Origin of the sequence: Hamadaea sp. (genome assembly GCF_013362815.1) — a bacterium.
Lineage (GTDB): Bacteria > Actinomycetota > Actinomycetes > Mycobacteriales > Micromonosporaceae > Hamadaea.
In genome coordinates this window covers 1-48,761 of the sequence record NZ_JABFVK010000106.1, presented here as the reverse complement: position 1 = coordinate 48,761, position 48,761 = coordinate 1, and the positions used below count along the sequence as shown (strand labels likewise).

The 48,761-nt window shown below is 69.2% G+C and carries 49 protein-coding genes and 1 pseudogene; 28 read left to right on the top strand and 22 right to left on the bottom strand.

The features are described 5' to 3' along the window. The 3 genes from HOV77_RS33205 to HOV77_RS33195 form a co-directional block, all read right to left on the bottom strand. On the bottom strand, nt 1-428 hold a 428-nt coding region (locus HOV77_RS33205; RefSeq protein WP_290869861.1), incomplete at its 3' end, for a sigma-70 family RNA polymerase sigma factor. Between the two features lie 74 nt (nt 429-502). Further along, on the bottom strand, nt 503-1,609 hold the full coding sequence (locus HOV77_RS33200; RefSeq protein ID WP_290869859.1) for a HAMP domain-containing sensor histidine kinase: 1,107 nt from the start codon (nt 1,607-1,609) through the stop codon (nt 503-505). Continuing rightward, nucleotides 1,606-2,262, bottom strand: a complete 657-nt coding sequence (locus HOV77_RS33195; RefSeq protein WP_290869856.1) for a response regulator transcription factor — start codon at nt 2,260-2,262, stop codon at nt 1,606-1,608. Before HOV77_RS33195 ends, HOV77_RS33200 begins: the two co-directional genes overlap by 4 nt. A gap of 118 nt (nt 2,263-2,380) precedes the next feature. Here HOV77_RS33195 and HOV77_RS33190 point away from each other — a divergent pair, with 118 nt between their 5' ends. From HOV77_RS33190 to HOV77_RS33175, 4 genes are all read left to right on the top strand, one after another. Next, the gene (locus HOV77_RS33190) at nt 2,381-2,941 is read left to right on the top strand and encodes a hypothetical protein (protein ID WP_290869853.1); all 561 of its coding nucleotides are present in this window, start codon (nt 2,381-2,383) and stop codon (nt 2,939-2,941) included. Continuing rightward, a complete protein-coding gene (locus tag HOV77_RS33185) occupies nt 2,938-3,993 on the top strand; it encodes a peptidoglycan-binding protein (RefSeq protein ID WP_290869850.1) in 1,056 nt (351 codons plus the stop codon). Before HOV77_RS33190 ends, HOV77_RS33185 begins: the two co-directional genes overlap by 4 nt. Nucleotides 3,994-4,013: 20 nt before the next feature. Then, nucleotides 4,014-4,664: an ABC transporter ATP-binding protein gene (locus tag HOV77_RS33180; protein WP_290869867.1), complete on the top strand. Its 651-nt coding sequence runs from the start codon at nt 4,014-4,016 to the stop codon at nt 4,662-4,664. Between the two features lie 70 nt (nt 4,665-4,734). After that, the gene (locus HOV77_RS33175) at nt 4,735-5,931 is read left to right on the top strand and encodes an ABC transporter permease (protein ID WP_290869847.1); all 1,197 of its coding nucleotides are present in this window, start codon (nt 4,735-4,737) and stop codon (nt 5,929-5,931) included. A gap of 93 nt (nt 5,932-6,024) precedes the next feature. Here the strand turns inward: HOV77_RS33175 and HOV77_RS33170 are convergent, their stop codons facing one another. Both HOV77_RS33170 and dinB read right to left on the bottom strand, forming a co-directional pair. Continuing rightward, nucleotides 6,025-7,584, bottom strand: a complete 1,560-nt coding sequence (locus HOV77_RS33170; protein WP_290869845.1) for a SpaA isopeptide-forming pilin-related protein — start codon at nt 7,582-7,584, stop codon at nt 6,025-6,027. A 132-nt stretch (nt 7,585-7,716) separates the two neighbouring features. Continuing rightward, entirely contained in the window at nt 7,717-8,904 is a 1,188-nt protein-coding gene (dinB, locus tag HOV77_RS33165; RefSeq protein WP_290869842.1) for a DNA polymerase IV, read from the bottom strand. A 52-nt stretch (nt 8,905-8,956) separates the two neighbouring features. On the opposite strand from dinB, the gene HOV77_RS33160 reads away from it, so the two are divergent. Beyond that, complete coding sequence (locus tag HOV77_RS33160) at nt 8,957-9,205, top strand: acyl-CoA-binding protein (RefSeq protein ID WP_290869840.1); 249 nt, start codon at nt 8,957-8,959, stop codon at nt 9,203-9,205. Here the strand turns inward: HOV77_RS33160 and HOV77_RS33155 are convergent. Beyond that, the gene (locus HOV77_RS33155) at nt 9,196-9,963 is read right to left on the bottom strand and encodes a putative protein N(5)-glutamine methyltransferase (RefSeq protein WP_290869837.1); all 768 of its coding nucleotides are present in this window, start codon (nt 9,961-9,963) and stop codon (nt 9,196-9,198) included. The two genes, HOV77_RS33160 and HOV77_RS33155, sit on opposite strands and share 10 nt — an antisense overlap. A 39-nt stretch (nt 9,964-10,002) precedes the next feature. On the opposite strand from HOV77_RS33155, the gene HOV77_RS33150 reads away from it, so the two are divergent. Then, nucleotides 10,003-10,782, top strand: coding sequence for a methyltransferase domain-containing protein (locus HOV77_RS33150; RefSeq protein WP_290869834.1), 780 nt, complete (start codon nt 10,003-10,005; stop codon nt 10,780-10,782). Here the strand turns inward: HOV77_RS33150 and HOV77_RS33145 are convergent. Then, on the bottom strand, nt 10,709-11,068 hold the full coding sequence (locus HOV77_RS33145; protein ID WP_290869831.1) for a YkvA family protein: 360 nt from the start codon (nt 11,066-11,068) through the stop codon (nt 10,709-10,711). The two genes, HOV77_RS33150 and HOV77_RS33145, sit on opposite strands and share 74 nt — an antisense overlap. 41 nt (nt 11,069-11,109) lie before the next feature. Next, entirely contained in the window at nt 11,110-11,601 is a 492-nt protein-coding gene (locus tag HOV77_RS33140) for a hypothetical protein (RefSeq protein ID WP_290869829.1), read from the bottom strand. Between the two features lie 74 nt (nt 11,602-11,675). Here HOV77_RS33140 and HOV77_RS33135 point away from each other — a divergent pair, with 74 nt between their 5' ends. The 3 genes from HOV77_RS33135 to HOV77_RS33125 are packed head-to-tail and all read left to right on the top strand — an operon-like array spanning nt 11,676 to nt 13,745. Then, complete coding sequence (locus HOV77_RS33135; RefSeq protein ID WP_290869827.1) at nt 11,676-12,221, top strand: hypothetical protein; 546 nt, start codon at nt 11,676-11,678, stop codon at nt 12,219-12,221. Beyond that, nucleotides 12,218-12,769, top strand: a complete 552-nt coding sequence (locus HOV77_RS33130; RefSeq protein ID WP_290869825.1) for a class I SAM-dependent methyltransferase — start codon at nt 12,218-12,220, stop codon at nt 12,767-12,769. The genes HOV77_RS33135 and HOV77_RS33130 overlap by 4 nt, the downstream gene beginning before the upstream one ends. 40 nt (nt 12,770-12,809) lie before the next feature. After that, nucleotides 12,810-13,745, top strand: a complete 936-nt coding sequence (locus HOV77_RS33125; protein WP_290869823.1) for a hypothetical protein — start codon at nt 12,810-12,812, stop codon at nt 13,743-13,745. Nucleotides 13,746-13,808: 63 nt separating this feature from the next. On the opposite strand, the gene HOV77_RS33120 is transcribed toward HOV77_RS33125, so the two are convergent. Beyond that, nucleotides 13,809-15,761, bottom strand: coding sequence for a S8 family serine peptidase (locus tag HOV77_RS33120; RefSeq protein WP_290869821.1), 1,953 nt, complete (start codon nt 15,759-15,761; stop codon nt 13,809-13,811). A gap of 277 nt (nt 15,762-16,038) precedes the next feature. Here HOV77_RS33120 and HOV77_RS33115 point away from each other — a divergent pair, with 277 nt between their 5' ends. Then, on the top strand, nt 16,039-18,345 hold the full coding sequence (locus HOV77_RS33115; protein WP_290869819.1) for a glycosyl hydrolase family 8: 2,307 nt from the start codon (nt 16,039-16,041) through the stop codon (nt 18,343-18,345). Here HOV77_RS33115 and HOV77_RS33110 read toward each other — a convergent pair. Both HOV77_RS33110 and HOV77_RS33105 read right to left on the bottom strand, forming a co-directional pair. Continuing rightward, entirely contained in the window at nt 18,342-19,934 is a 1,593-nt protein-coding gene (locus tag HOV77_RS33110; RefSeq protein ID WP_290869817.1) for a GTPase, read from the bottom strand. The genes HOV77_RS33115 and HOV77_RS33110 overlap by 4 nt on opposite strands. Next, nucleotides 19,931-21,631, bottom strand: a complete 1,701-nt coding sequence (locus tag HOV77_RS33105; RefSeq protein ID WP_290869815.1) for a GTPase domain-containing protein — start codon at nt 21,629-21,631, stop codon at nt 19,931-19,933. Before HOV77_RS33105 ends, HOV77_RS33110 begins: the two co-directional genes overlap by 4 nt. Before the next feature lie 101 nt (nt 21,632-21,732). On the opposite strand from HOV77_RS33105, the gene HOV77_RS33100 reads away from it, so the two are divergent. The 4 genes from HOV77_RS33100 to HOV77_RS33085 all read left to right on the top strand — a co-directional run bounded on the left by HOV77_RS33100 (nt 21,733) and on the right by HOV77_RS33085 (nt 25,851). Next, nucleotides 21,733-22,149: a hypothetical protein gene (locus HOV77_RS33100; protein ID WP_290869813.1), complete on the top strand. Its 417-nt coding sequence runs from the start codon at nt 21,733-21,735 to the stop codon at nt 22,147-22,149. Between the two features lie 75 nt (nt 22,150-22,224). Then, complete coding sequence (locus HOV77_RS33095) at nt 22,225-22,683, top strand: DUF6153 family protein (RefSeq protein ID WP_290869810.1); 459 nt, start codon at nt 22,225-22,227, stop codon at nt 22,681-22,683. Nucleotides 22,684-22,736: 53 nt separating this feature from the next. Then, on the top strand, nt 22,737-23,342 hold the full coding sequence (locus HOV77_RS33090) for a DUF305 domain-containing protein (RefSeq protein ID WP_290869808.1): 606 nt from the start codon (nt 22,737-22,739) through the stop codon (nt 23,340-23,342). A 61-nt stretch (nt 23,343-23,403) separates the two neighbouring features. Next, the gene (locus HOV77_RS33085; protein WP_290869805.1) at nt 23,404-25,851 is read left to right on the top strand and encodes a copper-translocating P-type ATPase; all 2,448 of its coding nucleotides are present in this window, start codon (nt 23,404-23,406) and stop codon (nt 25,849-25,851) included. On the opposite strand, the gene HOV77_RS33080 is transcribed toward HOV77_RS33085, so the two are convergent. After that, the gene (locus HOV77_RS33080; RefSeq protein WP_290869802.1) at nt 25,848-27,137 is read right to left on the bottom strand and encodes a hemolysin family protein; all 1,290 of its coding nucleotides are present in this window, start codon (nt 27,135-27,137) and stop codon (nt 25,848-25,850) included. The two genes, HOV77_RS33085 and HOV77_RS33080, sit on opposite strands and share 4 nt — an antisense overlap. Before the next feature lie 198 nt (nt 27,138-27,335). Between HOV77_RS33080 and HOV77_RS33075 the strand changes: the two genes are divergently transcribed. The 3 genes from HOV77_RS33075 (at nt 27,336) to HOV77_RS33065 (ending at nt 29,288) form a co-directional block, all read left to right on the top strand. Continuing rightward, nucleotides 27,336-27,848, top strand: coding sequence for a SigE family RNA polymerase sigma factor (locus tag HOV77_RS33075; protein WP_290869799.1), 513 nt, complete (start codon nt 27,336-27,338; stop codon nt 27,846-27,848). A gap of 3 nt (nt 27,849-27,851) precedes the next feature. Then, nucleotides 27,852-28,727: a hypothetical protein gene (locus HOV77_RS33070; RefSeq protein WP_290869796.1), complete on the top strand. Its 876-nt coding sequence runs from the start codon at nt 27,852-27,854 to the stop codon at nt 28,725-28,727. A 138-nt stretch (nt 28,728-28,865) separates the two neighbouring features. After that, nucleotides 28,866-29,288, top strand: coding sequence for a DUF1801 domain-containing protein (locus HOV77_RS33065; RefSeq protein ID WP_290869794.1), 423 nt, complete (start codon nt 28,866-28,868; stop codon nt 29,286-29,288). A gap of 25 nt (nt 29,289-29,313) precedes the next feature. Here the strand turns inward: HOV77_RS33065 and HOV77_RS33060 are convergent, their stop codons facing one another. From HOV77_RS33060 to HOV77_RS33040, 5 genes are all read right to left on the bottom strand, one after another. After that, nucleotides 29,314-29,736, bottom strand: coding sequence for a hypothetical protein (locus HOV77_RS33060; RefSeq protein WP_290869791.1), 423 nt, complete (start codon nt 29,734-29,736; stop codon nt 29,314-29,316). Between the two features lie 97 nt (nt 29,737-29,833). After that, entirely contained in the window at nt 29,834-31,108 is a 1,275-nt protein-coding gene (locus tag HOV77_RS33055) for a hypothetical protein (protein WP_290869788.1), read from the bottom strand. Between the two features lie 111 nt (nt 31,109-31,219). Then, the gene (locus HOV77_RS33050) at nt 31,220-31,573 is read right to left on the bottom strand and encodes a GlsB/YeaQ/YmgE family stress response membrane protein (RefSeq protein WP_290869786.1); all 354 of its coding nucleotides are present in this window, start codon (nt 31,571-31,573) and stop codon (nt 31,220-31,222) included. Nucleotides 31,574-31,710: 137 nt separating this feature from the next. After that, nucleotides 31,711-32,310 (bottom strand): hypothetical protein, encoded by a 600-nt coding sequence (locus HOV77_RS33045; protein ID WP_290869783.1) that lies wholly within the window; start codon nt 32,308-32,310, stop codon nt 31,711-31,713. Further along, on the bottom strand, nt 32,310-32,873 hold the full coding sequence (locus tag HOV77_RS33040) for a TetR/AcrR family transcriptional regulator (RefSeq protein ID WP_290869781.1): 564 nt from the start codon (nt 32,871-32,873) through the stop codon (nt 32,310-32,312). Before HOV77_RS33040 ends, HOV77_RS33045 begins: the two co-directional genes overlap by 1 nt. Before the next feature lie 154 nt (nt 32,874-33,027). On the opposite strand from HOV77_RS33040, the gene HOV77_RS33035 reads away from it, so the two are divergent. Then, on the top strand, nt 33,028-34,005 hold the full coding sequence (locus tag HOV77_RS33035) for an exo-alpha-sialidase (RefSeq protein WP_290869778.1): 978 nt from the start codon (nt 33,028-33,030) through the stop codon (nt 34,003-34,005). On the opposite strand, the gene HOV77_RS33030 is transcribed toward HOV77_RS33035, so the two are convergent. Next, nucleotides 33,996-34,853, bottom strand: coding sequence for a PHP domain-containing protein (locus HOV77_RS33030; protein WP_290869776.1), 858 nt, complete (start codon nt 34,851-34,853; stop codon nt 33,996-33,998). The genes HOV77_RS33035 and HOV77_RS33030 overlap by 10 nt on opposite strands. A 146-nt stretch (nt 34,854-34,999) precedes the next feature. Between HOV77_RS33030 and HOV77_RS33025 the strand changes: the two genes are divergently transcribed. From HOV77_RS33025 to HOV77_RS33010, 4 genes are all read left to right on the top strand, one after another. Further along, complete coding sequence (locus HOV77_RS33025) at nt 35,000-36,400, top strand: glycoside hydrolase family 6 protein (protein WP_290869773.1); 1,401 nt, start codon at nt 35,000-35,002, stop codon at nt 36,398-36,400. A gap of 114 nt (nt 36,401-36,514) precedes the next feature. Next, a complete protein-coding gene (locus HOV77_RS33020; RefSeq protein ID WP_290869770.1) occupies nt 36,515-37,057 on the top strand; it encodes a potassium channel family protein in 543 nt (180 codons plus the stop codon). A 79-nt stretch (nt 37,058-37,136) separates the two neighbouring features. Beyond that, the gene (locus HOV77_RS33015; protein ID WP_290869767.1) at nt 37,137-37,676 is read left to right on the top strand and encodes a general stress protein; all 540 of its coding nucleotides are present in this window, start codon (nt 37,137-37,139) and stop codon (nt 37,674-37,676) included. A gap of 60 nt (nt 37,677-37,736) precedes the next feature. Further along, on the top strand, nt 37,737-38,786 hold the full coding sequence (locus HOV77_RS33010; protein WP_290869764.1) for a LacI family DNA-binding transcriptional regulator: 1,050 nt from the start codon (nt 37,737-37,739) through the stop codon (nt 38,784-38,786). Nucleotides 38,787-38,804: 18 nt separating this feature from the next. Here the strand turns inward: HOV77_RS33010 and HOV77_RS33005 are convergent. Further along, nucleotides 38,805-40,712, bottom strand: a pseudogene (locus tag HOV77_RS33005) (discoidin domain-containing protein); the annotation flags it as partial. Between the two features lie 25 nt (nt 40,713-40,737). Here HOV77_RS33005 and HOV77_RS33000 point away from each other — a divergent pair. Both HOV77_RS33000 and HOV77_RS32995 read left to right on the top strand, forming a co-directional pair. Further along, nucleotides 40,738-41,421: a glycosyltransferase gene (locus HOV77_RS33000; protein ID WP_290869864.1), complete on the top strand. Its 684-nt coding sequence runs from the start codon at nt 40,738-40,740 to the stop codon at nt 41,419-41,421. Between the two features lie 140 nt (nt 41,422-41,561). Then, on the top strand, nt 41,562-41,783 hold the full coding sequence (locus HOV77_RS32995; protein ID WP_290869761.1) for a DUF397 domain-containing protein: 222 nt from the start codon (nt 41,562-41,564) through the stop codon (nt 41,781-41,783). A gap of 51 nt (nt 41,784-41,834) precedes the next feature. On the opposite strand, the gene HOV77_RS32990 is transcribed toward HOV77_RS32995, so the two are convergent. Beyond that, nucleotides 41,835-43,034: an FAD-dependent oxidoreductase gene (locus tag HOV77_RS32990; protein WP_290869758.1), complete on the bottom strand. Its 1,200-nt coding sequence runs from the start codon at nt 43,032-43,034 to the stop codon at nt 41,835-41,837. An 89-nt stretch (nt 43,035-43,123) separates the two neighbouring features. Between HOV77_RS32990 and HOV77_RS32985 the strand changes: the two genes are divergently transcribed. Further along, the gene (locus HOV77_RS32985; protein ID WP_290869755.1) at nt 43,124-43,774 is read left to right on the top strand and encodes a TetR/AcrR family transcriptional regulator; all 651 of its coding nucleotides are present in this window, start codon (nt 43,124-43,126) and stop codon (nt 43,772-43,774) included. On the opposite strand, the gene HOV77_RS32980 is transcribed toward HOV77_RS32985, so the two are convergent. After that, nucleotides 43,704-44,042 (bottom strand): hypothetical protein, encoded by a 339-nt coding sequence (locus HOV77_RS32980; RefSeq protein ID WP_290869752.1) that lies wholly within the window; start codon nt 44,040-44,042, stop codon nt 43,704-43,706. The genes HOV77_RS32985 and HOV77_RS32980 overlap by 71 nt on opposite strands. 106 nt (nt 44,043-44,148) lie before the next feature. Continuing rightward, nucleotides 44,149-44,637, bottom strand: a complete 489-nt coding sequence (locus tag HOV77_RS32975; RefSeq protein ID WP_290869749.1) for a hypothetical protein — start codon at nt 44,635-44,637, stop codon at nt 44,149-44,151. A gap of 104 nt (nt 44,638-44,741) precedes the next feature. Here HOV77_RS32975 and HOV77_RS32970 point away from each other — a divergent pair, with 104 nt between their 5' ends. The 3 genes from HOV77_RS32970 to HOV77_RS32960 all read left to right on the top strand — a co-directional run. Further along, nucleotides 44,742-45,896 carry an amidohydrolase family protein gene (locus HOV77_RS32970; protein WP_290869746.1) on the top strand — a complete coding sequence of 385 codons (1,155 nt, stop codon included), beginning with the start codon at nt 44,742-44,744 and terminating at the stop codon, nt 45,894-45,896. Nucleotides 45,897-46,010: 114 nt separating this feature from the next. Beyond that, complete coding sequence (locus HOV77_RS32965) at nt 46,011-47,249, top strand: Ig-like domain-containing protein (protein ID WP_290869744.1); 1,239 nt, start codon at nt 46,011-46,013, stop codon at nt 47,247-47,249. Between the two features lie 84 nt (nt 47,250-47,333). Next, nucleotides 47,334-48,761, top strand: a 1,428-nt coding sequence (locus HOV77_RS32960) for a M28 family metallopeptidase (RefSeq protein WP_290869741.1), incomplete at its 3' end; no start/stop codon positions are given.

Sequence of the window (48,761 nt, the reverse complement as noted above, 5' to 3'; positions counted from 1 at the left end):
GTGCCCACGGAGACGCCGAGGATCTCCGCCGTCTCCTCGACCGAGTAATCCAGGTAGAAGCGCAGTACGAGGACCGCGCGTTGACGTGGGCCCAGAGCGGCGAGCAGCCGGTCCAGGCGTTCGCGATCGGCGACCCGGTCGCTCGTCTCGACGATGCCGTCCGGGAGTAGGTCGGTCGCCTGTTCTCGCCGCCGCCACGGCCGGCGTCGTTCGTCGAGCCACGTACGCGTCATGACCTTCTGCGCGTACGCGTCGGGGTTCTCGGCCTGGGCGACCTGGCCCCAGTGCCGGTAGAGCTTGCTGATCAGGATCGAGACCAGGTCGTCGGCCTGGTGCCAGTCCCGGCACAGCAGGTACGCCGTCCGCCGCCAGCGGTCCATACGTGCCGTGACGTACTCGTGGAAGTCGTCCTCATCGGTATGTCGCACATTTCCTCCCCGTTCTCTGCGCATCATCCGCTCGCTGGAACGACGGAGCAGAGACGACGGGAGGTTGCATGGCATCAGGCGGGCGGGAGGGTCACCGTCACCACCAGCCCGCCCCCGGTACGCGACTCGGCGCGTACGTCACCGCCGTGCGCTCGGGCGATGGCCTGGACGATGGACAACCCGAGTCCTGCCCCGGGCACCTGGGGCGAGGTACGGCTGCCCCGGTGGAACGGCTCGAAGAGGGCCGGCACGTCGTACTTCGGGATGACCGGCCCGCTGTTTTCCACCACGAGCACGGCGTCGTCCCGGGAGAAGCAGGAGACGGCGACGAACCCGGACGGCACGTTGTAGCGGACGGCGTTGTCGACGAGGTTCTGCACCAGCCGCTCCAGCAGCGGCGGGTTGCCGGAGACGGCCGCCTCGTCAGTCGCGACCCGAACATCGAGGCCGTCGAAGTCGGTCACCGACACGACATGATCCACGATGTCGGCTACATCCACATAGGACCGCTCGGTGACCGCGCGTTCCGAGCGGGCCAGGACGAGAAGGCCGTCCAGCAGTTGCTCGTGCCGGGTGTTGACCTCCAGCAAGGTCTGGCCCAGCTGGCGGAACTCGGGCGTCGGCTCGCCCCGGTAGAGGGCGACCTCAAGCAATGACCGGTTGACCGTCAGCGGCGTACGCAGTTCGTGGGAGGCGTTCGCGACGAAGCGCCGCTGCCCGTCGAAGGCGTGATCGAGGCGCTCCAGCATGGTGTCGAAGGCATCGGCCAGCCGTTTGACCTCGTCCCGGGGGCCGGTGAGCGCGATGCGCTCGTGCAGGCCCCGATCGGCGGCGGGCGCGTCGGCGATGCGTACCGCGGTGTCGGTGATCTTGTCGAGCGGCCGCAGTAGGCGACCGGCCAGCAGCCAGCCGAACGCGGTCGCCGCGACGACTACGACCGCCAGCGCGATGCCGCCCCGGGCGAGCAGCGCGCTCAGCGCCTCGTCCCAGGCGGACTCCGAAATCTGGTTCACCAGCGCGCCGGCATCGCCGGGGCCGGCCGCCGTATACCCGACGTTGAAGCTGGGCGTCTGCCGGTCGGCGACGAGGAGGTAGGTGATGCCGAGCATCACGAGGCCGGCGACGAGGAACAGGCAGCCGTAGACGAGGGTCAGCCGGGCCCGGAAGGTCAGCCGCTTCATGGGACCCGGTACCCCACACCCGGGTCGGTGAGCACGATCGGCGGCTCACCGAGCTTGCGGCGCAACTTCAGGATGATCATGCGGATCGAGTGGGTGAACGGGTCGGCGTTCTCGTCCCAGGCCTTTTCGAGGAGCTGCTCGGCGGAGACCGGTGCGCCGTCGGCCCGCAGCAGCTCGGCCAGCACCGCGAACTCCTTGCGGGACAACGGAACGTAGCGGCCGTCGCGGTAGACCTCCCGGCGATGGGGGTCCAGCCGGATGCCGCCGCGCTGCAGGATCGGCGGCGCGGCCGGGCGGGCGCGGCGGCCCAGCGCGGTGACGCGCGCCGACAGCTCGGCGAACGCGAACGGCTTCGGCAGGTAGTCGTCCGCGCCCAAGGAGAGTCCCGAGACCCGGTCGGCGACGTCGGCCGAGGCGGTCAGCATCAGGACCCGGGTCTCGCCGCCGCTTCCGGCAAGCTCTCGGCATACGTCGTCACCGTGGACGACCGGCAGGTCCCGGTCGAGGACGACCACGTCGTAGTCGTTGACGCCGATGCGTTCCAGCGCCGCCCCGCCGTCGTGCACCACGTCGACCGCGTGTGCGTCCCCGCGTAGCCATTGGGCGACGGCGTCGGCGACCAGGGGCTCGTCCTCGACGACCAAGATCCTCATGAATCCCATGGTGACACACGGTGATGTCACTTCGCTGTCAACGAATTCGGTGACGGCCGCGAAAACCCCGGGCCGATCTACTGACCGCCGACACGATCCCTCCTGAAGGAGACAAATCATGAGGATAAGGGCAGCGATCGCCCTCGGCCTGCTCGCTTCGGCGGCATTGGCCGGATGCTCGAAAAGCGCGGGCGACGGCGTAGCGAGCGCCAACGGCACGGCCAATCCCGGGGTCAGCACAACCGCCACCGGTGCGGTCGACGAGAAGGCCCGGGCATTGCAGTTCGCCAAATGCATGCGGGAGAACGGCGTACCGAACTGGCCGGACCCGAAGTTCAACGACGGCGGCGGGGTGTCGATCGACGCGCCCGAGGGCGCGGATCCGACCAAGGTCGACGCGGCGATGCAGGCGTGCAAGCCCTACCTGCCCAACGGCGGCGAACCGAAGAAGCTCGATCCGGCTCGGCTGGACCAGCTGCGCAAATACGCCCAATGCATGCGCGAGCACGGCATCAAGAACTTCCCCGACCCGACCGACTACGGCTTCCAGCTCGACGGCAACACCTCCGGCATCGACCCAGCCGGCGCGGCCTTCCAGGCGGCCGACAAGGAATGCCAGAAGTACGCGCCCCCGCCCGTCGGTGAGTCCGCGGGCACGAACACCGGCAGCGGCAAGTGAGGCGCCGGCTTCTCACCACCGCCGGGACGATCGCAGTGCTGCTCGCGGTGGGCGTCGCCGTGATCGCGGCCAAGGGCATCGGTTCCGGCCCGTCGACGGCCGCGGCCGACAAGACGCCCCCGGCCACGGCGACGGTCACCCGCCAGACGCTCGTGGACAGCCAGACCGAGAGTGGTGAGCTGGGCTACGGCGACTCGGTCCAGGTCAACGGCAAGCTGCCGGGCACGATCACCGCGCTGCCCGCACAAGGCGCAATGGTACGCCGAGGGCAGCCGATCTATCGCGTGGACAATCTGCCGGTCGTCCTCCTTTACGGTGCGTTGCCCGCCTATCGGGCGCTGGCGGCCGGAGCCAAGGGACCGGACGTCAAACAGTTCGAGCAGAACCTGTACGCCTTGGGCTATCGGGGGTTCACCGTCGACGAGACGTTCTCGGCGTCCACGACGACGGCGGTGAAGAAGTGGCAGAAAGCGCTCGGGCTGTCGCAGACCGGTGTGGTGGACCTGGGCCGGATCTACTACGCCCCCGGACCCGTACGCGTAGACGCCCAGCAGGCGGTGGTCGGTGACTCGACCGGCCCCGGCCAGGCGGTGCTGAACACGACGGGTTCGCAGAAACTGGTCGGAGTCGAGTTGGCCGTGGCCGAACAGCGGCTGGCCAAGGTCGGCAGCGCGATCACGCTGAAGTTGCCCGACGGCAAGACCGTGCCCGGCAAAATCGTGCGAGCGCGTACTTTGATCAAGCCGGCCGAGGGCAACAATTCCGCCAAGACCGTGATCAAGGTGTCGGTCGCGCCCGACGATCAACAGGCGCTGGCCGCCTTCGATCAGGCCACCATCGACGTCGGCTTCACCGCCGGGAAACGGGAGAACGTCCTCACCGTTCCCGTTGCGGCGTTGCTGGCGCTGGCCGAGGGCGGGTACGGCGTACAGGTCGTCGAGGGTTCGGCCACCCGGATCGTCGCGGTGAAGACCGGACTGTTCGCCGACGGCCGGGTCGAGGTCACCGGGGACGGCCTGACCGAGGGAACCACTGTGGGGATGCCGTCATGACTTCGAATCGGGCGGATTCCGTGGTGGAACTCGACCGCGTCAGCAAGGCGTACCCAGGCGTCATGGCAGTGAGCGACGTGAGCCTGACGGTCGGGCGCGGCGAGCTGGTCGCGATCGCCGGCCCGTCGGGTTCGGGGAAGTCCACGATGCTGCACCTGATCGGCACGCTGGACCGGCCGTCGCGCGGCACGGTACGCATCGACGGCCTGGACGTCGCGCGGTTGTCGGACCGGCAGCTGTCGGCGGTGCGGGCGAGCCGGATCGGGTTCGTGTTCCAGCAGTTCCACCTCGCGGCGGGACAGTCCGCTGTGGACAATGTCGCCGACGGGCTGCTCTATTGCGGGATTCCGGCCCGCCAGCGTCGCCAACGAGCCGAGAACGCGCTGGTCAGCGTCGGTCTGGGACAGCGGCTGGACCATCGGCCGCATCAGTTGTCGGGCGGCGAACGGCAGCGTGTCGCCATCGCGCGGGCCATCGTCGGCGATCCGGCGCTGCTACTCGCCGACGAACCGACCGGCAATCTGGATTCGGCGTCCGGCGCGGGGGTGATGGGGCTGTTGCGCGCGCTGCACGAGGGCGGGACGACGGTCGTGATCATCACGCACGACCGGGAGATCGCCGACAGCCTGCCCCGGCAGATCCACATGCGAGACGGGCAGGTGGTCACATGAGCAGCCGCAGGCTGATCATCGGCTGGCACAGTTCGCCTCAGGTGAGCGCCGGCCGCAGGAAGGTGATCGCATGAGTTTGAGTCCTTCTCGCCTTCGCGCGGCTGACGTCTTGCGCGTCGGTTCGGCCGGACTGCGTACGCGGCCCTTGCGGGTCTTCCTGTCGGCGCTCGGGATCGCCATCGGCATCGCGGCGATGATCGCGGTCGTCGGGATCTCCTCGTCCAGCCGGGCGCAGCTGGACAAGCAGCTGGCGGCGCTCGGCACCAACCTGCTGACGGTCGCGCCCGGCGAGACGATGCTCGGTGGCCGGGCGACTCTGCCAGCCGTCTCGGTGCCGATGATCAGGCGGATCGGTCCGGTCACGGGGGTCGCCGCCGTCGGTCGCGTACCGGATCTCTCGGTGTTTCGCAGTGATCGGATTCCGGTGATTCAGACCGGTGGGATGTCGGTGCTGGCGGCGCAGCTGGATCTGCCTTCCACGGTCGCGGCCCAGCTCGCCGACGGAGTCTGGCTCAACGACGCGACCAGCCGTTATCCGGCGGTCGTGCTCGGGGCGTCGGCGGCCCGGCGACTCGGGGTGTTCTCCGTACGCGACGGCGTCCAAGTCCTGGTGGGTGGCCGCTACTTCACGGTGGTGGGCATTCTGCAGCCGGTCGCGTTAGCTCCCGAACTGGACAGCGCGGCGCTGATCGGGTTCCCCGCCGCGGAGTCCTATCTGGGCTTCGACGGGCTGCCGACCACCGTCTACACGCGTACGCGGGACGACGCGGTCACGGCGGTGCGGGCGGTGTTGGCCGCGACGGCGAATCCGGCCGCCCCCAACGAGGTACGCGTCTCCCGCCCGTCCGACGCGTTGGCCGCCCGGCAGGCCACCGACCAGGCGTTCACCGGGCTGCTGCTCGGACTCGGCGCAGTGGCGTTGCTCGTGGGCGGAGTCGGGGTGGCCAACACAATGGTGATCTCCGTCCTCGAACGCCGGGCCGAGATCGGCCTCCGCCGGTCGCTCGGCGCCACCCGAGGGCAGATCCTGGTGCAGTTCCTCGCCGAATCACTGCTGCTCGCCGCCCTCGGCGGGATCGGGGGAGTCCTCGTCGGCATCCTCGTCACCAGCCTGTACGCGCATACGCAGACGTGGCCGGCGGTGGTTCCGGCATGGGCCACGCTGGGTGGCCTGGCCGCCACCGTGGTGATCGGGGCGATCGCCGGGCTCTACCCGGCGATCCGGGCCGCCCGGCTCTCGCCGACGGAGGCGCTCGCCGCCCCGTGACTCGGTGTTTCCTGGAGCGGCAAAATGATCTAGGCGAGAAATGGTCGCCTGAGCCGCCATTTCTCGCCTAGATCGACTTGTTGAAGACGCGTGCTACGGGTCGATCACGACCGTGCAGCTGTACGTCCCGGGTGCGAGATCCTTGTACGCCTCCGAGGTGTCGTCGAACGCGTTCGGCGTACCGTCGGCCGGGTCGGGTGTGAGCCCGCTGCAGCTGATCTTCGCGGCGGTGCCGCCGGGCACCTGTGACGTCGAGCTGACCGTGATGGTGGTCAGCGGCTTGTTCACGAACGAGACGCCTTCACCGGCGTAGACGGTGTCCGCACAGGACGCCGCATTGTCGACGGTGACCATCTTGTCGGGCTCGCCGACGTAGTTCGCCGGGACGGTCTCGTGCACCGTGTACGAGCCGAAGAGCAGGCCGTCGAAGCAGGCCTGGCCGGTGGCGTCGGTCGCCTTCGTGACTCCGTTGACGGTGAACGAGACGCCGGACTGCGGCTGCGAGCCGGTCGGCGCGGCGGCGTGCTTCTCCGTCTTGGTGACCAGGATCGCGCCCCGCTTCCGCGGGTTCGTGACCGGGTCGAGGGTGACCGAGCCACCGGGCGTGATGGTGATGTGCTGGTCGATCGCGGGATCGTGGCCCGACGGGACGATCGTCTCGACCACCCAGTACTCACCGGATGGCACGTTGCTGATCGTGCAGTCACCGGCGGCGTCGGTGGTGCACTTGAACGCGGTCGCGGTGTCCCCGTTGTCGCGCGTACCCCCGGTCGGCGCGACGTCGGAGTAGAGCGTGAACTCCGCACCGCTCAGCGGCGTACCGGCGTCGTCCACCTTGTGGATCTTCACCGTGCCGCAGTTGGTGATGTTAACCGTCTGCGGTGGCACGAAGTCCTTGACCTCCGCCGGGAACGCCGACGACGAGCGGCTCTTCAAGTACGCCGAGCCGAACGACTCGCAGACGGTCGGCGAGAAGATCCCGGCGAGGGCGATCTGCGCCTCGCCGAACGTACGCGGGTCCAGCCCGCCGAGTCCGTCGGCTTGGGCGGCCGGGATCGCCGACGAGTTGATCGAGCCGGTGGCGAGGTTGGACGCGGTCAGGTTCATCGGCGCGCTCCACGCCGTGCCGCTCCACGAGCGCAGTGACAGCGTCGGCTGCGTACCACCCTTGTCGAGGTCATAGGTGATGAGCAGGTCGCCGGGTTGGCGTACCGGGGTCACTCCGTTGGCCGACTTCGTCTTGCTCTGGTTGAACTCGAAGTCCATGTTGGTCGTGCCGGACGGGTCCTGCACCCGGGCCCAGTAGAGGTTGAGGAACCCGGTGGTGGTGGTCCCCTCCTGGTAGATGCCGAAGTACTTCAGGTCGCTCTTGTTCGGCGGGATGCTCCCACTGACGACCGTCGGGACGGCGGTGTCCTCTTTGGTGCCCTGGCCGAACGACTCGTCGCCCGATCCGCTCGCCGTGTCCTGCTTGCGGATCTCGGTCACATTCGCCCAGTCGAGTGACGGAGCGGAGTGATCCACCTTGAGGTTGGCGTCGGTGTCGATCTCGAAATTGCTGCCCGCCAGGCTGACGTCCGGATGCGCGTACGCCTGGCTGGTGAAGGTGAATGCCGCGAAGATTGCGGCAGCGGACGCGATGGCGATGCGCACCCGCCGGCGACCACCCTGGGGCGGCCTGATTCCGATCATGGATTTGGCTCCTCTTCGGATGGGTCGTGCCTCACGACGACCCTGAACCGATAACGGTCCGTATACACAGTGGATACGCACCGTAGCGAGGAGTCAGTCGGGCAGCATCGGCATCTCGATGCCGGGGCTCTTGCCGACGAGCACCCCCCGCGTCACCGAACTACTGCCGAACCGGTCCCGGACTGCGTCGAGCGCCCCGTCGAGGGCGACCCGGTCGGGCGTGCCGAACGGCAGTTCCAGCTGCACGAAGTCCTGGTTCTCCAGGTTGCCGACGCTGATACCGATCAGCGTCAGACCGCGGACGGCGATCATCGGGCGAACCGAGCTCAGCAGGGATCGGGCTGCGGTGAGGATCTCCTCGGTCTGCACGGTGGGACGGCTGAGCGTACGCGATCGGGTGGCCCGGGTGAAGTCGCGGAACCGCATCCGCAGCACGACGGTGCGGCCCGGGCGGTCCGCTTTCCGCATGCGGCGGGTGACCCGGTCGACCAGCCCGGCCACCGTCGCGTCCAGCTCCTCATAGGACTGGTTGCCCCGGCCCAGGGCTCGTTGCGCGCCCATCGAACCGCGCCGGCGGCCGGTCTCGACCCGGCGCGCGTCCTTGTTGTGGGCCAACGCCCACAGATGCCGCCCGGCGTGCCCGCCGAGGATCGAGACGAGCGCCGCCTCGCCGATCCGGGCGACGTGCGCCACCGTCCGGATGCCGCGTTCGGCCAGCTTGGCCGCGGTCACCGGGCCGACGCCCCACAGCATCTGGACCGGCAGCGGGTGGAGGAATTCCAACTCGCGATCGGGTGCGACAGCCAGCAGCCCGTCCGGCTTGGCGACCCGGCTGGCCACCTTGGCCAGGAACTTCGTCCGGGCGACTCCGACCGTGATGGGCAAGCCGACCCGCTGGAGCACGTCGGCCCGCAGCCGGACGGCGATCTCGGTCGGCGTCCCGCTGATCTTCCGCAGTCCGCCGACGTCGAGGAACGCCTCGTCGATCGAGATCGGCTCGACGAGCGGGGTGATGTCCCGGAACACCGCGAAGACATCCTTGCTGGCCTGCGAGTACGCCGACATCCGGGGTTCGAGCACGATGGCGTCCGGGCACAACGCCCGCGCCTGACGACCGCCCATCGCTGTGCGTACCCCTCGGGCTTTGGCCTCGTAGCTGCACGCGAGCACGACACCGTGCCCGACGATCACCGGCTTGCCGCGCAGCGCAGGCCGATCGCGCTGCTCGACCGACGCGTAGAAGGCGTCGAGGTCGGCGTGCAGGATCGAGGCGCCCTCCATGCCGAGATGATAGAACAAATGTTCGACGAGCGGGAGCGGTAGGCTGAGCCGCATGTCCGACGAGTTCGCGCAGGCCCAGGCCGACGTCAAGCAACTGCCGACACGCCCTGGCAACGACGTTCTGCTCCAGCTGTATGCGCTCTACAAGCAGGGCAGCCAAGGCGATGCCACCGGCAAGCGGCCGGGCGTGTTCGACCTGGTCGGCCGGGCCAAGTTCGACGCCTGGAGCGAGCTTGCCGGCACTGACCCGGCCGAGGCGCAGGCCCGGTACGTCGAATTGGTGAAGAAGCTTCAGGGCTGACCTATTGCGACCGTCGCGCCGAGGTCGTCGTCCACGGCGATCTCGACGCGCAGACCGCCCTCGGCCAGCGCCGCCGCGGTGATCGGCGCCTGTTCGTCGCTCGTCTCGATGAGGACCCGGCCGCCGCGCGCCAGCCACGGGCGGGCCTCGGCCGCCACCCGCCGATGCACAGCCACACCGTCCGGGCCGCCGTCGAGCGCGACGCGCGGCTCGTAGTCGCGCGCCTCCGGCGGCATCAGCGCGATCCGCTCGCTCGGGACATAAGGCGCGTTCACTGCCAGCACGTCGACTCGCCCCCGGATCGCGCCGGGCAAGGCTTCGAACAGATCTCCCTGGTACGCGTGAAGCAGTGCACCGGTCAAGTTGGTGCGAGCGCAGTGCACTGCGACGGGATCGACGTCGGCGGCGTACACCTCGATGGCGGGCACCGCTTCGGCGATGGCCCGTCCGACCGCGCCGGTGCCGCAGCAGAGGTCCACGACGATCGCGCCCGGGTGGGCATACGCGGCGGCGCGGCGGGCGAGGAACTCCGTCCGCCGCCGTGGCACGAAGACGCCCGGTTCGACGGCGATCCGCAGTCCGCAGAACTCCGCCCAGCCGAGGATCTGTTCGAGGGGCTCGCCGGCCTCCCGGCGGCGCAGCCGCCGGTCGACGTCTTCGGGAGCGGATTCGGCGAGGATCAGCCCCGCCTCGTCTTCGGCGAACACGCAACCGGCCGCACGCAGGCGGAGCACGGCTCCGGCGAAGGTCACAGACATGGCATACGCACGATACCCGTGAGTACTAAAGTGCCCCGCATGGTCTCCGAGCGGGTGCAGAGCCAGGTTTTCGGTGAGGTGGCGGCGGATTACGACGACGTCCGGCCGGGATATCCGGTCGAGATCGCCGACCGGATCGTCGCGTACGCCGGCCGCCGCCCGCAGTCGATCGTCGAGGTGGGCGCCGGCACCGGCAAGGGCACCGAAGTCCTGCGTACGCTCGATGCCCCGATCACCTGTGTGGAGCCGGACGCGGCCATGGCGGGCGTCCTGCGACGGCGGTTCGCCGACGACGAGCTCGTGGCGATCGAGGTCAGCCGGTTCGAGGACTGGACAAGCCCGGTCACCGGCGTCGACCTGCTGGCCAGCGCACAGGCCTGGCATTGGGTCGGCCGCGAGGTGCGTACGCGGTTGGCCGCCGCCGCGCTGGCTCCCGGTGGCGTCATCGCCTTGTTCGCCCACGACTTCGGATTCGCCGACGACGACACCGCCACGGCGATGCAGAACGTCTACCTCAAGTACGCCCCCGAGATCGCCCACGGCGTGCCGGCGAACGTGCATCCGGACGTCTTCCACCCCGATGAGCTGCGGATCTCCCCGCTGTTCACCGATTTCGAGAAGCAGGACGTCATCCGGGTCGTGCCCTTCCCCACCCCGCGTTACCTCCGGCTGCTGTCCACCTTCTCCCCGCACCGCATGCTGCCCGAAGACCGCCGAGTACGCCTGCACCAGGCGATCGCGGACCTCATCGACGGCCGCGGCGGGGTGCTGCATCAGCAGCTGACGACGGGCCTGGTGCTCGCCCGCCGGGCTGCCTGATCAGGGCGTTCGCCGCCCGTCGTTTGCGGAGCAGGTGGGTCAGGTAGAGCAGGGCGGCGGTCAGCACGCCCATGTCGTCGAGGTACATCGGATCGGGGAGCAGGTCGATCGGCAGGATCGTGTAGATCAGCGCGCCCCAGAACGCGACCTTCCCGCCGGTGCCCAGGTCGCCCAGCATGCGCTTGGTCACGAAGAGCTTACGGGCCAGCCGAATCGCACCATACAAAGTGGCCAGTGCGACCACACCGGCGACGACGCCGACGACGATCCAGGCTTCGCGGGACATGGCGCTGAGCGTACCCAGATCAAGCCATGGTCATGCCAGGGTCATGCCAGCGCGGCCGTCACGACCTCCCGAGCCGCGCGGAGCTGGTCTTCGGTCGCCGCGGGCAGGGTGTCCTCCCACACGGGAAGCGCGTAGCGAGTCGCCTCGAGCATGCCCAGCGGCCGGGGCATGAACCAGACGTGGAAGTGCGCCGCGCCGTCGCCCCAGCGGTAGAGGTGCACCCGGGCGATGTCCGGCAGCGCGAGAATCGCGCGTTCCACCCGAGCGGTGATCCGGCCGAAGTCGGCCGCCAGCGCCGGTGGCAGATCGGCGAACGAGTCGGCGTGCGTACGCGAGGCGAGCCAGAACGTGCCGGGCAGGCTGCCGCCGACCGGCTCGTGCAGCACCCAGTTCTCGTCGGACCAGACGCCGTCGTCCTGCTCGCAGATTCGGCACGGTTCGCCGCCCGGCTCGCCCCGGCGAGGCGGCTCGGGCAGGGTGCGTGGGCCGGGCGCGACCGGAGTGAGCGGCTCGGCGAAGGGAAGTCTCATCATTGCGTCATGATGCGCCGCGTACGCGGATCGATGCAATACTTGCGTTCAGAAAATGCAACGGCTATGTTTCATTCGTGAAGGATGATCTCCACGAGGCGACCGTGGCGGTGCTGGCCGAAGTCGGGTGGGACGGGCTGACCCTGGAACGGGTCGCCGACAAAGCCGGCCGGTCCCGGGTGACCCTGTGGCGCAACGGCGTGACGCGGGAGAGCCTGCTGGACGGGCTCCTCAAACGGCTGGCCGAGGACTACCGCGACGCGATGCTGCCGGTGCTGACCGCTGGTGGCGATCCCGCCGAGCGGCTGCGCAAGACGATGAACGCGCTCTGCGACGTCGTCGACGCGCACACCGACGTGCTGACGCTCTCCGACGAGATGTTCCACCGGGCGGCCGCGACGGCGGACCTCCCGATGAAGTTCCTCGACCCGTTCATCGCCGTGCTGCGCGACGCACGGGCGGCCGGACGGCTGCTCGGCAAGGGCACCGACCTCGACCGGGCCGACATCCTCTTCAACGCCGTCGCCTGGACCTACCTGCACCTGCGGGCCCGGCACGCCTGGGCTCCGGCGAAGGCGCGTACTCATCTGCTGCCGATGCTGATCGAAGGGACGATCCGATGAACTCGCTGCACGACGCGTACTGCTCCAGCCCGGAGTGGGCCGAGCTGTTGGTGGGTGAGGTGCTGCCTTGGGGACTGGCCGGCCTGCCGAAGCCCGGGTACGCCGTCGAACTCGGCGGCGGCTTCGGCGCGAGTACGGCGTACCTGCTGGACTGGGCGTCGAAGCTGACCGTGATCGAGGCCGACGCCGTTCTCGCCGACGGGCTGACCGCCCGGTTCCCAGCCGCCGACGTACGCCATGTCGACGCCCGCCATGTCCCGCTGCCCGACGGCGTCGCCGACGCGGTGGTCTGCTTCACGATGCTCCACCACGTCACCCCGTCGACTGCGCAGGACGAGCTGTTCGCCGAGGCGGCCCGGTTGTTGCGTCCGGGCGGCTGGTTCGCCGGGACCGACAGTCTCGGGTCGGACCGCTTGCGAGAGTTCCACGAGGGCGACGTCTACGAACCGCTGGACCCCGAAACCCTCCCCGGACGCCTGACAGCGGCCGGGTTCGGCGACGTGGAAGTCGAGGTGGGGGACCGGTTGCGGTTCCGCGCTCGCCGCTGACACCTTGCCGCGTGCGGCCGGACGTGCATACTCAGCGGATATGGAGTCCGAACGTCCGGAACTCGGCCGGGATCTCGCGCACGCGCTGCGGACCGGCCCGTTCTCGGCCGCCCTCCATCTGGCGATCGAGGATCGCGGGCTACGCCTGGAGGAGATTCAGGAGAAACTCGCGGCGGCCGGGATCGCCGTCAGCCTGACCACGCTGAGCTATTGGCGGCGCGGGCGTAGCCGGCCCGAGCGGCCGGATTCGATGAAAGCCGTGCGGCTGCTGGAAGAGATTCTGGCGCTGCCACCGGAATCGCTCATCGCACAGCTCGGGCCGCGCCGTCCCCGCGGGCGCTGGCTCACCCAGCCGCCGGGCACATTGGACATCGACCGCCTCTTCGAGGACGCCACCAGCGTGTCCCGGATGATCGGCGAGCTCGACCGCTGGCTCAACCACGAACTGACCCGGTTGAGCCTGCACGATCTCTACCTCGTCGGCGGCGAACGGCAGGAGATCAGTCTGACCTGCCGTCAAGTGCTCCGATCCAACGTGGACAGACTCAGCCGCACCGTCGGCATCTTCCGCACCGACGACCTCCAGGCGTTCACCGACATCCGCGCGCTGCGCAACTGCCGGCTCGGCCGGGTGCGTACGGACGCGGCATCGGGGCTGTTGGCGGCCGAGATCATCTTCGACCGCATGCTCGCCCGGGGTGACACCGTCGTCATCGAGTACGCCTTCCTCAGCGACTCGGCGACGCCGACCGAGACCTACTACCGCGGATTCAACGTGCCCGTCAGCGAGTACGTCCTCGAGGTGCAGTTCGATCAGCGAGCCGTCCCCGCCCGGTGCTATCGGTACGAGCGCCGGGCCATCCACGCTCCCGACCAGGGCGTACGCGAAGTCTGGATCGGCTCTACGCATGGTGCTCACCTTGTCGCCTCCGATGTTCCGCCGGGCATCGTGGGGATGCGCTGGGAATGGGAATGAGCCGCTGCCAAGTGAGCGATGGGCAGGCGGCCTCCCTCGTGAGGAGGCCGCCCACCACACCGGTCAGGCGACGGTCAGCGTGACGTCGTCGACGACGAAGCTGGTCTGCAACGACCAGTCTTCGATCCCGGTGAACTTGAGGGTGACCGTCTGCCCGGCGAACTGCGACAGGTTCACGGTCTTCTCGGCGTATGCCGAATTGACGCTGAGGTTCGAGTAACCGGCCACCGTCGTGCTCCCGATGGCGACGGTGAAGGTGTCGTAGACGACGTTCTCGGTCTCCGCTGTCGTGACGTACAGCCAGAACTTCAGCGTGGCGGTGCAGCCGGCCGGGATGGTCACCGACTGCGAGAGCGTATCGGTGTGCGCCGACCCGCGTCCGCCGAACCACGCGTTACGGGTGCCGGTCCGAGCCGGGTACTCCGCCCAGGTGCCGACGACGTACTGCGACGCCGTCCACGGGCTGGTCCCGCTCTCGAACCCGCCGTTGCCGACGAGCTGCGCCGGAGTGCAGCCACCGCCGGTGCCGACCGTCCAGGTGAACTGGGCCGATCCGGTCTTGCTCGCCGAGTCCGTCACGGTGACGGTCACGTTCGACGTCCCCGCGGTGGTCGGCGTACCGGTGATGCGGCCGGTCGAAGAGCCGATGGACAGCCCGGCCGGCAGCCCGCTCGCGCTCCACGTGTACGGACTCGTCCCGCCACTGGCCGACAGTTGCAGGTCGACGGCCTGCCCGACCGCGGTGCTCTGGTTGCCCGGGTTGGTCACAGACGGGCTGCCGGGGTCGCCGCCGCCGATGAATCCGGTGTACAGCAACACATTCGGCGAGCCACTCCCGGGACTGGTGATCTTCCCGGTGGTGCCGTTGTTCACCAGGGCGTTGCGTACCTGGGCGGGCGTCGCCGACGGGTTAGCGCCAAGGTACAGCGCGGCTGAGCCGGTGACGTGGGGTGAGGCCATGGAGGTGCCGGTCATCGTCGCGCTGCCCGTGTTGCTGGAGTAGGAGGCGGAGACGATGTTGGTGCCCGGTGCGAACAGGTCCAGGCAGGAGCCGTAGTTGCTGGTGCTGTTGCGCGCGTCGGCGTTGGTGCTGTTGCCGACCGTGATCGCGGCGGAGACCCCCTGCGGGCTGTAGTAGCAGGCGTCGTCGCCGGAGTTGCCGGCCGCCTCGACGAACTGCACTCCCGACGAGATCAGGTTGTTCACCGCGCTGTCCATCGCGGCGCTGCTGCACCGGCTCTGGCAGCCGATGCTGTAATTGGCGACTGCGGGCTTCTGGGCGTTGGTGCGTACCCAGTCGATGCCCGCGATGAGGTCGTCGTTGGTGCCGCTGCCCTGGCAGTTCAGGACGCGGACGGAGACGAGCGACGCCTTCTTCGCGATGCCGTAGGTGGTGCCCACCGCCGTTCCGGCCACGTGCGTACCGTGGCCGTGGCAGTCCTGCGGCGTGCTGTCGTTGTCGACCATGTCCACGCCCTGCTTCACCCGGCCGGTGAAGTCGACGTGGCTCGCGTTGAGCCCGGTGTCCAAGATGTACACCGTGACGCCCTGGCCCGGGTTGGCCGGATAGGTGAACGTCTGGTTCAGCGGCAGACTGCGCTGGTCGATCCGGTCGTCGCCCCAGTTCGGCGGGTTGTTCTGGGTGTCCTGTACGCCGATCCGCTGCGCCTGCTCGACGTACGCGACGGCGGGGTCGGCCGCCAGCTTGCGAGCCTCCACCTCGGGCAGGTTCGCCGAGAAGCCGTGCAGCCCGGCGGAGTAGACGTGCCGGGTCTGCCCGCCGAAGCGGGCGCTCAGATCACGGGCGGCCGCCGCGATCGCGGACGGGGTCGCCGTACGCAATGCGGTGTCCTTGAGTACCACGATGTAGCGGCCCGGAACGGCGTCCGGACTGTCGGCCGCACGGATGACGCCGGTCGGCTGCGAGGCCGGCGACGCCAGCGCGGCGGCCGGCGTGAGCGTGGTCGCGAGCGCGAGTAACAGCGCCGCGGCCACCGTGGGGGTGCGATGTGCCAAGGGTTCCTCCTCCCATTTCGCCCCCTGCGTTTCCGGGGCTGGTCCACCGTCCTGACTGACCGTTGCGAGGGGGGGACCAGCCTCGCGGCCGGGTCTTCCACGGCGCCGACCGCGAGGGGCTGCCGGGAAACGTAGAACTTCGTGAATTCGCGGCGACAGATCGTTTAACAGTCATCGGTCGATTGGCCCGTCAAAACTGTTTATGAGATCGACACCCATTGACACTTCCTTAATGGTTAGGCAAACTGTCTAACCATTCGAGCATTGGGGAGGTTAGATGAAGCGATACGCAAGAGGTCTCGCCCTCGCCACCGGCCTGGCCCTCGTGGCGGCGCTGTCGCCGGCGACGCCCGGCGCGGCGGCGGCGACCCGATACGAGGCGGAGAACGCGACCATCTCGCAGGGCGTGGTGGAGGCCAACCACCTCAACTACTCCGGTAGCGGCTTCGTCAACGGCGACAACGTCGTGGGCAGCTATACGGAGTGGACGGTCACCGCGGCCAACGCGGGCACCGCCACCTTGACGATCCGCTACTCCAACGGCACCACCACCGGCCGCCCGGCCGACATCTCGGTGAACGGCACGGTCGTCTCGGCGGCTTCGGCCTTCGGGAGCACCACCAACTGGGACACCTGGGCGAACAAGACGCTGACGGCCACGCTCGCCGCCGGGAGCAACACGGTGCGAGTGACGGCGACGACCGTCAACGGGCCCGCCAACCTGGACTACCTGGACGTCGACATCGCGGCCCCGTCGAGCGACTACCAGGCGGAGAACGCGGTCCTTTCGCAGGCTGCGGTCGCGACCAACCACACCGGCTACACCGGCACCGGGTTCGTCGACTACACCAACATCGCGGGCTCCTACGTGGAATGGACGGTCAGCGCGGCCGCCGCGGGCAGCCAGACCCTCACCTTCCGGTACGCCAACGGCACGACCGTGGACCGGCCGATGGACATCGCCGTGAACGGCACCGTCGTCGCGGCCGGAGTCTCCTTCCCGGGCACCGCGAACTGGGACACCTGGGCGAGCAAAGCGGTGACGGCTTCGTTGGCCGCGGGCTCGAACACCATCCGGGCCACCGCGACGACCGCGAACGGTGGACCCAACGTCGACACGCTCGGCGTGACGGGGGGCGGCGGAGGCGGCGACACCGAAGCGCCGACCGTTCCGGGCAACCTGCGGTCGACCGGGGTGACCTCGTCCAGCGTGAGCCTGGCCTGGGACGCGTCCACCGACAACGTCGGCGTCACCGGCTACGACGTCTACCGGGGCGGCACTTTCGCCACCACCGTCGCGGGAACTTCTGCCACCGTGGGTGGGCTCACCGCTGCGACGGCGTACACGTTCACCGTGAAGGCTCATGATGCGGCTGGCAACAGCTCGGCTGCCTCGAATTCCGTCACCGCCACTACCAGTGGCAGCTCCGGCGGTCCGGCCGTGCCGTTCGGGAGCCATTCGTTCCCGTACGCCGCCGGCATGCTCAAGCCGTCCGGATCGCAGTCCACTCTGGACCAAGCAGTGATCACGGTCTACAACAAGTGGAAGGCGAACTTCGTCAAGCAGAACTGCGGCAACGGCTGGTACGAGACCATCTCGCCGGACGCCGACCACCCGTACGTGGCCGAGGGTCAGGGCTACGGCATGGTGATCACGGCGACGATGGCCGGTGCGGACGCCAGCGCCAAGACGATCTTCGACGGCATGGTGAAGTACGTCCTGGCCCATCCCTCGGTGAACAACGCCGACCTCCTCGCCGCCGAACAGGACACGAGTTGCAAGAGCGTCAACGGTTCCGACTCGGCGACCGACGGCGACCTGGATGTGGCGTACGCGTTGCTGCTGGCGGACAAGCAGTGGGGCAGCGCCGGGACCTACAACTACAAGCAGCTGGCGATCAAGCGGATCAACGCCATCAAGGCCAGCGAGATCAACCCGGCGACGAACCTGCTGAGGCTCGGCGACTGGAGCACCTGCTGCGACGCGCTGTACTACACCACCCGGCCGTCCGACTTCATGATCGACCACATGCGGGCGTTCCGGGTCGCGACCGGTGACTCGGCGTGGGACACCATCCGCACCGCCCACCAGACCCTCATCACGAACCTTCAGAGCCAGTACGCCCCCAGCACCGGGCTGCTGCCGGACTTCGTCGTCACCACCAACACGACGCCGAAGCCGCCGACCGGGCAGGTTCTGGAGAGCGCCAACGACGGCAAGTACTACTGGAACTCCTGCCGTACGCCGTGGCGGATCGGCGCGGATGCGGTCACCAGCGGAAACTCCGCCTCGCTGACCTCGGCTCGCAAGATGAACACCTGGATCAAGTCGAAGACCGGCGGCAATCCCGCCAGCATTGTCGACGGCTACTCCCTGAGCGGCAGCAACCTCGACTCGGGCAACGACGCGTGCTTCTACGCGCCGTTCGCGGTCGCGGCGATGACCGACTCCGGCAGCCAGGCCTGGCTGGACGCGCTGTGGAACCACATGGTGTCGCACACGTTCGGCAGCACGGAGTACTACAACATGTCCGTCCAGTTGCAGGTGATGATCGTCGTCTCCGGCAACTACTGGGTGCCCTAGCCCACCCCGCCGACCCGCTCCCTCTTCGTCCCGAGGAGGGAGCGGGCGCGGGCGTACGCGTCGAGCACGCCGCGTACGGGGGTGAGCACGTGCGAATCGGCGACGAGTACGACGGCGGACCGCAGGCGTGCGTACGCCCGCCGACCCTTGCGCCGGGCGGCGAGGCGGACGATCGGCCGGACGAGCAAGGCGAGCCCGAGGCCGACCAGGAGACCCGCGAAGAGGAGGAAGGTCGGCAGCGGAACCCGGCCGACCTCGGGCATCGGGATCTCCGGCAGCGCGAGCGCGAACATGACGTAGCGCACGAGCAGCCAGAGCACTCCGGCGACGACGGCCAGCGCGGCGATCCATTGCAGGAGCCCGAAAGTCCGCCACCAGCGCGGGTTGCGATCCAACTTCAGGTCGGTACGCGCGACCGCGACGTCCAAGGCGTCGGGCAGGTCGTCCCGGCGCGACCGAGCCGCCGTACGCAGCGCGTCCTGCCACGGCGGGGCCAGCCCGCGTCCGGCGTCCTCGGCGATCTGGCGTACGGCGAGCGAGGCTTCGGCCTGAGCCGCCGGGGCGGCCGGTCCGATGGAGGTGGCTCCGACGGTGGAACCGGCCGACGCGGAGCCCACTCGCAGACGGCGCAACGGATCGGCGCGGAATCGGCGTACCCACCGGGCGAACGGCCAGCCCGTCGCCTTCCGGGCGCGATGCACGTACGCCTGCTCGGTGGCGGACGCGACCAGGGGTACGCCCGCGGCGTGGGCGAGCGCGTCGACGAGCGCCTTCTGCGACGCCTTCGGGACCTCCGGAGCCGGGGCGGCCACCAATGGGGCGAGCTGCGCCGACACCGTTGTGACGTCGGCGTCCAGCCGACGGAGCGCCGCCTCCCTGCGGCGTACGGCGCCGGTCAGCTGGGTGACCAACGGGTCCAGCCCCGGCGGCCCGACGGCGGACGTGGCGACCACCGGTACGCCGGCCAGCCCGTCGGCCCGCAACAGATCGTCCAGATCGGACAGACATTCCCGGAGGTCCTCGGGCGACAGCAGATCCGCCTGGTGCAACGCGACGACGGTCACGTCCTTGTGCGCGGCGAACTGTTCGAGATACTGCCGATGGACCACCTTGTCGGCGTACTTCTGGGGGTGGAGCACCCAGACGATCAGGTCCACCACTCGCAGAAGCCGGTCGACTTCCACGCGGTGGGACGCCGCGACGGAGTCGTAGTCGGGCAGGTCGAGCAGGACCAGGCCGTCGAGCTCGCCGGCCGGGACGCCGTAGCGCTTGACGACGTCAAGCCAGTCCAGCAGCTCGTCCGCGCCGGAACCCCAGACACACGCGTACGCCTCACCAGTGGTGGGACGCCGTCGCCCGGCGGGCGAGAGTTCCACTCCGGCGAGCCGGTTGAACAGGGTGGACTTGCCGCTACCCGTCGCACCCGCCAACGCCACCACGGTATGCGCCCGGGACAGCGCGAGCCGTTCTCCGGCCCGGTCCACTACAGCCTGAGCCGGGGCGAGTTCGTCGGCGGGCAGGTACGGCGAGGTCGTCTCGACGAATTCGCGGAGCGCGCCGACCCGATCGACCACGGAGTCCAGCTTCATCGGGCCTCCCCGAGCGAGGAGTCGCCGAGCCTGGCCTGCGCGACGGCCGCCGCCGCGGATCGCAATGACGAACCCGCCGCACCGTCGATTCCGGCGTCGGCCAGCACCGCCCGGAACCGGTCGGCCTCCTCGTCGAGGAGGGCGTCGACCCGATCGAGCAGATCCTTGCGGGCCTTGGCGGCGAGCTGCCGCACCGCCTGATCGCCGAAGATGGCCTCCAGCACCTTCTGCGCCGCGATCGTCGTCCCCGCGCCGACGGCGATCTCCGCGCCGGTCGGGATGAACGCCGTCGCCGCGAAAACGCTGATCATCACCACGAGGCCCAACCCGTTCACGGCGTACGCCCCGGCCCGGGCGAAGGCTATGCGGTTGCCAGATTCGGTCCGGACGAGTTCCAGAACCGAGCGCTGCCAATCGCGTACCAGTCGATCGAGCCGAAGGCTCAAATCCTCCGATGGAGCGGCGAGCTCGGGATGAGCCTTGACCAGCGCGGAGCCGGCCGGATGGGCCCGCCACGCGGCGGTGGCCCGCTCCGCCGCGTCGGCCGCCGCCCCCCGCACGAAGGTGACCACGCCGGACTCCAGCGCGCTCTGCAGCTGTTCGGCGGGGCGCGGACGGCCGGTGACGGTGTCGACGAGCCGGTCCCGCCAGCGGGCGACGCGGGCCTGCAAGCCGCGCATGAACTCACCCGCACCGACCAGCTCCTGCCAGCGGGCCAGCACCTCGCCCCGCAGCAACGCGCCATCGCGGATGCCGCGCTCGACCGCCTTCCCGGCCTCCTCGTACGCCGACCGCGCCGAGCCCTCGAGCGCCTCCGCCGCCTCTACCTGGGCGTCCGCGGCCGTCGCGAGCTGGGTGACGGCCGGATCGAGCGCCGCGACCGCGCCGTCCACGGTCTGCCGCACCACCGCCGCGCGATCCGCCGCAGACCGGGCGAGCGAGTCGAGCCAGCCGCGGACCTCCGCGACCAGCGGTTCGGGAAGCAGCCGGCGATCGTCCAAAGTGGTCTCCGGCACGACGAAGAGCTTCGCTTCGCCGAAGCCGTTCGCACCGAGCATCTCGATCAGGTGCGGCGTGACCTCGGCATCCGCGTCGCCCGGCAGCCGGTCCAGGACCAGGGCGACTGCGGTGCCGCGGGCCCGCGCGTCCCGCAACAGCTCCCACGGGACGGCGTCCGCGTAGCGGGTCGCGGTCGTCACGAACAGCCAGAGGTCCGCGGCGGCCAGCAGCCGCTCGGCGAGCGCGCGATTGCTCTCCACGACCGAGTCGATGTCCGGGGCGTCCAGCAATGCCAGGCCCGCGGTCAGCCTCTCGCTTGTCACGATGCGCAAGCCGCCGTCATCTCCACTGGTACGCCCAAGGCCGGGCAACAGGTGAGCCTCGGTGAACCAGGCGGCGTCGTCGGGGTGGCAGACGAGGACGGGATCGCGGGTCGTCGGACGGCGTGCCCCGGCAGCGCTGACCGGTTCGCGCACGATGCTGTTGACCAGGGTGGACTTGCCGGCCCCGGTGGAGCCGCCGACCACCACGAGCAGCGGCGCGTCGAGCCGGGCCAGCCGGGGCAGCAGGTAATCCTCCAGCTGTGCCCGAGTCGTGGCAGCGGTCTTCGCCGCCTCCGCCGCCTCCGGCAGGCTCAACGGAAACCGCACCGCCGCGAGCGCGTCGCGCAACGCCCCCAACGCCTCCGCGAGCCTCATGGTGTCCTCTATACCCCACGCTCGCTCGCTTGCCATCTGGAACGCGGAGATCTACAGTCACAGGCGTACCAAATCTAGACAGTGACAAGATGGAGGGCGCAATGAACCACCTCGTGCTCAGCGACGCCAGCCGGATCGTCTCCGGCATCCTGCTGCTCTCGATCGTGACCATCGAGTTCGGCGGCTGGTTCATGACGAAGATCGTCCGGGGCCAGGTGCCGATGACCGACTTCCAGAAGGCCTTCGCGCGAGCCGGGCACGCGCACGCGGGCGTACTGGTGACGCTGGGGCTTGTCGCCCAGGTGCTCGCTGACGCGACCACCTTCGACGGTGCGACCGGCTGGCTCGTCCGGCTGCTCATCCCCGCCGCCGCCATTCTCATGTCCGGCGGGTTCTTCGCCGCTTCAGCCGGCCGGAACGTGACCCAGCCGACCAAGGCTGTCGTGATCCTCTGGCTGGGCGCGGCCTGCCTCGCCGCCGGGTCGCTGACCCTCGGGATCGGACTCCTCGCCGCCTAGCCTTTTGGGCTGCAGATCACGAATCACGGGCACCTGTCCGTGCATTAATACCCACCTGGGGTATGCTGTGTCGTCATGAGCAGCAGTGTTCACCGGATGCGTACCCGCCGGTCGGGTCCGCTTCTGCTGTTGCTGCTGCTCCTCGCGGCCGGAGTCGCGGGAATGCACACCCTCGGGCATGCCTCGCACACCCCAGCCCACAACCCGGTGCACAGCTCCGCCATGAGCGCTGCCGTAAGCGCCGGATCAGGGATGTCGGCCGAATCTCGGGGCGCGGACCGACCCGGAACCGTGATCCGGTGGGAAAGCGGGTCCGGGCACGGCGGGCCGATGACCGACCCGACCGTCATGTGCCTGGCCATCCTCGGTGGGGTCGCTCTCATCGCCTTCGTTCTGGTCCTCCTCGTGCGCCGGTTGGCCGGTTCCGGCGTACGCCCGGCGCAGCCGATCGCCGTCCGGAATCTCTTCGGCCGGGGCCCACCGCGTACGCCTGTCGGACTTCTCCTCGCCGACCTCTCGGTGCTGCGGAACTAGGACGCCTGGCTCGACCAGCGTCCGAAACATCCGTCCATAGAGGAGAAAACTTCATGAACCGCACCGTCAACCGGGCATTGATGCTCGGGATCGTCCCCGTGCTCGCCGTCGCGCTGAGCGCCTGCAACGACTCGGAGGACAACGGCATGTCAGGGATGAACCACGGAAGCACGTCCTCGGCGTCCGCTCCGGCGACCGGCTCGGCGAACGCCGCCGACGTCGAGTTCGCGCAGATGATGATCGTCCACCACCAGCAGGCCGTCGAGATGGCCACGCTCGCCGAGACTCGGGCGAGCGACGCCGAGGTCAAGTCGCTGGCGGCGCAGATCAAGGGCGCGCAGCAGCCGGAGATCGACAAGATGACCGGCTGGCTGACCGCCTGGGGCAAGTCGACCGCCGCGCCGATGGGCCACGACATGATGAGCATGCCGGGTCTGATGAGCGAAGACGACATGAAGCTGCTCGCTGCTGCGCAGGGCACCGCCTTCGACAAGAAGTTCGCCCAGTTGATGATCGCCCACCACAACGGGGCCATCGAGATGGCGAACAGCGTTCTGGCCAACGGGGCCGATCAGCAGGTGAAGGCGCTCGCCCAGGCGATCGTCTCGGCGCAGACCGCCGAAGTCGCCCAGCTGCAGAAGATCGTCGCCCGGCTCTAGGAGTCCCGTCGGGCGGGCGTACTCCTATGCCCGCCCGACGGCATCGCCCGAGGGAACTGACATGACCACCCAGCATCACCACGAGCATCACGCGCCCGCCGTCGCAGAGATCGCGGAGGTCGCGCTCGCCGCCTGCTTCTGTGGCACCGAACTGGCCCACCTCGAACACGATCTGCGCAACCGGCCCGGCGTCACGTCTGTCCACATCGACCGGACCCGGTCGGTGGCGCACATCGGCTTCGACCCGGCGCGGACCGACCGCGCGCAGCTGGAGGCGTTCCTGCATCAGGCCGGCTACGACTGCACCTGCCGGGACTGCGACGACTCGACCTGCCAGCACGGCCACCCGGCGGCGGGCAAGGACGACGCGCATGCGGCCCACACCGACCACCCGGCCCACGCCACGCCGGCCCACGCCACGCTGGCCGACGACCACGCCGGGCACGACATGTCCGAGATGTCCGCAGGCCACGGGACCGGCGAGCATGAAGGCGGGCATGAGGACCACGAGAGCGGCGGGCACGAGGGCCACGGCGCGTCGATGGTCGCGGACATGTTCCGCCGCTTCCTCGTCAGCGCCGTCCTGACCATCCCGATCGTGCTCTTCTCGCCGATCGGCGAAACGATCGGTTTCACCGCCCACCCGCCGTTCGGGCTGTCGATGGCCTGGTTCGGGCTGATCCTCGCGACGCCGGTGGTGTGGTGGGGTGGCTGGCCGTTCATCTCGGCGGCGGCCCGGTCGCTGCGCCGCGGCGAGGTCACGATGATGACCCTCATCGCGACCGGCATCCTGGTGGCGTACTTGTATTCGGTCGGCGCGACGCTGCTCGGCGAGGAGGACGTCTTCTTCGAGGCCGCGGCGATGCTGACCACGCTCAGTCTCATCGGGCACTGGCTGGAGATGCGTTCGCGGTACGCGACCGGGCGCGCCGTCGAGGCCCTCCTCAATCTCGCTCCGCCCACGGCCCGCGTACGACGTGATGGTCGCGAGTCTGAGGTCCCGCTGGAGCAAGTGGTGACCGGAGACGAGATCGTCGTCCGCCCCGGGGAGAAGGTGCCGGTCGACGGTGAGGTCGTGGACGGCGCGAGCTATGTGGACGAGTCGATGATCACCGGCGAGCCGGTGCCCGTCGCCAAGCAGACTGGCGCGAAGGTGGTGGGTGGCACGATCAACACGACGGGCGCGTTCACCTTCCGCGCGACCGCGGTCGGGGCGGACACCGCGCTCGCCCGGATCGTCCAGATGGTCCGCAACGCGCAGGCGTCCAAAGCGCCGGCCCAGCGGCTCGCCGACACCGCGGGCAAGTACCTCGTCTACGTCGCGCTCGGCGCGGGCGCGATCACCTTCTTGGCCTGGGCGATCCTCGGCACGCACGGCATCGGCTTCGCGATCACCGCCGCCGTGTCGGCCGTCGTCATCGCCTGCCCAGACGCGCTCGCCCTGGCCACCCCCACCGCGATCACCGTCGGGGTCGGTCAGGGAGCGCGCGGCGGCGTCCTCTTCAAGAACGCCACGGCGCTCGAGGCCACGGCAGGTGTCACGACCGCAGTCTTCGACAAGACGGGTACGCTCACCGCCGGAGCGCCGTCGGTGACGGACGTCGTGGCGTTGGACGGCGTCGACGAAGGCGACCTGCTGCGGCTGGCGGCGTCGGCGGATCAGCCGTCACAGCATCCGCTCGCCGAGGCGATCGTGAGCGCCGCCCGCGACCGGGGCTCGGAAGTGAACCCGCCGCAGGACTTCGACTCCGTACCCGGTCATGGCGTAGTGGCCACTGTGGAGGGTCGTCGGGTGCTGATCGGCAACGCCCGTCTGCTCGACCGGGAGCAGGTCGCCGTCGACGGACTGCCCGATCCAGCCGCAGCGTTGGCCGCCGACGGCAAGACCGCCATGTACGTCGCGGTCGACGGCCGGCCGTGGGGTCTGATCGCCGTCGCCGACAGAGTCCGGGACTCCGGGAAGCAGGCCATCGCCGCCCTGCACGGCGCCGGGGTCAAGACCGTCATGCTGACCGGCGACCAGGCGCGTACGGCGGAAGCGGTTGCTCGCCAGGTCGGGGTGGACCAGGTGCTCGCCGACGTCCTGCCGGAAGACAAGGCCGCCAACATCACCCGGTTGCAAGGCGACGGTGCGAAGGTGGCCATGGTGGGCGACGGGGTCAACGACGCCCCGGCCCTCGCGCAGGCCGACGTCGGCATCGCGATCGGCGCGGGTACCGACGTCGCCGTGGAGACAGCCGACGTCGTTCTGGTGCGCGACGATCCCGCCGACGTCGCGTACGCCCTCCAGGTGGCTCGGGCGGTGCGTACGAAGATCAAGCAGAACCTCTTCTGGGCGGCGATCTACAACCTGCTCGCCATCCCGATCGCCGCCGGGGTGCTCTATCCCAGCCTCGGCATCCTGCTCCGGCCCGAATGGGCGGCGTTGTTGATGAGCGCGTCGACCATCATCGTGACGGTCAACGCACTCCTCCTGCGCCGACTGCGCCCGCGGCGTACCAGTGCTTAGTCGTTGGCGGACCGGCGAGGCGCGAGCCGCAACCGAACCTTGGTGATGGCGCGGCCGGTGACCTCGACGACCTCGGCGGTGAACCCCGGGGCCTTGACCACGTCGCCGGGCTTGTCGGGAATCCGGCCCAGCCGGTCGAGGACGAGCCCGGCGACGGTCGTGTAGTCGATGTCGCCGAGCCGCTCGACGTCGATGCCGAGATCCGGCAGATCGTGGATGGGGAACGCGCCCGGGACGAGCAGTACGCCGTCCGCCTCGGTCACGACCTCCTGGATGTCGCGGTCGGTCTCGTCGTAGATCTCGCCGACGACCTCCTCCACGAGGTCCTCCATCGTGATGATGCCGTCGATGGCGCCGCGCTCGTCGACGATGAGGGCGAACTGCTCCCGCTGCTGGCGGAGCTGCCGCATGGCGTCGGAGACCGACAGGGTCTCCGGCATCAACACCGCCGGGCGTACGCGTTCCACCGCGGTCTGCGTCCGATCGCCGCCCAGCAGATCGCGCAGGTGGACGACGCCGAAGACGTCGTCGAGGCCCTCCGGGCCGACCACCGGAGCCCGCGTATGCCCAGACTCGGCGAGCCGGGCCAGCGCCTCGTCGACGGACATCCCGACCGGAAGCGTCGTGACGTCCCGGCGCGGCACCAGGATCTCCCGGACCATGCGTTCGGTGATCTCGAACGCGCCCGAGATGATCTCGCGTTGCTGCGGCGTGAACCCGCGTTGGGCCACCACGAGCTCGCGGATCTCCTCGGCGCTGATCTCCTCGCGGGCCGCCCGCGGATCACCGCCGGTCAGCGCCACGATGAGGTCGGTCGACTTGCCGAGCAGCCAGACCACCGGCCGCGACGCGACGGCCATCCAGTCGAGTGGACGCGCGGCGATCAGCGCCCAGCTCTCGGCGCGCTGCATCGCGATCCGCTTCGGGGCCAGCTCGCCGAGGACGAGCGTGACGAACGTCAACACGATCGTGACGATCACGATGGATGCCGGCTCGGCCGCCGTTCCGAGGAACGACAGCGGCTCCACCAGCGGCTTCGCCAACGAGACGGCGGCCGCCGCCGAGGCGAGGAAGCCGGCCAGCGTGATGCCGATCTGGATGGTCGCGAGGAAGCGGTTCGGATCGCGAGACAGGCGCGCGAGCACCCGTCCGCCCCGCGAGGAGCGCTCCAGCCGTTGAATCTGGCTCTCCCGCAGCGAGATGAGTGCCATCTCACTGCCCGAGAGGGCTCCGTTGACCAGTACGAGAATCAGGACAAGCACCACTTGGGTGCCGTATCCGCCCACGGTCTGAGCTCACTCCTTCACGCGTAGTGGCCACCACCGTACCTTGATCCGCGTCGAGCAGGTGCCGACCGTGGGTGGTACACCACGTACCTGATCGTCGTCCGGTGAGGTATCTGACGTACCACCGACCGTGGGTACGAGCCGGAAATCCCGCGGCGTCACGGGCAACCAGGTGGGTGGTCGAACCGTGGAAGAAGCGTGACGGATCGAAACGCAACCAGCCGAGCCGACCAGGCGTACGCCGACTTCGTCGAGGCCGCCTGGCAACGGCACCTGCGGCTGGCTCTGCTGCTCACCGGCGATCGATGGCAGGCGGAGGAGCTGCTCCAGGACAGTCTGGTGCGGATCTACGAGCGGTGGCGGCGGCTGTCGCGAACCGACGACCTCCACGCGTACCTCCGCAAGGTGCTGGTGAACAACCACACCTCGATCTGGCGTCGTCGCCGCCGGGAAAGCCTCGTGCACGAAGTCCCCGACCGGCCCGGGCCGTCGGACGACTTCTCCGCGGAAGCTCTGGCGGTACGCGAAGCGCTGCGGTCGCTGCCACCGAAGCAACGTGCGGTGGTTGTGCTGCGCCATTACGAGGATCTGCCCGAACGGGAGATCGCCCGGGTGCTCGGCTGTTCGCCGGGCACCGTCAAGAGCCAGCATTCGAAGGCGCTGGCCAAGCTCCGTCACGTGATGTCCGAACCGGATCTAGCGAACAGGTGACTTATGAGTGACATGGAGCAGCTCACGCATCGGCTGCAGGAACTGGCCGACGTCGCGCCGTCGGACGCGCCGACGGGACGGCTGCTGGAGCGGGGCCGGCGCGCCCGGCATCGGCGAGCCGCGGTGACCAGCGCGTCGTTGGCGGCAGTCGTCGCACTGGGCACCGTCGGCGGAGTCGCCGTGGCGACGAGCGGTACGCCCGACCGCCCCGCCGCGACGGCGAGCGCCACCGATCCGCGGCTGGAGCTGGTGGCGGCCGTGACGAAGAGCGAGAACATCAGTTATCGGATGCGGCTGACCACCGCCACCGAATCGGGGCAGTCCCTCATGACTTATGAAGGCGCGTTCGACCCGCGGACGGCCACCGGATACGTCCGGGCGCCGCAGGACGACTCGGTCATGGTCGAGCTGCTGATCAACGGCACCCGATACATCGGCGGGGAGCGCCCGGAGAGCCCGCTGCCGTCCGACAAGGGACTCGGCGAGACGTACGGGCGGTACGGCGTCTATCCCGGCAAGTACGACCACCTCTCCATCTACGGCGATCAGGACACCGTCGAAGGGGCGGCCGCTCCCGACCCCGCCGCGCTGTTCAAGGCGCTGAAGGCGGTCGGCGCGACGGTGACCCGGAAGCCGGACGGCACGGTGCACTTCGCGTACGCCCAGCCGTCGGACAACGGGCTGACCACCGCGAACGCCTCCGGCGACGTCACCTTCGACGCCGACGGCCGGGTGGCGATGGTGGCCATGAGGGTCCAGTGGCAGAGCACCGTCAAGGGCAAGCTCCAGAGCGGCACGGTTCTCTCGACCATGCAGCTGTCCGATTACGGCCTCCCGGTGCAGGTCAAGCGCCCGACCGACGTGGTACGCGCCAACTGACCGGAAAACACGGACTCCGCCCACACCGATACGTGGGCGGGGTCCGTGGTGGGTTCCGTGGTCGTCACGGATGTGACCCGGGTGCTCCGGACGGCAAGCTCAAGGCACAACGAGATGCGAGCCGAAGGAGCCACCACGATGACGACCAAGACTTACGACGGGTTCACCGAGGCCGAGCGTAGTGCCATGAAGGCGCGGGCCACCGAACTGAAGAAGCGGGGCACGAAGGCCGATCCCGAGGTCGAGGTGCTGGCGAAGATCGCCGAGATGAGCGAGTCCGACCGGGCGATCGCCGAGAAGATCCACGCTGTCGTCAAGGCGTACGCGCCGATGCTGACCGCGAAGACCTGGTACGGCATGCCGGCGTACGCCCGGGACGGCAAGATCGTGTGCCACTTCCAGCCCGCTGCGAAGTTCAACACCCGGTACGCGATGCTCGGGTTCAGCGACCAGGCCAACCTCGACGACGGCGCCATGTGGCCGGCGTACTACGCGATCACCGAAGTCACCGCTGCCGACGAGAAGAAGCTCGCCGCCCTCATCGAGCGCGCGGTCTCCTGACCCCCCACGGGTGACGGCCGGGACCTTACGAGGCTCCCGGCCAGGTCAGCGACATCAGCAGTTCCATGAACGCCGCGAGCGAGCAGGGGCGGGCGGTCAGCCGATGCCGTACGCCGTGCGCCTCCCAGACGGCGGTGAACCCGGAATCGTCGGGATGGACTCCGATCCGGTGGCCGCTGAGGCTGATCGAGGCCAGCCGCCGGCCGAGGTCGCCTTCGTCGAGCCCGACCGTGGAGTGCAGGCTGACGAGCATGCCGTCCTCGGTCGCGTGGACGGCGTACCGCTGAGAAGGCGTGCGGATCCGGCTGCCGGCGACCGGCCGCCAACCGGGCGGGAGCGCGGGCAGATGCCAGGACGGCGCGAAAGTGACGCGCGAACCGCGCAACAGCGCGAGATCGAGCGGTACGTCGAGCAGAAGCGGCCGGCGGGCGCGGGTGGTCGCGAGCAAGGGTGGGCTCCATCTTCGTGGGACGGTCGGCCATCGGAGCCCGGCGCTGCGCTCGAAGATACCTTGCCTGATCAGACCGCTTCTTGGGAAGAACAGTTCAGGGAGTGGGATGCTTCCGGTCGATGCGATAGTGCAGGACCAGGAAGGGCAGCCCGAACACCCAGAACGCGTGCTCGGCGCGTAGCTGACCGTTGTCGGTGTAGACGTCGAGCTGTTCGGCGAAGCCGGCGACCTCGGCCGCGGTCAGTTCGCCCGAGTCCGGATCGATGAAGGTCAGATAGTGCCCGGGCTGGTCGAGTTCGCTGCGGCTGCTGAGGATCAGGCCGCCGCCGGGTCGCGCGCGAGGAGCCAGCGTGGCGGTGAAGCTGGCTTGCGGCAACGGGAATCCGACGCTGACGTAGCCGCGGTCGTCCCGCCGATATGTCGTGTAGATGCCGACGTAGATGGGTTCGTCGGTGTCGGCGTAGGAGCGGATCCAGCCGCGTACCACCGGTTCGCCGGGCCGAGTGACCGTGTCGATCCGGCTGACTACGCCGCGTTGCGTCTCCCGCTGGTTCATCGGCACGTTCGCCTGACCCAGCGGCCGCGCCACCAGGTAGCGGTACAACAGATAGCCGGGCCGCACCCATAGCCGCCACTCCGGCACGATGTCCAATGTGAACCGCGTGGTGTGCTCGTAGAACTCGCGCACCAGCGGGTCGACGGCTGCGGGGTCGAACTCCGGCCCGGCCAGGTGGTCCAGCGACGCGACGATGCCCATGTCCGCGGCAGCCGGGGTGTAGTCACCGCCGATCACTTCCGCCAAGTCGCGCACATAGCCCGTGCCGACATATTTGGTACGCGCAGCGAGCGGAACGACGAACGGAAGCTCCTCCGGGCGTACGCGTTCAGCGAGCAGGCTGACCTGGGGATCGCGGAAGACGAGGGCGGACACGCAGCGGAAACCCACCACGACGACGGCGGCGACAATGGCTGAGTTCACCTCCGGCCACAGCGCGCCCAGCGTCCACCCGAAGGCGACGCCGACGACCGGGCCGAGCACCACCTTCTGCGGCCGGAGACCCATCGCACCGGACACGAGACCGGCGAGCAGACCGATGACGATCGGCCCCCAGCCGGTGAGCACGCCGAGCAGCCAGCCCACCGGGGCGGCGACTACGCCGCTCATGACGATGCGCGACCACAACGGCGGGATCTGCCCGGGTTGCTGACGCCGACGGGCGACGGCTTCGGCGACGCCGACGGCGACTGCGCCGACGACGGAGCCGATCGCGATGGCCAGGCCACCCGCGCCCGCCGTCAGCGCCGCACCCGCGACCGCCCCCATGATCGCCGCCAGCACCGGCGACCCCTGCTGTTTCGCTTCCGCCACGCGGCGAATCTACCGCCTGCTCTTTTCGTGCAGATCAGGGTTACGCATGCTTCCCGCGGTCGGGGAGGCCTGCGTAACCCTGATCTGCACCGGTCAGTTGCCTGGGGGAGGTCAGGCGTGGCTGGACCGGCGGCTGCGCCGGGGATGCGTCTCCCGGTACGCGTAGAACGGCCGGGAAACCGCCGCGACGAGGGCGACGCCGATGACGGCGACGGCGACCTGGATCGCCAGTTCCGCCCAGCTCCACGAGAAGTGCCAGTTCACCGAGTTCCAGTCCAGGGCGGCCCGGGCGTCGTCGGAGACGCCCAGCCGCTTGGCGGCCCACGAGCCGCCGAGCGCCCCGCCGAATCCGACCAGCCAGGTGGCCACGATGCCGATACTCTGCTTGCCCGGCAGCACGAGCCGGGCGAGGGTGCCGACGACGAGGCCGATCAGGATGGCGCTGAGAACGTCGTCAATCCGCATGTCGGTCGCTCCATTCTCCTCAATCTGCGTACTGCCATAGCCGGATCGCTTGATCGTCAAACCTCCACCCATCCTGAGCAGCGGGTTCGCGAGAGGCCACGCGGCTGCGCCGCGTGGCCTCTCGCTTGTGGATGCCGTCAGGCGGGGTCCGGCGTACGCCACAGGGCGGCGGCGAGCCAGACGCATCCGGCGAGCATCAGGACACCGTGGCCGATGCGGACCGCTTCACCGGTGAAGAACTGCGGGATGAACAGAGCGAATCCCGCTCCGAACAGCAGCGCGGACAGCTTCGGCAGTACGCTTCCGCGCCACACCGAGACGGCCGCCCAGACCGCGCCGATGCCCAGCAGCAGCAGGCCGACGAAGAAGGTGGCGACAGCTGCCGGGTGGAATCGGATGCTGTCCGACAGGTCCAGCAGATCCAGTGACTGCCCGTCCTTGACCTTGCGCGCCAGGGTGTTGAGGGCGAAGTCCTCGGCGCCGTAGTAGGGCAGCGTGAGGCCCGCGCCGATCCACATGATCACGGCGGCCGTCTTGTCGACCCGGAACAGGGCCAGCGGCACCAGGATGAAGCCGATCATTGCGAAGAGATGCGTGGCCACCCACCAGGGCGACCCCATCGAGTGCAGGGCTCCGGCCGCGGTGGTCTCATCGGCCCACGGACGCAGGGCGGGGTAGAGAAGGAACAGCACACCGGACACGGCCAGCGCGATCGCGGCGAGACGGTTGCGAGACATCAGGACTCCTGAGGGGTGAGCGAGGTCAAGAACATGTGGATGAGGCGTTCGTAGGTTTCGTCGAGGTCCTGGGGCAGGCCGAAGCCGCCGGCCGACTCCAGGGAGGCGAAGCCGTGGGTGATCACCCGTGCGGCTCGCATGGCGTGCACGAGGTCGTTGCCGGTCAACTGCCACGGACGCAATACGGCCCCCATCACTTCGAGGAGCCGCCGGCCGGCTTCGGCGTACTCGGGTTGGTGCAGCGGATCGGCGGGAACCGCGGCGTACCGGGCGGGGTGTGCCACCACATAACCCCGGTACGCCCGCATCAGCGTCGCGACCGCGTCGGCTCCACTGCGTCCCATGACGGCGGTGGCGAACTGATCGGCCATTTCCCGCAGCACGCGTACGCCGACGAGAGTGCGCAGGTCGGCCAGGTTGCTCACGTGCTTGTAGAGCGACGGTGCGGCCACACCGCACCGGTCGGCGACTGCGGCCAGCGTCAGCCCGTCGAGACCGCGCTCGTCGACGAGGGTCATCGCGGTGTCGACGACCCGGTCCGGGGTGAGTCCGACCCTAGGCATCCCGATCACCCCCGAGCGCTTGGCTATCTCTCATAGCTTTAAAGCTACGGCACATAGCCAACGCCTGTCAACCGTGATGGTTTCGCCCGGACGCCGGTGAGTACGACGCGGGGAGTCCACCGAAACCGCTGAGCAGCGGGGTAGCGTGTCGGGGGTGATCGTCGCCCGAGCCACATCCGGCACGCTTCCGCACTTCCCCGACCTCGTAGCCCTCGCCGACGGGCGGCTGCTGTGCGCGTACCGGGAGAGCACCGGTCACGTGCGCGCCGACGGGCGGATCATGCTCGTCGAGTCCGCCGACGAGGGCCGGAGCTGGTCCGAGCCCCGCGTCGTCGCCGACGGCAAGTACGACGATCGTGATCCCAAGCTCGTCCAGCTGCGCGACGGCACCGTCCTGGTGAGCTATTTCATCCTCGACTGGCATCCGGACGGCACGTTCACTTGTCTCGGCACCAGCGTGATGCGCAGCGAAGACGGCGGGGAAACCTGGTCGGATCCGGTGGTCGCCGGGGGAGACGAGCTGCTCTGGGCGGTCTCCCACGGAGCGGCGGTGGAGCTGCCGGACGGCGATCTTCTGCTGCCCGTCTACGGAGTCGATCCCCGGCAGGGGACGGGGCTCGACAGCGCCTTCGCCGTACGCAGTTCCCACGGTGGGCGTACGTGGGCGGCGGAGACGGCGGTGCCGCTCGGGATCAGCACCGAGTTCCACTTCCGCGAGCCCACGTTGACCGTTCTGCCGAGCGGCGAGGTCGTCGCGTTGCTGCGTACGTCGGTGGAGCACGCTTATCTGGCGCGCTCGGCCGACGGCGGTCGCACCTGGACGGCTCCCGTGGAGACCGACCTACCCGCGTCGTCGCACCACGTGCTGCTTCTCGCTGACGGAGCGCTGCTCATCGCGTATGGCGACATCTCAAAACGCTTCTCACCGCGCCGCAGCACCGTCGCGCGGATCGTGACCCACCCGCAGGGTGAGTGGATCGGGACCGACCGCCACCTTTACGATTCCGGCCACCCGGACCAGGCGAATCCGTCCAGTGTGGAGCTCGAGCCGGGACGTTTCCTGACCGTGAGTTTCGACGTGCCGGAAGCGACCGTCGTCGCCTTCACCAGCGAGCGGGCCGACTACGCGTGAGCGCCCACGACGGGTTTCGCGCCGGTCGCGGCGTCCACGATGCGATCGAGAACCTCGGGCGCGGTGGTGTTCGCGCCGAGCCGCACCACCTTGTTGTGGCCGTGGTAGTCGCTGGACCCCGTCACGACCAGGCCGAGGTCGGCCGCTAGCTCGCGCACGTGCGCGCGTTCGGCGGGAGTGTGGTCCTCGTGGTCCGCCTCGATGCCGAACAGGCCTGCGGCAGCGAGCTCCGCGATCAGCTCGTCCGGCACGATCGGGCCCCGGCGCGCGGCCAGGGGGTGGGCGAAGACCGGAATCCCGCCGGCTCCGCGGATCAGCTTCAGCGCCGTGAACACTTCGACGTCTTCCTTGGGTACGCGATACCGCGAACCCAGCCAGTGCGATGCGAACGCCTCGGAGACTGTGCCCACCAAGCCGGCGCGGACGAGCGCCTGGGCGATGTGCGGGCGGCCGACGGTGCCCCCGGCGGCGAAGGCGTGGATCTCGTCCCAGTCGATGTCGACGCCGTCGGCGCGCAGCAGCCCGACCATGCGTTCGGCCCGGGACTCCCGAGCCTGCTTGACCCGGGCGAGTTCGGCGGCGAACGCCGGTTCCGCGGGATCGAACAAGTACGCGAGCATGTGCAGCCCGACCGTGCGATCCGGGCCGAACCAGCGGCATGACACCTCGGCTCCCCGGATCAGGGTGAGCCCAGGTGGCAGCGCCTCCACCGCCGGCGCCCACCCGGAGGTCGTGTCATGGTCGGTCAGCCCGACGACGTCCAGACCGGCCGCGGCCGCCTGCCGGACCAGCTCGGCCGGAGTGTCGGTGCCGTCGCTGGCGGTCGAGTGCGTGTGAAGGTCGATCACGTCTCCATTCTCCCGGCCGACGGGTGATCTTGGCAGCCGGACCGCCGATCGGGGACAGCCAGTGACAATCTTGACAGTGTCGATGTCTAGGGCGGAGCATGCCTCTGGAATCGTTTCCATGTTCGCGACATCCTGGGGAGGAACTCATGCGACAGTTGTCCCGGCTGCTCGGCGCGGCCGCCCTCGCTCTGCCGCTCGCGCTGTTCGCCGCGCCGGCCGCGTACGCCGGTCCGGAGTTGATCACCAACGGCACGTTCTCATCGTCGACCTCGCCGTGGTGGAGCACCGGCAACCTGCCGTTGAGCGTCGACGGCGGACGCCTCAAGGCGGCCGTCCCCGGCGGCACCGCCAACCGCTGGGACGCCATGTTCGGCGAGAAGTCACCGGCCCTGACGCTGCATCAGAACCACAGCTACACGCTGTCCTTCGACGCCTCCGCCACGGCCACTCGCACAGTACGCACGACTGTGCAGCTCAACGCCGACCCGTACCCGGCCACGATCGACCAGCTGTTCACGGTGGACGCGACTTCGCGGCATTTCAGCTGGACCTTCACCGGCACGCTGGAGACCACGAACGGCGAGATCACCTTCCAACTCGGCGGGCTCGCCGGTGGTGCGTACAACTTCTGGATCGACAACGTGTCGCTCGTGGACGCCACCACCGGCAGCGGCTCGCCGCTCGACCTGACCAGCGGGTTCTACGTCGATCCCGACTCCAATCCGGCGGTCTGGGTCCGGAACAACGGCGGCGACTCCCGGGCCGCTCAGATCAACGCGGCCATCGCGACCAAGCCCATGGCCCGGTGGTTCGGCGCGTGGAGCGGCGACATCGGCACCGCCGTCGGCTCGTTCGTCGGGGCGGCCGACGCTGCCGACAAGCTTCCGGTCCTGGTCGCGTACAACATCCCCGGGCGCGACGCCTGCGGTGGTCACTCCGGCGGCGGCGCGGGCTCACCCGACGCCTACCAGACCTGGATCGCCGCGTTCGCCTCGGCCATCGGCAGCCGCCCGGCCGTCGTGATCATCGAACCCGACTCGCTCGCCGACTTCGGCTGCATGGATTCGGGGGCCATCAAGACCCGCAATGACATGATCTTGTACGCGACGCAGCAGTTCCACGACAAGGCGCCCAACACGTGGGCGTACCTGGACGCCGGGAACCCGGGCTGGGTGGCGGCCGGGACGATGGCCGACCGGCTGACCGCCGCCGGGCTGACCAACGTCCGGGGCTTCTCGATCAACGTCTCCAACTACTTCGCCACCAGCGACGACGTGGCGTACGGGGCGGCGGTGAACACCGAACTCGGCGCGGACGCGAAGCCGTTCGTCGTCGACACCAGCCGCAACGGGAAGGGCACCAACGGCGAGTGGTGCAACCCGGCCGAGCGGCAGCTGGGGTCGCCGGCCCAGGTCGGCGGCGGAGCCGAAATGCTGTTGTGGGTGAAGGTGCCCGGCGACTCCGACGGCGACTGCGGGATCGGTGCCGGCATCCCGGCCGGTCAGTTCAGCCCCGACCTGGCGATGCACTTGATCACCGGCTCCTGACCTCCTGCTTTCATTCCTGCAGATCACGGATCTGCATGCGATCTTGGGCCTTGATCGCATGCAGATCCGTGATCTGGTGCTCTCGGGACCGCCGCCGCAGGGCACAATTTGGGCATGCCACCGGAAAAGTCGCAGGGCTCCACTCATCGCCTCAGAAAGGCGACCGCCCGGGGCATCCTCGAACGCAGTGGGCTGACCTGCCTGGCGCTGCTGCTGCTCTACTTCGCCGTGCCGATCCGGCCGCGTACCGGCGACTGGCTGATCTTCCTCCAGATCGGGCTCACCCTCGTCGCCCTGATCGCGCTGTTGTTCGGGCTCAAGAATCAGCTGCTCCGGCAGCTCGACCAGCCCGACGCCCCGCTCGGCGGGCTGACCGTCGGCATCCTCGGCGGACTGCTGCTCTTCGCCCTGATCGACTACGCCATAGCCGTGTACGCCCCGAGCGAGTTCATCGGCCTGTCCACCCGGATCGACGCGCTCTACTACGCGACGGCGACGCTGCTGACCGTCGGCTTCGGGGACGTCTCCGCGCACGGGCAGTTCGCTCGGGGGGTGTTGTGCGTACAGATGTTCTTCAACGTGGCCGTCCTCGCGACGACCGCCTCGGTGCTCTCGCGTCAGCTCGCCGAGCGCGCTCGCGCCCGGCGCACCCGCTGAACTGGGCCGATGAGTTCCTCCGTTTACCCTGCGGGCGCATCGGGGGACAGGTGATGATCGAGGGGATGAAGGAGGACAGATGACCATGAGTTCGATCCCGACCGGCCCGGCCGTGGGCCCGGCCGCCGACGCGATCGCCACCGCCGGGGCCGGCCAGGGGCAGGCGACCGTCACCGTCGCGACCTACGGCGACTACGCCTCCGCGCAGCGCGCCGTCGACTACCTCTCGGACAACAAGTTCCCGGTCGAGCACACCTCGATCGTCGGAACCAACCTGCGCCTCGTGGAGAACGTGCTGGGCCGGATGACCGTCGGCCGGGCGGCGTTGGCCGGTGCGGCCAGCGGCGCGTGGTTCGGTCTGTTCATCGGCCTGCTCTTCGGCATCTTCGCCGTCGGGAACTGGTTCGGCGTCGTGATCGCCGGTCTGCTCATCGGTGCGGTCTGGGGCGCGATCTTCGGCGCGATCGCCCATGCCGCCACCCGTGGGCAGCGCGACTTCACCTCCCGCAGTGCCCTGACCGCCGGGGAGTACGCCATCGCCGTCTCGGCCGACCACGCCGAGCAGGCCCGTCAGCTGCTCGTACGCCTGAACTGGCAGGCCAACGGGGCGAGCGCCTGAGGCCGTCGGAGCGTTGAGCGGGGGAGCGCTCTCCGGCTTCGTTGCTATAGATTGGGCACCATGGCCGCCCCTCGTCCGCCCGCGCCCCGTGCGCCCACGCTAGAGCAGGTCGCGGAGTACGCGGGCGTGAGCCGGTCGACCGTGTCCCGCGTGATCAATCAGGTGTCCACAGTCGACCCCGAACTCCGGGAGATCGTGGAACGGGCGATCGAGGCGACCGGTTACGTCCCGAACCACGCGGCACGATCGCTGGTGACCCGCCGGACCGATTCGGTCGCGCTGGTCGTCTCCGAACCGGCCGACCGGGAGTTCGCCGAGCCGTTCCTGAGCCGGATCTTCACCGACCCGTACCTCGGCCGGATCACCGCGGGCGCGCTGGAAGTGCTGCGCCCGGAAGGCATCCACCTGGTGATCATGCCTGCGGACGCGCCGGCCCGGCAGCAGGTCCTCCGCTATCTGCGCCAGGGCCACGTCGACGGGGTGCTGCTCATCTCCAGCCACGTCGCCGATCCGCTCCCGCAGCAGCTGTGTGATCTGGGCGTACCGGCGGTGTTGTCGGCCCGGCCCGGCCGACCGCTGCCCATGAGCTATGTCGACGTCGAGCAGCAGACCGGCGCCCGGCTCGCCGCCGAACGGTTCATCGCGTCGGGGCGTAAGCATCCGGCGACCGTCTGTGGCCCGCTCGACACGACCGCCGGGCAGGATCGGCTCGCCGGGTTCCGCTCGGCCCTCGCCGTCCACGGGTACGCCTTCGTCCCGGCCGAGCCGGCCGACTTCACCCGAGCCGGCGGTGAACGCGCCGCCCGGGCGCTGCTGAGTGCGTACCCGGAGACGGACGCGCTTTTCGTCGCCAACGACCTGATGGCCGAGGGCGCCCTGCAAGCGTTACGCGACCTCGACCGGCGGATTCCCGAGGACGTGGCCGTCGTCGGCTTCGACGACAGCGTCTCGGCGTTGGCCTGCCGTCCGCAGCTGACCACCATCCGGCAGCCGATCGAGGAGATGGCCGCCGAGATGGCCCGCCTCCTGCTGGCCCGCATCCGCGAGCCCGACGGCCGGCCGCGCTCGGTGATCTTCCATCCGGAACTCGTCGAGCGCGGCTCGGCCTAGGGGCCGGTACTGCTGGTCCTACTGGTAGACGCGGACGTAGTCGACGAGCATCTGTGACGGGAACGGCGTGGTGGCGTCGGGCGCGCCGGGCCAGTCACCGCCGACCGCGAGGTTGAGGATCACGTAGAACGGGTGGTCGTACACCCACGGTCCGCGGGTCGCCTCGACGGTCGCCTTGCTCGCGTAGAACACCTCCGTGCTGTCCACGAAGAAGCGGATGCCCTTGCTGTCCCATTCGGCCGCGTACACGTGATAGTCCGCCGACAGGTCCGTCGGCCAGATCTTCTCGAACCCATAACCGCCACCCCCGTTGTACGCGGGCGCGTGCAGAGTGGTGTAGCTGCGAGTGGTGTCCTTGCCGAGGATCTCCATGATGTCGACCTCGCCGTTGTACGGCCAGGGCCGCCCGGTGAGGAAGTCGGCCCCCATCATCCAGAAGGCGGGCCAGAAACCGTTGCCCTTCGGGACCTTGATCCGGGCCTCGACGCGGCCGTACTGGAAGGTGAACTTGCCGCCGGTGTTCATCCGGTGCGAGGTGTAGCTGCTGCCGCCGACGGTCTCCCGGCGAGCCTCCATCACCAGTGAACCCGTCCCGTTCATCGACGCGTTGGCGTTGTTTGTGTAGTACTGCAGCTCGCCGTTCTGGCCGGTGCCGGTGTCGATCGTCCACTTCGCAGCGTCCGGCTTGGTGCCGGCGGCCCCGTTGAACTCGTCGCTGAACACGAGGTGGGTCGCGGGGAAGGTCGGATCGGCTTGGCGGGCCGGCGGGGTCGTCGGGTTGCCACCGGTGCCGTAGACCTGGAACTCCCAGATCGAATAGCCGTACGCACTGCTCCGGGCGGTGCCGTACATCCGCACGTAGCGACCGGTGCCGTTGACCGTCAGGGTCTCCTTGAACCCGTGCCCGGTCGTGGTGCTGTAGATCGTGGTCCAGTTCGCGGCGTCCGGCGACACCTGGATCTGGTACGCCGTCGCGTACGCCGGATCCCACTGGAGGATCACCTGATGGATCGCGGCGGTCGCACCCAGGTCGACGTAGATCCAGCCCGGATCGACCCAGCCCGTCGTGGAACTGGTCGCCCAGCGGGACGCGGGATCGAGGTCGAACGCGCGGGCCGGGGTGCACTCGTAGCAGTTCGCGTCACTCTGCGAAGTCGAGGCCACGCCCGGCTTGTTGTAGGAGAGCAGAACGTCGCCACCGGTCGGGGGCGGGCTGCTGGTCGGCGGCGTACCGCCGGTGGTGCGTACGGCGATCTCCCAGAGGGAATAGCCCCACTGGGTAGCCCGGGCCGTTCCGTAGACCCGGAGGTAGCGGCCCGATCCGGCGACGGTCAGCGTCTGGGTGCCGCCGGTCGACGTGGTGGTGCTGTAGACCGAGGTCCACGTCGCCGCGTCGGCCGACACCTGAATCTGGTACGCCGTCGCGTACGCGGTCTCCCAGGTGAGCGTCACCTGGCAGATCGACTGCGTCGACCCGAGGTCGACTTGGATCCACTGTGGATCGGCGGCCGCACTCGACCACCGAGTCCCGCCGTTGCCGTCGACCGCGGCGGAAGCGGGCGTACCGGCGTTCTCGGTCGAAGAGGCGGTCGCGGGCTTGTCGAGCGCCGCGTTCGTGCTTGTGTTGCAGCCGGTCGAGCCGGTGGTCCCGTAGACCTGGAACTCCCAGAGGGAATACCCGTACGCCGTCGCCCGGGCCGTGCCGTAGACGCGTACGTAACGGCCGGAACCGGTGACCGCGAGAGTCTGCGTACCGCCGGTCGACGTGGAAGTGCTGTACACGGTGGTCCACGCGGCTCCGTCGGCCGAGACCTGGATCTGGTACGCCGTCGCGTAAGCCGCCTCCCACCGCAGCACGACCTGGCTGACGGAGGCGGTGGAGCCGAGATCGATCCGCAGCCATTGCGGATCGCTGAACGCGGCCGCGCGGCACGCTCCGACGGTGGCGACGATGCACGGCCCGCTCGACGGCGAGCCGGGCGAGTACTACCGCCAATTCGGCAAGGACTTGGCGCTGGTCGCCATCTCGGAGTCGCAGCGCTCCCGGGCCCCCGACCTGAACTGGGTCGCCACCGTCTACAACGGACTCCAGGTCGCGGACTATCCGTTCTGCGAGACCAAGGAGGACTGGGTCCTGTTCATCGGGCGGTTCACCGAGGACAAGGGGGCCGACCTCGCCATCAAGGCCGCCCGGGAGGCCGGGCGTCCACTGGTGCTGGCCGGGAAGATGAACGAACCGGCCGAGGAGGCGTACTTCGACGAGGTCGTCCGCCCGTTGCTCGGCAGTGGCGTCACCTACGTCGGCGAGGCCGACGCCGAACTAAAACGAGAGCTGTACGCCAAGGCCTCCGCGCTGCTCTTCCCGATCCGCTGGCCGGAGCCGTTCGGGATGGTGATGATCGAGGCGATGGCGTGCGGCACTCCGGTCGTGGCGTTGGCCGACGGATCCGTCCCCGAAGTCGTCGACCACGGGCGTACGGGGTTCGTCTGCACCGAGCCGGAGGAACTGGCCGCCGCTCTCGGCCGCCTTCCGGAACTGACTGCCCGTGCCTGCCGCTCCCATGTCGAACAGCGATTCGACGTGGCCACGATGGCCGCCGGATATGAAGAGGTCTATAGGTCGGTGCTTCACTGACTGAACGCTCAGGCTATTCTCAGGCTTGCCTCGCCACGGTCGCCCGGAAGGCTTGCGATCGCCGTTTCGTGCCCGCGAACCGGCCGCGGCGTGGTACGAAAAGGTGACCATCAACCTCGAGGTGCGTTCGGGGGTAATCGATGAACGACCAGAGCAGTACCGATCCGAAGCTGGCGGACGCGGTGTGGCGAAAGAGCGCCCGCAGCAGCCCCAGCGGCGACAACTGTGTCGAAGTCGCCTTCGTCCCGGCCGGTGTGGCCGTCCGGGACTCGAAGAACCCCGACGGCGGCGCTCTCCTGTTCACCGAGCAGGAATGGGCGGCGTTCGTCGCGGGAACCAAGGACGGCGAGTTCGACCTGTAGCACCGTGCGGGAAGGGAGGGCCCCGGCCGGCCCTCCCTTCCCGTGCGTCCGCTACTTCAGATGCTCCGGCCGGACGCCGAAGCCGATCAACCGGGCCGGCAGTCCCTGGAGCGCGGGCAGTCGGCGCAGCAGGCGGATGGGCAACGGCGCGACGATCCGGCCGGTCGCGTGCAGCAGCGGGTCGACGATCCGGCGCTGAGCCAGCCGCTGGATGTTCTGGGTGACCACGGTGGGCCGACGACGGCGGCGCTCCACCTGGGCCAGTTCGGCGGCGGTCGGCGTACGCCCCGCCTGCAGGATCGGGCCGAGCAGGCGAGCGGCGGCCACGGCGTCCTGCACCGCCAGGTTCACTCCGACCCCGCCGATCGGCGACATCGCGTGCGCCGCGTCGCCGATCAGCAACGCGCCCGGGGCGTGCCACTCGTCGAGCCGGTTGACCGTCACCGTCAGCAGCTTCACGTCGTCCCAGGTGGACAGTTCGCCGACGCGGTCGGCCAGCGCCGGCGCCAGGCGTGCCACATGCGCCCGCAACGAGTCCAACCCTTGCGTCCGGATGGCCGCATAACCGCCCTTCGCGATCACGAACGCACACTGGAAGTACTCGCCCCGGTCGATGCACAACAGCAGACCTCCCGCGCCGACGCGCATGTCCAGACCGTCGGGGTCGGACGGTCGCCGCGACACCCGGAACCACAGGACGTCCATCGGGGCGGCATAGGTCTCCGGCTTCAGCCCCAGCTCATCGCGTACAAGTGAATCTCGGCCGTCGCAAGCGACCGTGAGCCGGGCGCGAATCTCGACCACGCCCTCAGGCCCTTCCGCAACCACTCCCGTGACCGAGCCGTCGGGGCCGCGCCGCAGTCCGGTGACCTTGGTCGAGCGCAGCAGCCGGAAGGTCGGCAGCTGGGCGCCCTCGCGGGCGAGCAGCTCAAGGAAGTCCCATTGCGGGAGGAACATGAGGTAGGGGTGCGGACCGGGCAGCCGCCCGAAGTCCGCGACCTGGTAGGTGCCGTCGTCGAAGCTGACGCGCAGGCCGCGGACCTTGCGCCCGGGAAGTTCGTCGATCTTCTGGCCGAGGCCGATCTCGTCGAGCAGGGTCAAGGTCGAGGCGTGGACCGTGTCGCCGCGGAAGTCCCGCAGGAAGTCCGCATGCTTTTCGAGCACCGTGACGTCGACGCCCTGACGCGCGAGCAGCAGACCGAGCACCAGTCCAGCCGGACCGCCACCGACGACGCAAACCGTGGTCTCCATGAGTTCCTCCCCTATAGCAACTCCCGTTGCGTTTGAGTTTGCCACGAGTCCCGCTCTAAAGCAACAGTCGGTGCGATAAGGTGGGTGTCATGACGGAGACAGTTCGGCGGCCAGGTGGGCGCAGCGCTCGGGTTCGCGCCGCGGTCATGGCTGCGACCAGGCAATTGATGACCGACGGGTACGCCGAACTGACCGTCGACCGCATCGCCGCCGGAGCAGGCGTCAACAAGACCTCGATCTACCGGCGCTGGACCGATCTCGAAGGGATCCTCGGCGACCTGCTGACCGACTACGCGACCGAGGCCGTGCCGATCCCGGACACCGGCGATCTGGAACAGGACCTCGTCGAGTTGGCGCTGCTCATCCGGCGAGGGATGGCCGGCGAGCCCGGCGATCTCGTGATGGGACTGGCGGCCGCAGCCCCGCGAAACGAACGCGCGGCTCAGGTCGTCCGCGGCTTCTTCCTCGAACGGTTCGGGCTGGCGGAGTCCATCGTGGACCATGCCGTCGCGCGCGGAGAACTCCCGGCCGGGACGGATGCGCGGGCGGCCATCGAGACCATCGGCGCGCCGTTCTTCCTGCGCTTGCTCGTCACCCGCGCACCGATCGACGAGGCGTTCGCCCGGCGAGCGGCGGCCGTCGGAGCGGTCGCGTTGCGAGCCGGGCTGTTCAGCCCGCCTGCCACAACTGCCACGGCAGCTGCTCCCGCCACCCCGGCTGGTCGAACGCCCACGCCGTGACGACCTGGCGGACCAGCTTCTCGTCCGTGGTCCGCGCTTCGAAGTGAGCCTCCGGCCCGCCTTCGCGGAACTCCACTCGGAACGTGCCGTCGTCTTCCCGGTACGCCTGGATGAAATGCTGCCAGGCGGACGGCCGATCGTGGCGCTCGACGACGAGGAACCGCCGATCGGGACCGAGTCCGTCGACGAGTACGCCCAACTGCTCCTCCGACGGGTCGTCCCAGGAGTCGCCGTCCGCTTCGGTCACACGCAGTCGGGGGAGCAGCATGCGGTGACTCTAACCTCACCTGTCCTTTCTGCGCTGGATCAGGGTTCTCGGTCGAATCTTGGGGCGGGATGGACCCAGATCCGTGATCCGGTAGAGCCCGAAGGGGTCAGCAGACGAGGTGCGGAGGGTGCGGACTCCCCGCCGTCCCCGGCATCAGCTTCGCGATGAGGGTCCAGAGTTCGGGCTGCGACCGAGCGGCGTCGGCGGCCAAATCGTCGGTGGTACGCAGTAGTGCCAGGTGGCGGCAGGCGTGGGCGGCCACGGCGTCGGCGTCGATGCTGGGCGGGCTGGGCACGAGCGGGCCGAGGCCGGAGCGCATACCGTCGACGGAGACGTCGGCCGAGGCCAGGTCCGGCCGGGGATCGGGGAGGGCGGCATACGTGAGCACCAGGGTGTCGGCGGTATGCCGCCAGGACGTCGAGTGCAGCAACCCACCGGGGGTGCACAACTTCAGGCCGGACAAGCCGAGCGCAACGTCGTCGGGAAACGCGCCGCTCCGCAGTCCGGCGCGTACCGTGCGATAGCGCAGCCGGCCGTCCCGCTGAGAGAGCAGGATGACTTCCACGGTGGTCGGGATGCCTGAGCCCGGGATCATCAAGCTACTGTGCCCGTTGTTGCCATCCATGTGCAATAAGACGCGCGCGTGATCTGCGGCAGCGCTCTGGTCAACCGTAGGTGTCCGACCGGTACCGTGTCTGCATGCTGGCGCTGCGAGCCGCCCGCCTGTTCGACGGAGAGCACGCCGCTCTGCTGGAACAGCCGGTCGTACTGGTGGAACAGGGAAGAATCGTGGCGGCGGCCGCCGGGCTGGAGCCGCCCGCCGACGCCGAAGTCGTCGAGCTCGGCGACGCGACGCTCATGCCGGGTCTGGTCGACGCGCACATCCATCTGACCTTCGACGCCTCGCGGGACGCCGTCGGGCGATTCGATCGGGTGGACGACGCCGAACTACTCACCGGAGCTCGCGAAGCGGCCGCCCGAGCATTGCGCGCCGGGGTGACGACCGTACGCGATCTCGGCGATCGGAACTATGTGACGCTGGCGCTGCGCGACGAGCCGGGGTTGCCCCGGATTCTCAGCGCGGGCCCGCCGATCACCTCCGTCAAAGGGCACTGCTGGTTCCTGGGTGGTGAGGCACTCGGGGTGGACGGCGTACGCCAGGCCGTCCGCGAGCGGGCCGAACGTGGCGTCGACGTCGTCAAGGTCATGGCGACCGGTGGTGAACTGACCGCCGGTACGCACCCGCACCTGGCCCAGTTCGGGATGGCCGCCATGCGCGCCGCGGTCGACGAGGCGCACCGGGCCGGGCTGCCGATCACCGCGCACGCCCACGGTGCGCCCGGCATCTTCAACGCCGCTGCGGCCGGGTTCGACTCCGTCGAGCACTGCTCTTTCACCACCGAGACGGGAGCGTCCGCCGACGACGCGGTCATCCAGGCGCTGCTGGCGAACGGGGTGACCGTGTCGGCCACCCTCGGGCACCTGCCCGGGCTCGAACTGCCGCCGCGGATCGCCGCACTGATCCCCCAGCTGTCGGCGGTGTTCCATCGCATCCGGGAGGCCGGCGTACCGGTCGTGTGCAGCAGCGACGCGGGCATCGGCCCGGCGAAACCGCACGACTGCCTGCCCTACGGCGTGGGGGAGATGGTGACCCTCCTCGGGTACGCCCCGGCCGACGCGCTGCGATCGATGACTTCGCGGGCCGCCGACCTGTGTCGGGTGGGTGACCGGGTCGGCCGGATTCGCGCCGGCTACGAGGCCGATCTGCTGGCCGTCGCCGGGAATCCGCTGGTCGACACCGCTGCCATGCACGACGTCGTCGGCGTGTGGCGTGGGGGCGTACGCGTCCGCTGACCCTGTGTTGTCCTGCCGGATCAGGGATCTGGGTCGATCCCGCCCCAAGATTCGACCGAGAACCCTGATCCAGCGCCCGAAGCAGCGGGAACAAATTCGGGGTATAGATGAGTCATGAGCTGGACACGACGCCGCACGTTGACCGCACTGGGCCTCGTGGGCGCGAGCGCCGGGCTGACCAGCCTCGCAGCCTGCACCGATGACAAGAAGACGCCGGGTTCGCAGGGCAGCAACGGCGGCGGGAAGAGCGATTCGAAGGCGAAGGTGACCATCTCGGCTCCAGCCGCCGACGCGAAGGACGTGCCGGCCTCGGCGGAGATCGTGTTCGCCGCCACCGACGCCCAGCAGACCGCCGTCGAGCTGAAGAGCAGTGACGGGACGGCCGTCGACGGGGCGATGCATCCGGACGGCAAGGGCTGGCTGCCCGCCAAGACGCTGGAGTACGGCAAGACCTACACCGCGACGGTGACGGCGACCGACGCCGACGGGAAGACGGCCACCGCCACCAGCAAGTTCACCGTGATGGCGAAGCCGTCGAAGCAGGTCCGGTTCATCAGCTTCCTGGCCGACGGCGCGGTCGTCGGGGTGGGCATGCCGCTGATCATCCAGCTGAGCCGGGCGATCCCGAAGGATCAGCGGGCCGAGGTTCAGCGGCGGCTCCTCGTGTCGGCCGAGCCGGCGCAGGAAGGCATCTGGACCTGGTACACCGACACCGAGATGCATTGGCGGCCGAAGGAGTTCTGGCAGACCGGCACCAAGGTACGCGTAGACCTGCGAGTCGGCGGGCTGCCCTGCGGCGACGGCTACTTCGGGCGTACGGATCTGACGTTGGACTGCACGATCGGCCCGGCGCTGGTGATGACGGTGGACGACAAGGCGTCGCCGAAGGTGATGACGGTGACGAAGGACGGCACGGTCCTGAAGAAGATCCCGGTGAGCCTCGGCCGCCCGAGTATGCCGTCGTCCAGCGGCACGATGGTGGTGATCGAGAAGTTCGCGAAGACCGTGTTCGACACGCGTACCGATCCGAATCCGGCCAACCGCTATCGCGTCGACATCGATTGGGCACAGCGGCTGACCTGGGGCGGCGAGTTCATCCACTCGGCCCCGTGGTCCGTCTCCGACCAGGGCAAGCGCAACGTGTCGCACGGCTGCATCAACATGTCGGCGGCGAACGCGAAGTGGCTGTTCCAGCAGACGAGGATCGGCGATCCCGTCGTCGTGAAGGGCACCTCCCGGCAACTCCAGTACGGCAACGGCTGGACGGATTTCGACAAGACCTGGGACGAGTACGTGCAAGGAAGCGCGATCCCGGCGAGCTCTTCAGCCAGCCCTGAGCCAACTCCGAGCTGAGGTATTCACATACATCGTAGTCATCCGTATCCTCGCAGCAGCCGGTGATCCCCGGTTCACCTACCTGTAACGAGGAGTACGGCGTTGACACACAAACCGATCTGGCGCGCCTGCCTCACCCTGGCAGCCGCGCTGACCCTCGCAGTCCCCGCCACCCCCGCGACGGCGACGATCCCTGTGGCCGTCGCAGCCCCGAGTGTCACCGCGGTAGCAGCAGCCGCGCCCGACATCTCGCTGGCCAACACCAAGGCGCATCTCCAGCAATTGCAGACGATCGCGACCAACAACGGCGGCACCCGACGCTCTACCACGGCCGGTTACACGGCGTCGGTGAACTATGTCTACGACAAGCTCGTTGCGGCCGGATTCTCGGTCGTCAAGCAGACCTGCGCGTCCGGCTGCACCAGCGGCGCCGGGCCGAACATCATCGCGGACTGGCCGGGCGGTGGCGGTGACGCCAACATCGTCTACATGCTCGGCGCGCACCTCGACAGCGTCTCCGCCGGGCCCGGCATCAACGACAACGGCTCTGGTTCGGCGACGATCCTCGAGATCGCGCTGACCCTCGCCGCACAGAACCCGGCGATGCTCAACCACGCCCGGTTCGGCTGGTGGACCGACGAAGAGCAGGGCCTCAACGGCTCGGAGTACTACGTGTCCACGTTGAACTCCACCGAGCGCGCGAAGATCAAGGGCTACTTCAACTTCGACATGGTGGCCTCGACGAACGCCGGCTACTTCATCAACCGCATCACCAGCTCCATCGGGCAGACGGTCAAGGCGTACTACGACTCGATCGGCATCCAGACCGAGGAGAACACCGAGGGCGCCGGCCGGTCCGACGACGCGTCGTTCAACAGCGCGGGCATCCAGACCAGCGGAATCGCCGCCGGCGCGAGCGCGACGAAGACCTCGGCCCAGGCCACCAAGTGGGGCGGCACCGCGGGCGCGTCCTACGACGCGTGCTACCACCGCGCCTGCGACACCTACCCCGGCAATATCAACGACACCGTCCTCGACCGTGCGGGCGACGCGGCGGCCTACGCGCTGTGGAACTACGCGGTGGGCACTCCTGCGGGCAACGACTTCTCGATCGCGGCCTCGCCCACCTCGGGCTCGGTCAACCCCGGCGGCTCACTGTCCACGACGGTCAGCACCGCGCTCACCAACGGGTCCGCGCAATCCATCTCGCTCACGTCAACTGGTACGCCGAGCGGCGTGACCGTGTCCTTCAGTCCGTCGACGGTGACTACCGGAGGCTCCTCGACCGCCACGATCACGGCGTCGGCCTCGGCCGCACCCGGGACCTATGCGATCACCTTGACGGGCACCGGGACGTCGGCGACCCACAGCACGACGTTCAGCCTGACGGTCAACGGACCGGCGGGGTGCTCGCAGACCAACGCGACCGATGTGACGATCCCAGACAACACCACGGTCGAGTCCCTGATCACCATCTCGGGCTGCACCGGCAACGCCGGCGCCGGCTCGACGGTCGAGGTGCACATCGTG

Bases quoted from the DNA above. Each gene is read 5' to 3' on its own strand.
- HOV77_RS33200 (WP_290869859.1), bottom strand. From the start codon at position 1,609: ATGAAGCGGCTGACCTTCCGGGCCCGGCTGACCCTCGTCTACGGCTGC.
- HOV77_RS33195 (WP_290869856.1), bottom strand. From the start codon at position 2,262: ATGAGGATCTTGGTCGTCGAGGACGAGCCCCTGGTCGCCGACGCCGTC.
- HOV77_RS33190 (WP_290869853.1), top strand. From the start codon at position 2,381: ATGAGGATAAGGGCAGCGATCGCCCTCGGCCTGCTCGCTTCGGCGGCA.
- HOV77_RS33175 (WP_290869847.1), top strand. From the start codon at position 4,735: ATGAGTTTGAGTCCTTCTCGCCTTCGCGCGGCTGACGTCTTGCGCGTC.
- dinB (WP_290869842.1), bottom strand. From the start codon at position 8,904: ATGGAGGGCGCCTCGATCCTGCACGCCGACCTCGACGCCTTCTACGCG.
- HOV77_RS33160 (WP_290869840.1), top strand. From the start codon at position 8,957: ATGTCCGACGAGTTCGCGCAGGCCCAGGCCGACGTCAAGCAACTGCCG.
- HOV77_RS33155 (WP_290869837.1), bottom strand. From the start codon at position 9,963: ATGTCTGTGACCTTCGCCGGAGCCGTGCTCCGCCTGCGTGCGGCCGGT.
- HOV77_RS33150 (WP_290869834.1), top strand. From the start codon at position 10,003: ATGGTCTCCGAGCGGGTGCAGAGCCAGGTTTTCGGTGAGGTGGCGGCG.
- HOV77_RS33145 (WP_290869831.1), bottom strand. From the start codon at position 11,068: ATGTCCCGCGAAGCCTGGATCGTCGTCGGCGTCGTCGCCGGTGTGGTC.
- HOV77_RS33140 (WP_290869829.1), bottom strand. From the start codon at position 11,601: ATGATGAGACTTCCCTTCGCCGAGCCGCTCACTCCGGTCGCGCCCGGC.
- HOV77_RS33130 (WP_290869825.1), top strand. From the start codon at position 12,218: ATGAACTCGCTGCACGACGCGTACTGCTCCAGCCCGGAGTGGGCCGAG.
- HOV77_RS33125 (WP_290869823.1), top strand. From the start codon at position 12,810: ATGGAGTCCGAACGTCCGGAACTCGGCCGGGATCTCGCGCACGCGCTG.
- HOV77_RS33115 (WP_290869819.1), top strand. From the start codon at position 16,039: ATGAAGCGATACGCAAGAGGTCTCGCCCTCGCCACCGGCCTGGCCCTC.
- HOV77_RS33110 (WP_290869817.1), bottom strand. From the start codon at position 19,934: ATGAAGCTGGACTCCGTGGTCGATCGGGTCGGCGCGCTCCGCGAATTC.
- HOV77_RS33105 (WP_290869815.1), bottom strand. From the start codon at position 21,631: ATGAGGCTCGCGGAGGCGTTGGGGGCGTTGCGCGACGCGCTCGCGGCG.
- HOV77_RS33100 (WP_290869813.1), top strand. From the start codon at position 21,733: ATGAACCACCTCGTGCTCAGCGACGCCAGCCGGATCGTCTCCGGCATC.
- HOV77_RS33095 (WP_290869810.1), top strand. From the start codon at position 22,225: ATGAGCAGCAGTGTTCACCGGATGCGTACCCGCCGGTCGGGTCCGCTT.
- HOV77_RS33090 (WP_290869808.1), top strand. From the start codon at position 22,737: ATGAACCGCACCGTCAACCGGGCATTGATGCTCGGGATCGTCCCCGTG.
- HOV77_RS33085 (WP_290869805.1), top strand. From the start codon at position 23,404: ATGACCACCCAGCATCACCACGAGCATCACGCGCCCGCCGTCGCAGAG.
- HOV77_RS33070 (WP_290869796.1), top strand. From the start codon at position 27,852: ATGAGTGACATGGAGCAGCTCACGCATCGGCTGCAGGAACTGGCCGAC.
- HOV77_RS33065 (WP_290869794.1), top strand. From the start codon at position 28,866: ATGACGACCAAGACTTACGACGGGTTCACCGAGGCCGAGCGTAGTGCC.
- HOV77_RS33050 (WP_290869786.1), bottom strand. From the start codon at position 31,573: ATGCGGATTGACGACGTTCTCAGCGCCATCCTGATCGGCCTCGTCGTC.
- HOV77_RS33045 (WP_290869783.1), bottom strand. From the start codon at position 32,310: ATGTCTCGCAACCGTCTCGCCGCGATCGCGCTGGCCGTGTCCGGTGTG.
- HOV77_RS33040 (WP_290869781.1), bottom strand. From the start codon at position 32,873: ATGCCTAGGGTCGGACTCACCCCGGACCGGGTCGTCGACACCGCGATG.
- HOV77_RS33025 (WP_290869773.1), top strand. From the start codon at position 35,000: ATGCGACAGTTGTCCCGGCTGCTCGGCGCGGCCGCCCTCGCTCTGCCG.
- HOV77_RS33020 (WP_290869770.1), top strand. From the start codon at position 36,515: ATGCCACCGGAAAAGTCGCAGGGCTCCACTCATCGCCTCAGAAAGGCG.
- HOV77_RS33015 (WP_290869767.1), top strand. From the start codon at position 37,137: ATGACCATGAGTTCGATCCCGACCGGCCCGGCCGTGGGCCCGGCCGCC.
- HOV77_RS33010 (WP_290869764.1), top strand. From the start codon at position 37,737: ATGGCCGCCCCTCGTCCGCCCGCGCCCCGTGCGCCCACGCTAGAGCAG.
- HOV77_RS33000 (WP_290869864.1), top strand. From the start codon at position 40,738: ATGCACGGCCCGCTCGACGGCGAGCCGGGCGAGTACTACCGCCAATTC.
- HOV77_RS32995 (WP_290869761.1), top strand. From the start codon at position 41,562: ATGAACGACCAGAGCAGTACCGATCCGAAGCTGGCGGACGCGGTGTGG.
- HOV77_RS32990 (WP_290869758.1), bottom strand. From the start codon at position 43,034: ATGGAGACCACGGTTTGCGTCGTCGGTGGCGGTCCGGCTGGACTGGTG.
- HOV77_RS32985 (WP_290869755.1), top strand. From the start codon at position 43,124: ATGACGGAGACAGTTCGGCGGCCAGGTGGGCGCAGCGCTCGGGTTCGC.
- HOV77_RS32980 (WP_290869752.1), bottom strand. From the start codon at position 44,042: ATGCTGCTCCCCCGACTGCGTGTGACCGAAGCGGACGGCGACTCCTGG.
- HOV77_RS32975 (WP_290869749.1), bottom strand. From the start codon at position 44,637: ATGATCCCGGGCTCAGGCATCCCGACCACCGTGGAAGTCATCCTGCTC.
- HOV77_RS32970 (WP_290869746.1), top strand. From the start codon at position 44,742: ATGCTGGCGCTGCGAGCCGCCCGCCTGTTCGACGGAGAGCACGCCGCT.
- HOV77_RS32965 (WP_290869744.1), top strand. From the start codon at position 46,011: ATGAGCTGGACACGACGCCGCACGTTGACCGCACTGGGCCTCGTGGGC.